Genomic DNA, 57,671 nt, shown 5'->3' on the forward strand with positions numbered 1-57,671 from the left:
AAGCGGCGCTGCGGGCGCTCGACGCCTTCGGCCGGTTGGTGATCATCGGGTTTGCCGCCGGCGATATCCCCGTGATTCCCGCCAATCAGGTGCTGTTGCGCAACCGGACGATCGTCGGGGTGGATTGGGGGGCGTGGGCCATGGCCAACCCGGCGGAGAACCTGGCGTTGGTGCACGACATCCTGTCCGACGCGGCAGCCGGACGGCTCCACCCGCAGGAACCCACCGAGTACCGGCTGGACCACGTCGGCGCGGTGCTCGGTGACCTGCTAAACCGCTCGCTGGCGGGCAAGGCGGTACTGGTGCCGTGAGCCCCCGCAGCGGTGGCGGCTTCGCCAGCGCGCTCCCCGGCCCCGAGCACCGGGCCAGCCCTCCCGGGCTCCCCGATTTCATCGCCGAGGTACGCGACGCGCTCGACGCCTCGGGGGTCCTCACCGATCCGGTCGACCGCGAGGCCTACGCCACACCGTGGCGGGGCACCCCCGGCCGCACCCCGGTGGTGGTCCGCCCTGCGACGACGGCGGCGGTGGCCGAGGTGGTCCGTTTGGCAAGCCGCCACCGGGTGCGGCTCATCCCCCAGGGGGCCAACTCCGGCCTGGTCGAGGCGTCGGTGCCCGACCGCTATGGGCACATGGTCGTGCTGTCGCTCGAACGCCTGCGCAGCCGGCTTGAGGTCGACGTCGATGACCGCACCGTGATCGCCGACGCCGGCGTGCGGCTGTCAACGTTGAACGAGGCGCTCGCACCACACGGGCTGTCTCTGCCGATCGACCTGGGCAGCGACCCGTCCCTCGGCGGCATGGTGTCGACCAACACCGGCGGGGCCCGGATGATCCACCACGGCGACCTGCGGCGTCACCTGCTGGGGCTCGAGGTCGTGTTGGCTGAGCCCCCGGGGGCAGTGCTCGACGACCTCGGCGCCCTGCGCAAGAACAACACCAGCCCAAAGGTGAGCGACTGGTTCATAGGAGCGGCGGGTCGGTTTGGCATCGTCACCGCCGTCGCCCTCGAAGTCGCCGCCATCGACCGGGATCGGGCCACCGCGTTTCTGGTTCCGGCCGACGACCGGGCGGCCGTGACGATCACCGCCGCCCTGGAACGGGCGTTGGGCCACCGGCTGCGCGCCGTCGAGGCCATGGACGCCCAGGCGCTCGGTCTGGCCGCCGGAGAGCCCGGCGTGCACAACCCGTTCGGCGAGGACGCCCCGCCTCCGCTCACGCTTCTGGTCGAGGCTGCCGAGACCGACCCGGCACCCGATCGTTCCGCGGAGGAGGCGCTGGTGCGAGCGCTCGCCGAGCTGCCCGGCTCGGTATTGCTCGACGCGCTGGTCGTGCCGCCCGGCGACGCGTGGGGCCTCCGGCATCGGGTCAGCGAAGCGCTGGCGCGGTCCGGCACTGTGATGGGGTTCGACCTGTCGGTTCGCCGCAGCCGCCTCCCCGAGCTTCGGGCAGCGCTGGACAACGACGTCCGCCCGTACCTGCCCGACGGCGCCAGCCTGGTTGAGTTTGGGCACTGGGGCGACGGAGGCCTCCACGCCAACCTGGTCGTTCCTCACGCCGCTACCGGCGGACGACCGCCCCACCCCGAGACCATCGCCGGCCTGCGGCGACGCATCTGGGCGGTGGTCGCCGGCCTCGGTGGATCGTGGGCCTCCGAACACGGCTGGGGACCGACCAACGACGATGCGCTTGCCGCCCACGGCGACCCGGTGCGGATCGATCTGCTCGACCGCATCGAGGCGATGCTCGATCCGCAGGACATCCTCGGCCGCCCCCGCCACCCCTGAGCCCGCACACCCCTGAGCCCGCACGCCCAGCACACCCAGCACACCCAGCACACCCAGCACACCCAGCACGCCCGAATGCGAACTCGGGAGCCCGGAACGCGCCCAGACGGTCGGTTCCACTCCCCGGTTCAGCAGAGAAACGGTTGCATCACCGAACTCGGGAGCCCGGAACGCGCCCAGACAGTCGGTTTCACTCCCCGGTTCGGTAAAGGGGTCGGTTCAGCAGGGCTCAGTTGTGCCTGCGGCTGCCACGGGCGACAGCGATCGCCCAGGCGATCAAGGGAAACTGCAGCGGCAAACGAGCCCAAGCCACGACTGGCGAGTCGAGGGGTGGCTCCAAGCCCGACATTCCCCCGTCCAGGGCAGACTGCACGTTTGCCGGGAACACGCCGATGAACGTGGCGGCGGCGAACCAACCACCGAACCGGCGGGTGCGGGGGTTGGCCACCAGCACTGCTGCGGCCAACTCAACGACGCCCGACACGTAAGTGGTCGTGCGGGCCGACCCCGGCATCCAATCGGGCACGATTGGATCGAAGAACTGCGGCCTGACGAAATGGGCTACCCCGGCGAAACCCAGCACCGCGGCCAGGCCAAGGGCCAGAGCACGACCTGCAAGCCCCTCGTTGGGTGCCGGCTGCTCCTCGGCCAGCGCCGCCGGGCCACTGTTGGCCGCCTGTGACGCACCGTTGATGCTGGGAACGGCAGAGCTCTCGGAGGCGATCCGGTCGGTGTCCATGTCAGCGACGTTATCGGCTGTTCACACCCGATCCTGTGGGCCTCACCCACTCGCCGTGCTCGAGCCACTCCTCCTCGAGCCGCCCGGTAACATCGGAGCGGTGCCCAAGCAATCCCCCGGCGACGATTCCACCCAGCCTGAGCACCGTGCCTCGGGTCTGCGCCGCCTGCGCAGTGATCCGGGATCCCGCAAAGACCGCCGGGGCGGCGGTTCCGCACTGAGCGCCAGCCGTCTGAAACGCCAAGTCGAACCGATTGCCAGCCTGGGTATCCGTCGCTGGCCGGCACAGAAGACCCGACCGATCCGCAACATCCTGATCCTGGTCACCCTCCTGGGACCGGTGTTAGGACTGGGCATAGCAGTGATCACCATCCCGGCCGGTCCCACCGATGAGGTACTCAGCGCGGGCGACGGCGGGGACGAAGATGCTCGGCCTGGGGCCAACGAAATCGGGGCACGGGTCACGCTTTTAAACCCCGACCTCAGCCGCGGTGAGGTGACCGCTCGGGTGGTGCTCGAGCCCGGCTCAGACCTCATCGTCGGCAGCGACCAAACCCTCACGCGCACGATCCGAGTGTTGTTCAACGACATCGCCGGTAGGACCCAGACCGTCTTCGAGACAGGGTCGACGATCGATCCGATCAGCGGCACGCTCCAGCTCAGCGGCAGTCGACTGACCCGGTATCCTGTCGACAGTTACAAAGCGCAACTGGTGCTGCTGGTGCAAAAGGAGGTCGACCCCGGCGAGGGTCAGGCGATCGAGGGCGATCGGGAGTTCGAACCCGTCCCCATCGTGGCAACGGTACGGTCCAGCCTCAGCGATCTTCGGGTCTCCAGCACCAGCCCCGGCGACGGGGGTGGGGACGTGCTGGCCGCCGACTTCGACCTGGAGCGGCCCCGAACGGTTGTGGCCTTCGCCATCGCGCTGATGGCGTTGGCGTGGCTGTTGGCGCTGGGCTGCGTCGCCCTGGCCTGGGGAGTACTCGTGCAGGCACGCGAAATCCCCTTCTGGTGCTGGGGCTTCTATGCCGGGGTCCTTTTTGCGTTGCCACAGTTGCGCAACGGGTTGCCCGGGTCGCCGCCGTTCGGCTCGCTCATCGACTGGTCGATCTACTACTGGGCACTGGGCATGGTTGCGGTCAGCCTGCTGGCGCTCATCCTCGCCGGCAACCTGGCGCTGCGTGCCGCTGTTTCGGACCCGCAACCGGACCACCCTGCGGACGCGGAAGGTGAGTCAGGCGACGACGCACCCACGCGCTGAGGGTGGCCCCTCGGCCGCCATCAGCGGATCTGTGATCGGCCGCATCACCCGGCCGGGCGTCTCACTTGCCGTCGGCCTGCATCTTCTTGATGGCGTCGCCGATCTTCTCCTGCGCCTGATCAACCTTGTCGGCGTGCTTGTTGCCAGTCTTGTCGTCGATGAAGTCGCCGGCCTTCTCGACGCCGTCAGCGATCTTGTCGCCGTGCTCGTCGACAACATCGTCCAGCTTCTTCTTCGCATCGTCGAGAAAGCTCATGGGTGGTTCTCCATCGGTTACTGCGGCCGCCAAGGGTGGCGGCCGCCCACCGAGCCTTGCCGTTGACCGCCGACCGCACAAGGCCAGCGGGTTCGGGAGGCACACACGATTCCGCACGTCGACCGCATCTGCTCCGAGCGGCGCGTGGCAACCTTGCGAACGAGACGTTGCAACCCCTGGAGCACCCACCATGTCCGATGCCACCTTCCAACTCGGTGCGTTTCTCGACGACGCCGGCGACCGAACCGACGAAGCGGTGGCCTACGAGGCCGACGACCTGACCACGCACGGGGTGATCGTTGGCATGACCGGCAGCGGCAAGACCGGGCTGGGCGTGGTGATGATGGAGGAGGCGCTGCGCCAGAACATCCCCACGTTGGTGATCGACCCCAAGGGGGACATGGGCAACCTGCTGTTGACGTTCCCCGACCTGTCTGCCGACGACTTTGCCCCCTGGGTGCCCCGCGACACCGACCCGGCGGAGACCGCCGAAACCTGGCGCAGCGGCCTGGAGGGCTGGGGGCTGGCGCCCAACCACATCGCCGAGCTGCGGGACGGCCACCGCTTCTGCGTGCTGACCCCCGGCTCGACCGCCGGGCTGCCGGTCAACCTGATCGGCAGCCTGGCACCACCCGTCGGCGCGGGCGCCGGCACTGACGGCGAGGCGGTCACCGACGAGATCGAGGCCTTGGTCTCGGGCATTCTGGGGCTGGTCGGCATCACGGCCGACCCGCTGGCCGACCGGGAACACATCCTGTTGGCCAACATCATCGCCACCGCGTGGGCCGCCGGCGAGACCCTCGACCTGGCGACGCTGCTGACCCGCATCCAGGACCCGCCGATGCGCAAGCTGGGGGTGATCGAGCTGGATCAGTTCTTCCCCAAGGCCGATCGCACCAAGCTGATGATGAAGCTGAACGGGCTCCTCGCCTCGCCCGGCTTTGCCCCCTGGACCCAGGGCGCCCCGCTCGACGTCGAGTCGCTGCTGTGGGACGAGAACGGTCGAGCCGCCTGCACCGTGCTCTACCTGGCGCATCTCTCGGAGAGCGAACGCCAGATGGTCGTCAGCCTGGTGCTCTCAAAAATGGTGACGTGGATGCGGGGCCAGTCCGGCTCGACCGATCTTCGGGCGCTCATCTACATGGACGAGGTGTACGGCTACGTGCCGCCGACTGCGCAGCCTCCTTCCAAAAAGCCGATCCTCACGTTGTTCAAGCAGGCGCGTGCGTTTGGCGTCGGCGTGGTGCTGTCCACCCAGAACCCGGTCGACCTCGACTACAAGGCCATCTCCAACGCCGGCACCTGGATGATCGGGCGCCTGCAGACCGAGCGGGACAAGGCTCGGTTGTTGGACGGCATGTCGTCCGCGGCCGGCGCCGTCGACCTGAAAGCGCTGTCGGAGACGATCTCCGGCCTGGGCAAGCGCCAGTTTCTCATGCAGCGCACCGGCGGATCGGCACCCCGCCGCTTCGGCGTCCGCTGGGCGATGAGCTACCTGGCCGGTCCGCTGTCCAAGGACCAGGTAGGGCGGTTGCCCGGCCAGGCCGAGGCTGCTGCTGCCCTTACCGCAAGCACCGGCGGCGCGGCCGCTGCCCCCTCGGCTGCAGCCCCAGGTCAGCCCGCAGCGCAGCCCGAACCAACGGCGCAGCCGGAGCCGGCAGCCCAGCCAGCACCTGTGGAACCGGGCGCGCAGCTCGAGCAGGCGGCACCCGCGACACAGGGCGTGCCAGCCGCGCCGCCAGCGCCCGCTGAGCCCGCCGAACAGGCCGAGCCCGTCGCTCAACCGGGGCCCCCGGCCGCACCCGCGCTTGAAGCGCTCGGCGACTTGGCCGACGACGAGACCCCCACCATGCCCCAGGTGGCCGACGGCATCCCGGTTCGCTTCGTCGACGCCGCCGCCCCGTGGGCCGCCGACCTGGGCGCCGTCGCCGGCGGGCAACGCTGGGAGCCGGCGGTCGTCGCACGGGTGGAGCTGCTCTACGACGAAGGTGAATTCCGAGCAGAAGAGACCTACGAAGCGGTCTTCTTTCCGCTGCCCGCCGAGCCCAGCGCCGACACGGTGAGGGCGGTGGACTACGACGATCGGGACCTGCTCGAGGCGGCACCCCATGCCGGTGGGTTCGCCCTGCCGACCGCCAAGACCGCCACCAAGACCTTCTTCACCAACCTCGAACGGTCCCTGAAGGACCGGCTGTATCGAGGACGCACCACCGAGTTGCTCACCAACCCCGAGCTGAAGCTGACCGGGCGGCCAGGCGAGAGCCGCGAGCAGTTCGAGGCCCGCGCCTCGGAGGCGGCAAGAGCGGCCGCCGACGCCGAGGCCGACAAGCTCCGGGTGCAGCTGACCAGCAAGGCCGATCGCATCCGCACGGCGATTGCCAAGGAACAGGAACGCCTGCAAACGGCCCAGACAACTGCGTCGACGTCGAGAACCGACGAGCTGATCTCGGGCGCCGGCTCGGTGTTCGGGGCCCTGATGGGCGGACGCCGATCATCACGTTCAATCGCCACCGCGGTCCGTTCGGTGTCCGCCAAGAGGGGACGCACCACGCGGGCTGCCGAGAAGGTGGAGCAGTACGGCGCCCGGATCGAGGACCACACCGAGGACCTCACCGAGCTGGAGGCCACGCTGGCGGACGCCATCGTGGAGCTGGACGAACGCTGGGCGCTGGTGGCGACGGCGACCCAGGTGGTGCCGGTGCCGTTGGAGAAGAACGACATCACGGTCAGCCAGGTGGCCTTGGCGTGGGTGCCGGTCACCCGCTGATCTCAAGGAGAGACGGCGTGGCCGCCGGTTACCGACGGGTAACTATCGAGTCCTAGATTGTCGTCATGCAGGATTACACACCTCCGCTCGATGACATCCGCTTCTTGCTCGACCGCGTGCTCGACCTACCCGCGCTGTTGGAAACCGAGAAGTTCTCCGAGCTGGACTCGGAAACCGTGCACGACGCCATCGAGGCGGCGGGCACGTTCATCGCCGAGGTGATCGCCCCTACCAACGCCATCGGCGACCAGGTGGGCACCCAGTTGCAGCCAGACGGCACGATGGTGACCCCGGAGGGATTCAAGGAGGCCTACGCCAAGCTGGTCGAGGCCGGGTGGGGCGCTCTCACCTTCGATCCCGCCTACGGCGGCGGCGGGTTTCCCGAGGCGGTCGGCATTGCGTTGCAAGAGTTCATGGTGAGCTCCAACATGGCGTTCTCGATGGCGCCGCTGTTGACCCAGGGCTCGATCCACGCCATCAACTCGGTTGCCGACGAGTACGTCACCGAGACGTACCTGGCCAAGCTGGTCTCCGGCGAGTGGACCGGCACGATGAACCTGTCCGAGCCCGAGGCCGGTTCGGACGTGGGGGCGCTGCGCACCAAGGCCGAACCCAACGGCGACGGCACCTGGTCGATCACCGGCAACAAGATCTACATCTCGTGGGGCGACCACGACATGGCCGACAACGTCGTCCACCTCGTGCTGGCCCGCACGCCCGACGCTCCTCCCGGGACCAAGGGCATCTCGTGCTTCATCGTCCCCAAGTTCATGGTGAACGACGACGGCACGCTGGGCGAGCCCAACGATCTCAAAGTGGTGTCGATCGAGCACAAGATGGGCATCAACGCCTCGCCGACGTGCACGATGAGCTTCGGCGACCAAGGCGGCGCAACCGGTTGGCTGCTCGGCAACGAGTTCGACGGCATGCGGGTGATGTTCGTCATGATGAACATGGCCCGCTTGTCGGTGGGCGTCCAGGGCCTCGGCCTGGCCGAGCGCACCCTTCAGGGGGCGCTGGCGCACGCCAACGAACGGGTGCAGGGCAAGGTTGTCGGCACCCCCAAAGAGGACCGCACCAGCCCGATCGTCGGCCACCCCGACGTCCGGCGCATGCTGCTCGACATGCGTTCGATCACCGAGGCGATGCGGGGCATCTGCCTGATGAATGCCGTCGCCATGGACGGGGCCAGCGCACTTTCCGATGAGGACGACCGCCAGAAGGCCGAGGACCTCAACGAACTACTTATCCCGATCACCAAGGCCTGGTGCACCGACATGGGTGTCGAGGTCACATCCCTCGCCGTGCAGGTGTTCGGCGGCATGGGCTTTGTCGAAGAGACGGGCGTCAGCCAGTTCTTCCGGGACGCCCGCATCGCCCCCATCTACGAGGGCACCAACGGCATCCAGGCAATGGACCTCGTCGGCCGCAAGCTGCCGATGCGCGCCGGCGGCGTGGTGACCGACACCATGGCCAACATTCGGACGACGATCGACGAGCTCAACGGCCAAGAGGAGCTGGCAGGCATCGCCAGCCGCCTCAGCGAGGCCACCGACGCTCTGGACGAGGCCACCCAGTGGATCTTCGCCAACTCCGGCGACATCCGCGACGTGCTCTCGGGCGCCACGCCGTACCTGCGCATGTGGGGCCTGGTCGTCGGCGGTTGGGTGTTGGGCAAGAGCGCCCTGGCGGCCACCGAGTGGGCCGCCGAAGGTGGCGACGAGGCGTTCTGCACCGAGAAGGTACGCACCGCCCGTTGGTTTGCCGACCAGCAACTGCCCGCCGTTGCGGGCCTGGTGCCCCGGGCCACCGCCGGCGCCGCACTGATGGACGAGGCCTCGCTCTAGGACGCCGGGTCGACTGGAGGCCCGCACCACAGCGCGGCCTCACGACAAACCGACCTCACCGAAAGCCCGGCGCCACCACGGTGCCGGGCTTTCCTTTGTTCACCTGGCAGACGTGGCCAAACGGTTCACCAGGTGAGGCACGGGCGAAGATCTACGCCTGGGTGCGAGCACCCTCGAGTACATCCCAATAGGTGGGGAACGTCTTGGCCACGCAGCCGGGATCGGCGATCGCCACGCCGTCGGCCACCAGGCCCAGCAGACCGAAGGCCATCGCCAGCCGGTGGTCTTCATAGGTGCTCACCACCCCCGATCGGACCTCACCGGGGTGCACGGTCAGCCCATCATCGTGTTCGACCGATGCGATGCCGAGGCGCTCCAGCTCGGTGATGACGGCACCGATGCGATCGGACTCCTTGCCCCGCACGAACCCGATGCCCCGAATGCGGGTGGGCGAGTCGGCGACGGCCGCCACCACCGCCAGCGTGGGGGCGGTGTCGGAGAAGTCGGCCAGGTCGACGTCGACGCCGCGCAGGTCGCGGCCGACCACCTCGGTCCAGTCGTCGCCCTGGCGCACGACGGCACCCATCTGCTCGAGCACGTCGAGGAACGCCATGTCGCCCTGAACGGCGGACCGGCCCAGGCCCTCGACCCGGATGCGACCCCGGGTCATCGCTGCCAGTGCAAAGAAGTAGCTGGCGGCCGACGCGTCGGGCTCGATGGCGTAGCGCTGGGCCGCGTAGATCCCGGGGGCGCATCCGAACCGGCGATAGCCGTCGCGCTCCACCGCCGCACCGAACCGCTCCATCACGTCGACGGTCATATCGATGTACGGGCGGCTCACCAGCTCGTCGGCCACCTCCAGTTGCAGCCCGTCGCCGAACAGCGGCGCGCACAGCAACAGCCCGCTGAGGAACTGGCTGGAGGTGGCGCCGCTCACCGTCACCGCACCGCCCCGCATGCCGCCGCCCGTCGAGGAGAGCGGCAAACGATCGTCGACAGCGGACAAGGTTGCCCCCAGCGACCGCATCGCCTCGAGCTGATCCGACATCGGGCGGGCCCGCAGCTGCTCATGACCGTCGAGCATTCCCCCGCCGGGCGCCAGCGCAATCAGCGGCGCCAGAAACCGCCCCGTGGTGCCGCTCTGACGGGCGTCGATGATTAAGGGCTCCGCCGGCAGGCGGCCGCCGATGCCGGTGATGCTGACGGTGTGGGCAGGCCGGTCCTCCTCGACCTGAGCACCCATGCCGGTGAGGGCGGCGAGCATCGCTTCGGTGTCGTCGGAGAACAGCACGCCGGTCAGCTCGGAGCGGCCCTCGGCCAGCCCGGCACACAGCAGGGCCCGGTTGGTCAGGCTTTTCGAGCCGGGCAGGACGACGGTGGCGTCGGGGGGCTCGGTCAGGCGGCGCAGGCGGAGGGGGTCGACGATCACTTCGCCACCCTACGAGGAGCGGAGTCGCCCGACGACCCGGCCGAATGACCGCGATTCCGGATAACCTTGAACCCTATGGCGCAAGAGCGAGTCGCTTTCCCGGTCCGCCACTTCACGGAGCCGTCGTTACCACACGTCTGCGCATGGACGGGCGAGCCGGCGACCGAATGGGAGGCCATCACCGTCAAAAACCGGATTGGCGCCCAGTGGTGGCTCCTACTCCTTGGGATCTTTCCATTGGTCATCGTCCGTGCGGTGACCGTCAAACAGGTGACCGGCTACCTTCCGGTAGCTACCGCTGTGCGCGCCGAACGCCAGGGCACGGCCCGACGTACCTGGGGGGTCGACGACGCCCCATCAATCTTCATCACCGGGTTTGCGTTGCTTCTCATCGTTTACAGCCTCATCGGAGGCAACGAGTCGATCTTTCTCGCCACCTTCATCGGGCTTCCTTTTCTACTCTTGGGGATAGTCGCGTTGATCGATCGACGGCGGCGGGCCCCGGTCGTCGGCCCGGGGTTCGTCACGCCCGAGATCGGGCTGGACCGTCATGGCGGGATAATTACCGTCCTTCGGGCCAGCCCACAGTTCGTCAGCGCCGCACGCGAACTCGCACGACCTCAGATCCAACCCGTACCCGATGCCTCGCCTGGCACGGTCCAAGCGACATCTCCGCCGAACGGTTTTGGCGGTGCAACACCGGCCGCTCATGCCCCTCCGTCTCAGGAGGCACCGGCAGGTACTGGCACTGCGCCGGGGACCCCATCCTGGCCGCTTCCCGCCGCTGAGCGGGCCACCGATGCCCCACAACCATGGTGGAGTTCCTAGCACGGGCTAGCGGCAGCGCTAGCGGGTCACCCTAGGCATGCAACAGCTCGTCGGGGAGGTCGGCGATCACGGCCGCCAGCTGGGCGAGCAGGCCTGCGTGCACGCTGCTGCGTCGCCAGAACATGGCGATCTGACGGTTGGGGGCCGGCGCCTCGAAGGGGACGGTCGACACGTGATCGGACTGGGTCACCGGCGGGCTCACCGACATCTTGGGCAACAGCGTGACGCCGACGCCGGCGGCGACCATCTGACGCAGCGTCTCCAGGCTGGTGGCCCGGAAGCCGTGCCGTTCGGCCGCCCCGGCCATCGAGCACACCTCCAGCGCCTGGTCGCGCAGGCAGTGCCCGTCGGTCAACAACAGCACGTCGGTGCCGGCCAGCACCTCGGGCGCTACCGAGGTGGCGTCGGCCAGCTCGTGGTCGGCGGGCACGGCGAGCACGAAGTCCTCGGTGAACAGCGGTTCCTGGTGCAGCTGAGGGGCGTCGATCGGCAGGGCCAGCAGCCCGGCGTCGAGGTGCCCACCGAGCAGCCCCTCGACAACCTGCTCGGTCTTCTCCTCCACCCACAACAGCTCGACCAGGGGGAAGCGCTCGTGAAGAGGGCCCACCACGTGGGGCAGGAGGTACGGCGCCAGCGTCGGGAACACGCCGATCTGCAGCGTCGCTGCGCCGGGCTCGGCGGCCGCCTTGGCCAGCGCCTCGATCTGGTCGACCTCGACCAGCACCCCGCGGGCATGGTGGAGGATCAACCGCCCGACCGCCGTGGGCATCACGTTGCGGGGGGCCCGCTCGAACAGCGCCACACCCAGCTCGTCCTCCAGCTTGCGCAGCTGCGAGGACAAGGTGGGCTGGCTGACGAAACAGGCTTCGGCGGCGCGACCGAAATGCCGGTGATCGTCCACCGCCACCGCGTAGCGCAGGTCCTGAAGGTTCACGTCACGACGCTACGCGATGGCCGCTCAGACGAGGGCCGGTTCCGGCTGGTTCGACCCGTCGGCTGGCGCCGCCGGCTCGGTTGCAGCACCTGATTCCTTGGCGGTCGGGGTGCGGATCAGGTGGTCGAAGGCCGAGAGGGCGGCGGTCGAGCCGGCACCGAGTGCGATCACGATCTGCTTGTACGGCACGGTGGTGCAGTCCCCGGCGGCGAACACGCCGGGGACCGAGGTGGCGTTGCGGTCGTCGATGACGACCTCCCCACGGTCCGACAACTCGACGGTGCCTTTCAGCCAACCGGTGTTGGGCACCAGGCCGATCTGGACAAACACCCCGTCGAGGTCGACGTTGTGCAACGTGGCGTCGGCCCGATGCTCATAGGTGAGTCCGGTCACCGACGTGTCATCGCCGAGTACCTCGGTGGTGCGGGCGCCGACGATCACGTCGACGTTGCCCAGCGACGCCAGCTTGGCCTGGAGCACCTCGTCGGCACGCAGCGCATCATCAAACTCGATCAGCGTCACGTGGGCCACGATGCCGGCCAGGTCGATCGCCGCCTCGACGCCGGAGTTACCGCCGCCGATCACCGCCACCCGCTTGCCCTTGAACAACGGACCGTCGCAGTGGGGGCAGAACCCGACGCCGCGGTTGCGGTACTCGTCCTCGCCGGGCACACCCATCGTGCGCCAGCTGGCACCGGTGGACAGCACCACCGTGCGGGCCTGCAGGGTGGCGCCGTTCTCCAGCTCGACCGTCGCCAGCCCACCGGGCACCTCGGCCGGGATGAGCTTGGCGGCCCGCTGGTTGTGCATCACATCGACGTCGTACTCGGCCACGTGGGCCTCGATCGCTGCGGCCAACTTGGGGCCCTCGGTGTAAGGGACCGAGATCAGGTTCTCGATGCTCATCGTGTCGAGCACCTGGCCGCCGAAGCGCTCGGAGACCACCCCGGTGGCGATCCCCTTGCGTGCGGCGTAGATCGCCGCCGACGCACCGGCTGGACCGCCGCCGACAACCAACACGTCCAGCGGGTCGAGCGCATCGATACGCGCAGCCTCCCGCTCACCGACGCCGGTGTCGAGGCGAGGGAGGATCTCCTCGATCGTCATGCGCCCCTGGCCAAACGGCTCGCCGTTCAGCAGCACGGTGGGGACGGCGAGCACGTCGTTGGCCTCGACCTCGGCGGGGAACAGGGCGCCGTCGACGGCCACATGACTGATGCTGGAATTGAGCACCGCCATGGCGTTGAGTGCCTGGACGACGTCGGGGCAGTTCTGGCACGACAGTGACATGTAGGTGACGAAGTGAAACTCGCCCTCGAGGTTCTCGATCGCCTCGGCCGCGTCATCGGACACCGCAGGCGGGTGTCCGCCGACCTGAAGCAGGGCAAGCACCAGCGATGTGAACTCGTGGCCCATCGGGATGCCGGCGAACCCGACCGACACGTCGGTGCCGACCCGGTCGATCGTGAACGAGGGACGTCGACCGCCTGTGGCGTCGCTGCCTCCGGCTGTGTCGTCGCTGCCTTCGGCAGAGGCGGAGCGATCACCGACGTCGACAGGATTACGAACCGCTGAAACGTTGTCCGAGAGGGCGGCGATCTCGGTGAGCAACTCCCACAGCTCGGTCGACTTGGGGCCGTCGTCGAGAGCGGCGACCAGCTCGATCGGGCGGGTCACCTTGGTCAGGTGTCCTCTGAGTTGTTCGGTCAGGTTGGAATCGAGCATGTCGAGGCTCCTCGGCGGGTTACGGGTTCGTACGGGTGGCCGCCGGGGTTGGCGGGGTAGACGAGACGGCGAAGCGACCGAGGTCGCTCCGCCGCCTCTCCATGGGGGGTGGGGGATTACATGTGGGCGGCGAGCCGCCCGGGTGGAAGGCAGGTCAGATCTTGCCGACCAGGTCCAATGAGGGGGCCAAGGTCTCTTCGCCCTCTTCCCACTTGGCGGGGCAGACTTCGCCCGGGTTCTTACGCACGTAGATGGCGGCGCGCACCTTGCGCACCAACTCGGCGGCGTTGCGGCCAACGCCCTCGGCGGTGACCTCCATCACCTGGATGACGCCGTCGGGATCGAGCACGAACGTGCCGCGGTTGGCCAGGCCCTCGTCCTCGCGCAGGATGTCGAAGTTGCGCGAGACGGTTCCGGTCGGGTCGCCGATCATGGCGTACTGGATCTTGCCGATCGTCTCGGAGGATCCGTGCCAGGCCTTGTGCGTGAAGTGGGTGTCGGTGGACACCGAGTACACCTCGACGCCCAACTCACGGAGCTCGTCGTAGTGGTCGGCCAGGTCACCCAGCTCGGTCGGGCAGACGAAGGTGAAGTCGGCCGGGTAGAAGAACACGATCGACCAGGCGCCGAGCAGGTCCTCGTCGGTCACGTCGACGAACTCGCCGTTCTTGAAGGCGGTAGCGGTGAACGGCTGCAGCTTGGTGTTGATGAGTGACATGAGACTGGGGGTCCTTTCGGTGGGAGGGGCTCAATGACTTCGAACGCCCTCGTGACTTCAAGAGATACTCTACCTATTGATACCTCCATTTCGATAGTCATACTCGATCGTTTGTGCCCATCGCACCGATAGGTGTCGCCTATCGGAAGGTGCCGAGCTGTCACGCGTTCAGCGCACCGCAGGCGACAGTGCGGCAAACTGCACGGGCTGGCGCCGGGGGGCGGTGGCGAAGAGGGGGGACACCATGTACGACCTGTTGATCACCGGGGGCACGCTCGTCGACGGCACCGGGGCGCCGCCCCGGCGCGCCGACGTGGCGGTGAACGACGGCCGCATCGTGGCGGTCAGCGAGACGCTCGACGGCGAAGCAGCCGAGACGATCGACGCCACCGGACGCCTGGTCACGCCCGGCTTTGTCGACATCCACACCCATTACGACGGTCAAGCCACCTGGGACTCCCAGCTGGAGCCGTCCGCCTCTCACGGCGTCACGACGGTGGTCACCGGCAACTGCGGGGTGGGCTTCGCCCCGGTGCGTCCCGGCAAGGAGGAGTGGCTGATCCAGCTGATGGAGGGGGTCGAGGACATCCCCGGCGCCGCGCTGGCCGAAGGCATCACCTGGGGTTGGGAACGCTTCACCGAGTTCCTCGACGTGCTCGACACCCGGAGCTGGGCGATGGACGTGGGCACCCAGATCCCCCACGGAGCTGTTCGCGGCTACGTCATGGGTGACGCCGGCGCCCGCAACGAGCCGGCCTCGGCCGAGGACTCTGCGGAGATGGCCGCACATGTGCGGGAAGCGATCGAGGCCGGGGCCCTGGGCTTCTCCACCTCGCGCACGTTGGCGCACCTGGCCAAGGACGGCGAGCCGGTGCCGGGCACCTTCGCCGAGCGGGAGGAACTCTTTGCCCTCGGGCGGGCGATCAAGGCCGGCGGCGGCGGGGTCTTCGAGGTTGCCCAAGGCGGCCTCACCATGCTCGACCGGGGCACCACCACCGACGAGATGGGCTGGATGGCCGACCTGGCCGAGGAAACCGGCCAGCCGTTGGCGTTCATGGTGTTGCAGACCGACACCGACCCCAACCTGTGGCAGGACGTGTTCGAGCGCTTCGACAAGCTGCTGGAGCGGGGCATCCCGATGCGCGCCCAGGTGGCAGCGCGCCCCTTCGGCATGCTCGTCGGGCTGCAGACCAACCATCCGTTCGCCAAGCGCCCCACCTACGACGCCCTCGCCGGTCTGCCGCTGCCCGAGCGGATCGAGCAGCTCGCCAAGCCAGCGGTGCGCGACGCCATCCTCGCCGAGGCCGACGGCCCGCTCAACCCCGACAATCCGTTCGACGGCATCGGCCCGTTTCTGGCGATGATGACCGACAAGATGTTTCCGTTGGGCACCCCACCCAACTACGAACCGCTCGCCGAAGCCTCCCTCGGAGCGATGGCCACCGCCGCCGGGACCGACGCACTGGCCGCCACCTACGAGGCGATGCTGGCCGACGACGGCAAGGCGATGTTCATGTTGCCGCTGTTCAACTACGCCAACGGCAACCACGACGCCATCCGGGAAATGCTGCTGCATCCCGGCTCGGTGTCGTCGCTGGGCGACGCCGGGGCGCACTGCGGCATGATCTGCGACGCGTCGATCCCCACGTACCTGCTCACCCACTGGGCCCGCGACCGCAGCCGGGGCGCCGGCATCGACCTGGCCCAGGCGGTGCACCTGCAGACCCAGCGCACCGCCGAGCTGTACGGGCTGGGCGACCGGGGCGTCGTCGAGGCGGGCAAGAAGGCCGACCTCAACGTGATCGACTTCGAGACCCTGGCCCTCGCCCAGCCCGAGCTGATCCACGACCTGCCCGCCGGCGGCCGCCGCCTGGTGCAGTACGCCTCGGGCTACGACGCCACCGTCGTGTCCGGCGTGGTCACCCGCCGCCACGACGTCGACACCGGAGCGCGCCCCGGCCGGCTGCTCCGCGGTCGTCGCTGAGCAGCATCGACGGCAACCGCTCGTCGCTCCGTCCCAGAGCCGGATGATCTCGGACCTTTGGGATGATTGGAGGTCACCTGTTGACCCGTAATCATCCCAAAGGTTGGAGACTCCCCTTTTCGAGGGCGGACTCGGGTGGACTCTGAGCCACCTGTTGACACAAAGTCCACCCAAGATTGCGCCGTGACCACCCAACGGTCAACAAGCGAGCGGGTAGGCATGTGGTCGGAGGGCCGACGGGTGTCCCGGAGGTCCCCGAACTGTGCCCACCCCGTGTGTGGCACGCTGCCCTACGATCTGCTTGGTGAACGCCAGGCGGGGCATGCATCAACGTCTGCTCCGTCCGGCACCGCTCCTGGCCCTCGTGGCCGCCTTGCCTGCATTGGTTGCAGGCGCCCGAGCCGCCATCCAGCGCTGGCACCCCACCCTCGACAACGGCATCTATTCCGCCCGCGCCTGGGATGTAGGCACGTCCAACAACCCGATGCTCGCCACCTGGTCGTCGCGCTCAACCGCCACCGGGATCATCATGAACCACCCCGGCCCGATGCCGTTTCAGCTGCTGGCGCCGTTCCGCCGCCTGTTGGGCCCGGTCGGGGTACGGGTGGGGTCCGCGATGATCAACGCCGGTGCCGCCGGGTCGGCCATCTGGATGGCCTGGCGGATCGGACGGCGCCGCGGTGTCGCCGTCTTCGGCCTCGGGGTGCTGGCGCTGACCGCCTCGATGGGCAGCGAGGTGCTGTCCGACCCATGGACCCACAACCTGCCGCTGCTGGCCTTTTTCGCCGCAGCGGTCGGCTTGTGGGCATCCATGGCGGGCGACCGGTGGGGGCCGACGATGACCGTGTTCTGGGCCAGCCTGTGCGCACAGACCAGCCTGGCCTACGTCGTCTTGTCGGCGGCCCTGGTCGGCACCTCGCTGCTGGCCGGCATCGGCTGGTGGTGGGCCGATCGCCGAAGGGAACGAGCGGAGCGACGCCCGCCGACGGGCTCGAAGCCGGCGGATGACGAAAGGGGCACCGATCACGAAAGGGACGCCACCCACACCGTCGAACCAGCCTCGGTCGGCGCCACGACAGAGCAGCACAAGGGCACCGGTCACGACGAGGTCCACGCCGCCGACGCCGGTCCGGTCCCGGCCGCCGTCACAGCCGGATCTACCAACACCGGGAGGCGCCTACCGACGCTGCTGGTTGCGGTCGGAGTGTTGGTGGCTCTGTGGACGCTGCCGGCATGGGAGCAGTTCGTCGCCCCGGACGGAGCGCCCGGCAACGTGACGGCCATGGCCGAGAACGCCGACCGACTCGGCGGCGGACGTGGCATCGGCTTTGCGGTTCAGACCTTCGCCGACACCGTGCTGATCCCACCGGCCTGGGCCTTCCCCGACCCAGCGACGTGGGAGAACAGCACCGGTGCCCGCTGGGACGTGGGCCCCTCGGTCGCCGTGTTCGGCGCTTACCTCGCCGTCCTCGCGGGTGCGGCGTGGTGGGCCCGTCGGCGTCGGTCGGTGCCGCTGATGGCGGTTGCGGGTGCCGCCGGCGTCGTGACGCTGGCATCGCTGGCCACGCTGGCCAACATCTCCGAGACGACGTTTGCGACCGCCGCTTACCTGCGCTGGCTGTTCCCGGTTGGGGCGTTCATAGCATCGGGGTTGGCCTTGGTCGCGCTCGACGCCGTGCTGACGGCCGTGCCGGGCACCGAACGACTTCCGGCCCTCGCCCGATCCGGTGCCGGAGCTGCGGCGGCCCTCGCCATCGTCGTCGGCCTCACCGTCTACTCGGTGGACGCCCACGGGCTGGAGAGCGGTAGCCCGTCGTGGGCCAACGGGCCGGCGTCCGAGCTGCACTCGGCGCTAGCCGATGCCCCCCGGAAGCTGGCCGAACGCGGGCCGGTGCTCACCATCGAGACCCCGTACCTCACGTCGCTCACCCTTTTTCCCGCCGTCATCGATGAGCTGCTCGCCGCCGGTGCCGACCTCCGCTTCGAGCCCGATACCCCGCTGCTGGCACAGTTCGGCGTCGGTCGCACGGCCACCGGCGACGAACAATGGGAACTGTCGACCCGCAGCGGCGTCGCTGCCAACACCGCCGCCGGCGAGCCCGGGATCGAGGTGCTTGCGAGGTTCGGGACCGCTGACCCGTCCGAGTTCGGCGACTTGGGTCAGCGCGCCGAAAACTTGGCTGCCCGCATCGATGCCACCACGCTGATCGCCGCTCCGGGGTTGGCCCGCACCGACACCGGGCTGTACTTCGACCAGGCGGCGGTCGGTCGTACCCTCGACGACCCGATCGTCTCCCTCTACGACGGGACCCTGATCGCGCTCACTCGCCGCAACGTCGTGGAAGTGCCCGACGATCTGCTGGCCGAGATCGAAGCCTTCGCCTCCGACCTGGAGCGTCGCGACCATGCGTTTGCCGTCGTCGTGCAACCGGCCGGCTACGACCCGCCAGTCCGCCAGGGACCAGTGATCGCATTGCCGGGCGGCGGCAACGATCCCGATCGGTGGACGCCGAACTAGCACCGGTCACCCGGTGGTGCTTGGCTTTCGCCCCGACCGGTGGCGCGTCCCGCCGGGGCCCCGCGGCGGCCTAGGTTTCCGCCATGCCCGGCGTTCGCTCTGCAACCCCCGACGACCTGCCGCGAGTCGGGGCCATCCTGGCCGCCGCGTTCGTCGACGACCCGGTGTGGAACTACATCACCTCGCCCCGGGCGGATTGGATCAGCCGAGCGGCAGCCTGGTTCGAGGCCGATGCCCGAGCTCAGATGCAGGGGCATGGCGAGGTGCTGGTCGACGAGGAAGTGCGCGGCGTCGCCATCTGGAGTCCGCCCGGACGTTGGAAACCCACGATGAAGGAAGCGGCGGCCGTCGCGTTGCCATCCGTCCGGCTGTTCCGTTCGCGACTTCCGGCGGCGATCCGCCTGCTCTCTCAAATTGAGCGTGCCCACCCCTCCGAGCCGCCACATTGGTTTCTCGCCTTGCTCGGCACCGATCCGGCGCATCAGGGCAGTGGGGTCGGTGGAGCCTTGATACAAGCGGTCACCAGCCGCTGCGATGAGCAGAGCATGGGTGCCTACGTCGAATCGTCCAAGGAAGAGAACGTGGCGTTCTATTCGCGGCACGGCTTCGAGCTGATCGAGACGCTCGCGTACCGCAACGCCCCGCCGTCCTGGCTGATGTGGCGCGATCCCCGTCTCAGCGGTTGACTCCACCGTCGTCCGCCACCTCGGTGACCACGATCGAGGAGCGTTCCAGCGTGAGGTGCACCGGGCAACGGTCGGCGATGCGCACCAGACCGGCCCGCTGATCGTCGGTGATGTCGCCATCGATATGGAGTACCCGGGTCCACTCATCGATCTTCGGGGTTGCTCCGGTCGCCGCGGCTTCGCAGTCCTCGCAGTGTGTCGTGGCGTGACGCACTGCGACCTCGACCCGTTCCAGCGGGATGCCCTTGTGTTCGGCGTACATCCGCATTGTCATCGACGTGCATCCGCCGAGCGCCGCTGCCAGTAGGTCGTACGGGTTGGGCCCGGCGTTGTAGCCCCCGACCGAGATCGGCTCGTCCATCAGGAAGCGATGGGCACCGGCCACCACCTGGTTGAGAAACTTGCCCTCTCCCATCTCTGACACCACGACCCCCTCACCGTCCGCCGGCTTCGTCTCGGGGGCATCGTCCAGGTAGCGCTCCACCCAGGCCCGGATCATTGACGCGGCAAAGTCGGAGTCGCGCCGTTTGCTCAGCAGGTGATCCGCCCCGTCGAGAGCGATGAAGCTTTTCGGGTGACGGGCCGCCTGGTAGATCTCGGCGGCGTTCCCCACGCCGACGACGTTGTCGACGGGCGAGTGCATCACCAGCAGCGCCGCACCCAGGTCGGCCAAGCACTCATCGATGGTGCGATGGCGCAGGTCCTCCAACAGTTGGGCCTTGACCCGAAACGGCCGACCGCCGATATCGATCGTCGCCTCGCCATCGGTCTCGAGCCGTGCCCGGTCCTCGCCGAGCAACGCCTCCACGTGGCTCGGCTCGGACGGCGCACCGATCGTGACGACCGCCTTCACCGAGTCGAGCTCCGGTGCGGCGGCCAACACGGCCGCCCCACCCAACGAATGCCCGATCAACAGGCCCGGTGCCTGGAAGTGGTCGCTCAAGTACGAAGATGCTGCGATCAGGTCGGCGACGTTGGTGGAGAAGTTGGTATCGGCAAAGTCGCCCTCGGACGCGCCCAGCCCGGTGAAGTCGAACCGCATCACCGCAATGCCGGCCTCGGCGAGGGCCACCGAGATCCGGGAGGCGGCGGCGACGTCGGACGAGCATGTGAAGCAGTGGGCAAACAGCGCTGCGCCCCGGATCGGCCCAGCGGGCAACTCGACCCTGCCAGCCAGCTGGTCGCCACCAGCACCGGTGAAGCGGACGCGTTCTCGGCGAGATGCCATCTGGGTCTCCTGGGGGTGATCGGTCGGTTGGGGCGCTCCCGCACCCTTCCACACCGGTGCTGGTGCGGTCGCCAGCACCACCCGAACTCCAGGCCCGCGCCTCGCTGACAGCCCACGTAGCATCGCCGTCACGACGGGGAGCACCAACCCGGGGGTGCTGGTCCCAGCGAGTGAACTATCAAACTGGACGTTACCGGAGCGGGAGGGCCCTTGAGCGACATGACGGACGACGATCGGCGCGAACTGGTTGAACGGTTCTGGGACGCACTGAACCAGCGGGACTTCGCCGCTGTCGGCGCCATGATGAGCGAGCGGGGCCACTACGTCGATGTGCCCGTCATCGGCGTCGAGCCTGGCGCCCACGGTCCGGCCCAGACCGAGGCACGGCTGCGTCTGGGTCTGGAGCTGCTCAGCGACTACCGGCTCCACCCCGGCACCATCGTCGTCACCGGCGACATGGTGATCACCGAGCACCTGGAGGAGTGGTGGTGGCGCGGCGGCGAGCACGCAGAGGTGCGGTTCTGCTCGGTGATGGAGGTGCGAGACGGCAAAGTGGACCGCTGGTGGGACTACGTCGACCTCAACTCCATCTTCAGCGTCGCCCCCCAATGGTGGACCGACCACATCGCAGCCGGATACCAGGGCGCGTAGCGGCCGATTTCCAGGTTGCACGACCCCGAATATCGCCCTGCTTCGACGGCTGACCATCCGTAGGCTCGCCAAATGCCGACGAACGCGTTCGACCAACCGATCGGTCCGTCCTTAGGCGACTGGCGGCCACCACCGTTCCCTGCCCCAATTGATCTGGCCGGCCGCACCGTGCGCCTGGAGCCGCTCGACCCTTCGGTACATGCGCCCCCGTTGTTCGACGCCTTCATCGACGCACCCGACTCGCTCTGGACCTACCTGCAGTACGGGCCTTTCGCCGACGTCGAGGAATTGCGGGCAGCGCTTTGCACTTTGTGCGACTCCCCAGAGCAGCTGCCGTTCGCCGCCGTGGTCGACGGCCGACCAGTCGGGTACTTGGCCTACCTCCGTATCGTCGCCGTCCACGGAGTGATCGAGATCGGCTCGGTCGCCTTCGCCCCTGAGTTGCAGCGCACGACCGCCGCCTCCGAGGCGGTGTCGCTGCTGATCGCCCACGCCTTCGACCTTGGCTACCGGCGGGTCGAGTGGAAGTGCGATGACCTCAACGCCCGCTCCCGGGCGGCGGCGGAGCGGTTCGGGTTCCGTTACGAGGGCACGTTTCGCAAAGCGGTCGTCTACAAGGGCCGCAGTCGCGACACCGCCTGGTTGGCGATCACCGATGATGAATGGCCGGCGGTCGCCGCCGCCCATCGCTCCTGGCTGGCGCCGGAGAACTTCGACACAGCCGGGCGTCAGCGCACCCGACTCACAGCTCCGACAAAGCACTGATTGTCCATCCCGCTACGGTGGCCGGATGGATAAACCCGTTGTAGCCGTACCCGCTGGCGACAAACCCGCCGAATTGCAGATCTTCGACGACCAGGTGGGCGACGGCCCCGAGGCCACCGCCGGGTCGCGCGTGTCGGTGCATTACGTCGGCGTCGCCTGGTCGACCGGCGAGCAGTTCGACGCCTCGTGGGATCGCGGCGCACCCCTGGACTTCGGCCTCGGCGCCGGCCAGGTGATCGAAGGATGGGACACCGGTGTGCAGGGCATGAAGGTGGGCGGCCGTCGCACGCTGATCATCCCGCCGCATCAGGCTTACGGCAGCCGCGGCGCCCCCGGGGCGATCGCCCCCAACGAGACCCTCATCTTTACCGTCGACCTGATGGACGTTCGCTAGACGACCGCAGGGTCAGCCCTGATCGAGCACCCAACGGGCCGCACCGCCGCTGGCCTGCTGAGCCTCATCGGACTCGAGCTGCTCCAGAATCTCGCTGGCCAACTCCTTGCCCAGCTCAACCCCCCACTGGTCGAAGCTGTTGATGCCCCAGATCACGCCTTGGGTGAAGACGCTGTGCTCGTACATGGCGATCAGCTGCCCGAGGACGGCCGGGGTGAGCTCGGGCGCCAGGATGGTCGTGCTCGGCCGGTTGCCGGGGAAGGTGCGGTGCGCCACCTGATCGGCGGGAACCCCGGCCGCCTCAGCCTCCTCCGCGGTGCGTCCCTCGGCCAATGCCCGCCCTTGAGCCAGCACATTGGCCAGCAGCTTGCGCTGGTGATCCCCCTCGTCGTCGACCGACTCGCTGAACGCGATCAGGTCGACCGGGACGATCGAAGTGCCCTGATGGAGTAGTTGGTAGAACGCGTGCTGGCCGTTGGTGCCAGGCTGGCCCCAGACGACCGATCCTGTGCGCAGTGTGGCCGGGCTGCCGTCGAGGCGCACCCGCTTACCGTTTGACTCCATGTCCAGTTGTTGCAGATAGGCGGGGAACCGAGCCAGGTCGGCGGCGTAGGGCAGCACAGCATGGGTCGGGAAGCCGTACAGGTCCCGGTAGAGCACCCGGAGGAGCCCGACGAGCACGGGTGCGTTGTCGCGCAGCGGGGCGGTGCGGAAGTGCTCGTCCATCGTGTGGGCCCCATCGAGGAGCGCTCGAAAGTCGTCCTCGCCGACCGCGAGCATCAGGCTGAGCCCCACCGCCGACCACACCGAATAGCGGCCGCCGACCCAGTCCCAGATACGGAACATGTTGTCGAGGTCGATGCCGAACTCGACCACCGCCTCAGCGTTGGTCGACACGGCGACGAAGTGCTTGGCCACCCAGGCCTCGTCATCGCCGTCATCGTCGGCGTCGGCGTCGGCGTCGTCGTCATCGTCGTCATCGTCTTCGGCGTCGTCGGCATCGGCATCGGCATCGGCATCGGCATCGACATCGTCCGCATCGTCCGCATCGTCCGCATCGTCCGCATCGTCCGCATCGTCGGTCAGCTTGGAGGCGAGCTCTGCAGCAAAACCATGTTCCTGAGTGGGTGCCGGCTCGCCATCGCTCTCTTCGATGGTCCCCGCAGCGTCTGCGTCGCCCGTGGCAGCAGCGTCGGTGGGGCCTGCAAGCCCAGCGCGGATCCACTCCTTCAGCGTCTGCGCGTTCGTGAGGGTCTCGTCGGTCGTGAACGTCTTCGACACGACGACGACCAAGGTGGTCGCCGGGTCGACGCCATCGGTGGCCGCGGCGATCCCGGCCGGGTCGACGTTGGACACGAACCGGCACTCGATGCCGTCCTGGCGGTAGCTGCGCAAGGCCCGATAGGCCATTTCGGGGCCCAGATCGGAGCCGCCGATGCCCACGTTGATGACCGTGCGGATTGGCTCGCCGGTGGCCCCCACCCACTCGCCCGAGTGCACACGGTCGGTCAGCTCGGCCATCGCCTCGAGCACCTCATGCACCTCGGGAACCACGTCGGTTCCATCGATCTCGAAGGACGCATCGTCCGGGGCGCGGAGAGCGACGTGGCCGACCGCTCGGTCCTCGGTGCTGTTGATGTGCTCGCCGGCAAACATGGCGTCGCGCCGTTCACTCAGCCCCGCCCGCTCGGCGACGACCACCAGGGCGTCCAACAGTTCGGGCGTGGCCCGGTGCCGGGTGAAGTCCAGGTACAGGTCGCCGACTTCGAGGGTCATCGCAGTTCGGCGCCCGGACTCGGCCAGCAGGTCGCGCAGGTGGCGACCCCGAACTGTCTCGAAGACGTCGACGAGCGAGTTCCACTCCCGGGTGGTGGCGACGTCGATGGGCTGGTCAGGCTCGTTGAGATCGTCCCAGGCGAAGTAGTCGTCGGAGTCTCGGGAGCCGAAGAAGTCGCGTGGTGTCACCCCAACCAAGCTAGTGGTGAGCCCGATGCATTCCGTCGACCCTGGCCGGGCCAAGCGCCCGCCGGCCGCCGGCGCTCAGCCCGCCCAGCCCTTGACCTTCTCGATCAACTCCAACGGATTCTCGCCCACCGGGTGGACCTGCAAGCGGGTGACGCCGGCGGCCCTGTAGGCCTCGATGCGCTCGCGCACGTAGCCCTCGTCGCCCACCATCGAGGTGGCGTCGAGGAACTCCTGAGGCACCGCCGCCATCGCCTCCTCCTTCTTGCCGGCCAGGTACAGATCCTGAATCTGCTCTGCGGCCTCCTCGTAGCCGTACTTGCAAAAGATGTTGTTGTAGAAGTTCTTGCCCTTGGCGCCCATGCCGCCGACGTACAGCGCCGTCATAAAGCGGGCGCCGTTGCGGATCTCGGCCGCCTCCGCCTCGCCGCAGATCGACACGGTGCCGCCGGCGACCACCTCGAGCGGGGGCAGCGACGGGTCGCGTTTGGCGGCGCCCGCTGCGAGCGAGTCGCCCCACACCGAGTCGGCCTTCTCCGGGTGGAAGAACACCGGGAGCCACCCCTCGGCGATCTCGGCGGTCACCTCGACGTTCTTGGGCCCCAACGAAGCGATGTACACGGGGATGTTGGCCCGCTTGGGGTGGTTGATCAGCTTCAGCGGTTTGCCCAGCCCGGTGCCCTCGCCCTCGGGCAGGGGCAGGTGATAGCTGGGGCCGTCGTGGGTGACCACCTCTCGACGCCACACCTTGCGGCAGATCTCGATCAGCTCACGCTGGCGCCCGATCGGCTTGTCGTAGGGCACGCCGTGCCAGCCCTCGATCACCTGGGGCCCGGACGCGCCGATGCCCAAAATGAAGCGGCCCTCCGACACCGCATCCAGCCCGGCGGCCGTCATGGCGGTCAGCGTCGGGGTACGGCTGTAGATGGGCAGGATCGCCGAGCCCAACTCCATCGTCTCGGTCTTGGCCGCCAGATATCCCAGGATGGACACGGCGTCGAAGCTGTACAGCTCGGCCACCCATCCCACGTCGATACCGGCCCGTTCCAGGTCGGCGGCCTCGGCCGCCGTGTCGCGTGGGTCGCCGGAGTAGTTGAGGGCCATCGCAAGCTTCATCGACACATCCTGTCAGCCCGTCCACCAACCCGGGCCTATCGTCAGGGCGATGGAAGCATCAACCATTCACCAGACCATCGACCGCTGGCATGCCTACCTGCAGGGCGACGAGCCGGACGGGCTCGAGTCGCTGCTGGCCGACGACGTCGTGTTCTACTCGCCGATCATCTATACGCCTCAGGCGGGCAAGGCGGTGACCGCCCTGTACTTGGAAGCGGCCAAGCAGACGTTGCCAGGATCGAAGCCGACCGGTGACGGCTCGGGCGGCACCGAGACGGCCTTCCGGTACGTCAAGCAGGTGCTCGACGGTGACACCGCCGTACTGGAGTTTGAGACGTCGCTCGAAGGCACCTACGTCAACGGCGTCGACATCATCCGCATCGACGACGACGGACGGATCGTGGAGTTTCGGGTGATGCTGCGCCCCCTTAAGGCCATCAACCTGGTGCATCGCCTGATGGGCGAGGCGCTGGAGGCGCTGACTCGCTGAGTAATCGGCGAGCGTGTTCCGCAGCGCGAGCGTTACGCCAGCACTTCAGCCTCCATCACCGCCTGGGCACCCTGGTCGCGGGAGTCCCAGCGGGCCACGAAGGCGAACGTGTCACCCCGCACGATGCTGTGGCGCCATTCGATCGGGTGTTGCCGGTCGGGGCCGTAGGTGACCCGCTCGATGGCAAACACCGGCTGTTTCGCCCCGATGCCCAGCAGGCTGCGCTGCTCCGCGGTGGGCAGTTCGGGGTGGATGCGCTCCCAGCCCGAACACGGCTGAACACCGGTGCGCTCGGCCAACTCGCCATACAGGGCGGTGCGACTGAAATCGCAGTCGAGGATGGGGCGGGCAAGCGACGCGGGCAGCCATGAGCGGTCGAGCGCCAGCGCGCGACCGTCGGCCTGCCGCAATCGCTCGAGGTACACCAGCGCCTCGTCTTCGTCGAGGCCCAGCACGCCGGCCGCCTCGGCATTGGTGCGCTCATCGAGTGCCCGAACGACGCTGTGCTGTTCGTAGCCCTGGGCCTCGATCGATCGGTACAGGGAGTACAGGGTGCCCAGCGGTTGTTCGATGCCTGGGGAGGTCACGCGGGTTCCCCGACCCCGTTCCCGAACGACCAGGCCTGCATCGGCCAACCGCCGCACCGCCTCCCGTGCGGTGTGGCGGCTGACGCCGTAGGCCTCCATCAGCTCACCGTCGCCGGGGAAGTGCTCGGCAAAGTCGCCGGCGTCCAACCGACGCCGAAGGTCGTCCGAGACCTGGCACCACAGGGGCAGCGGACTGGATCGATCGACCGGGTTCACCATAGGTACGAACATACGGATCACCGACCACATCGCCCAAGTTGTCCGCCGGTCTCGTCACTTCGGCAGGTGAGCCAAACCGGGCGATCCCGGAGTTGCCGCGGGGTTGTCAAGCGACGTCTGCCACCTCACACTGACAGGGCAAGTCGCCGACGCGGCTCAGCACGGCTTGGGAATAGACGTACGGTCGGACGGTTGGTGCTAATGTACGGACATTCGTTAAACCGACTCGCCTGAGCGGTACCACCATCGAGGAGACACCGATGTTGTTCACCCAGTACTACCTGGACTGCCTGTCCCACGCGAGCTACATGGTCGCTGATACGGACGCAGGGGTGGCCGCCGTGGTCGACCCCCGACGCGACATTGAGGAATACCTGGCCGACGCCAAAGAGGCCGGAGTCGAGATCAAATACGTCATCGAAACCCACGTCCACGCCGACTTCCTCTCCGGCCACCTCGAGATGGCGGCCGCGACCGGCGCCGAGATCATCTACGGCGAAGCAGCCGACACCGAGTTCGCCATCCGCAAGGTGACCGACGGCGAGCGGATTTCGTTGGGCGAGGTCACGCTGGAGTTTCGAGCGACCCCTGGCCACACCCCCGAGTCAATCTCGGTGGTCGTCTACGAACATCCCGATGACGAGACGCCCTACGGCGTGCTGACGGGCGACACGCTGTTCATCGGTGATGTCGGGCGTCCCGACCTGCTGAGTTCGATCGGCGTGACCGCCGAGGAGTTGGGCGGGCAGCTCTACGACTCGCTGCGCAACAAGATCATGCCGTTGCCCGACGAGACCCGGGTGTTCCCGGCACACGGCGCCGGTTCGGCCTGCGGTAAAAACCTGTCCACCGAGACCAGCTCCACCCTGGGCGAACAGCGCCAAAGCAACTACGCCCTCGCACCGATGAGCAAGGAACGTTTCGTCGAGTTGGTGACCGAGGGACAGCCAGCGGCGCCCAAGTACTTCTTCTTCGACGCAGTAGCCAACCGTTCCGACCGCGAGCTGCTCGACACCGATCCGCCCGCACAGCTCAACCTGGAGCAGGTGCTCGAAGCTCAGCGCAATGGGGCGGCCGTCCTCGACGTACGTGACGCCCTCGACTTCGCCCAGGGGCACCTGGCCGGATCGCTCAACGTGGGCCTCGAAGGCCGTTATGCCGAGTTTGCCGGCATCGCCGTGCCCCACGATGCCGACATCGTCTTGATCACCGACCCGGGCCAAGGCGCCGAAGCGCAGCTGCGCCTGGGACGCATCGGCTTCGACAACGTCATCGGCGTTCTCGAAGGCCCCGAGGCTGCGTTCGTCACCCAACCTGAAGTCACCGCGCGGTGCTCCCGCCTGACCGCAGCAGCGTTCGACGAGGCACGCATTGCCAGCGACGACGTGCAGGTCATCGATGTGCGCAACCCGGGCGAAATCGCCCTCGGCTCCATCCCCGGGGCGCTCGAGATCCCCCTGGCCCAGATGCAGGACCGTCTCGACGAGATCGACCTCGACCGCCCGATCGTCGTGCACTGTGCCGGCGGCTACCGCTCCTCGCTGGGCGCCAGCTGGCTGCGCTCACAGGGCGCAACCGACGTCTCCGACCTGCTCGGCGGCTACGACGCCTGGGTTGCGCTGCACGCCCCGGCCTAACCCCGAGCGGCCCCATCGCCGCTCCTCCCCAACTCTCCCCGAACAAAGGAACCTCCTATGCCCTCCCCTACCCTCACGACCACCCCGACTGCCGCCGAGTTCACCGGCGATCGGCTCGATTGCGCAACCATGGCCGGATGGCTCGAGCGTGGCGACGACGTGAGGCTGCTCGACGTCCGTAGCCCGGCCGAGTTCGAGACCGCCCACATCCCCGGCAGCTACAACGTGCCGCTCAACATGTTGGGCGAGCACGCCGACGAAATCCGCGCCCACCTCGACGTGCCGGTGGTGATCATCTGCCGGTCGGGCGGCCGGGCAGCCCAGGCCAACCGCACGCTCGCCGGTTCCGGGATGTCCAACACCCACATCCTTGAAGGGGGGCTGATGGGGTGGGATGACGGCAGCCGCCCGCTCACGCGCGGCGAGGCTCGCTGGGACATCGAACGTCAGGTTCGCATGGTCGCCGGATCGATGATTGCCGGCAGCGTGCTGGCCAGCGTCAAGTTCCCCAAGGCGCGGTTTCTCGCCGGAGCAGTCGGCGGCGGGCTCGCGTTCGCAGCGGCATCCAACACCTGCATGATGGGCAACCTCCTCGGGCGCCTGCCGTACAACCAGAGCAACTCGTGCGACATCGACAAGATGGTCGACGAGCTCACCGGGCGGGCCTGAGCCGATGCGCGGCCTGCTCGCCAGTCCCCTCGGTCTGTTGATCGGGCTCAGCTTGGGTGCCCTCGGAGGGGGCGGTTCGATCCTGGCCGTCCCCGCGCTGGTGTACGGGGCAGGCGAGACCGCCCAGGTCGCCACCAGCACCAGCCTGCTCGTCGTCGGCGCCGCGTCGTTCATGGGCGTCGGGTCGCACTGGCGGGCCGGCCGGGTGAAGTGGGGCCATGGGCTGTTGTTCGGCATCACCGGCCTGGGCGGCAGCTACATCGGTACCGCCGCCAACCAGGCGGTCGACCCCGATGTGCTGTTGCTGGCCTTCAGCGGCGTGATGGTGGCGGCGGCTGTCGCGATGTGGCGCCGCAACAAGAGCGTCTCCCCTGCGGCGGCCGACCCGGCCGTAGAGACCCCCGAGGTTGTCGCGGCCCCGGCGGGTTCCAGTACGTCAGAGGCTTCCACACGTTCGCCGGCGGCCCCGGCCCGTGAGGCTGGGGCGGCTTCGACGACCACCGACCGTGCCGGGCGGACGGCCGGCCCTCCCTCCGCCAAGGCCGACGATCCCGAGAGCCTCAGCTGGGCGGCCCTGCCCAAGGTGCTGCTCGCCGGCACCGTCGTCGGCCTGATGACCGGCTTCTTCGGAGTGGGCGGCGGCTTCGTCATCGTCCCCGCCCTGGTGCTCACCATGGGGTTCTCGATGCCCGACGCAGTGGGTACCTCGCTGGTGGTGATCGCCATCAACTCGGCGATGGCGCTCGGCCTGCGCGCCGGGTCACTCGACATCCACTGGGGCGACGCGCTGCCGTTTCTGGTGCTGGCCATCATCGGCACCGTGCTGGGCAAGCGCATCGCCGACCGGGTACCCGCAGCCAAGCTGACCACCGGCTTCGTGGTGTTACTGATCGCCCTCGCCGCCTACACGGCGGTCAGCTCGATCTCACAGCTCCTGTAGCCACACCGAGATTTGTCAGGTGGCGTCGTTCGCCATCTTCTGCTGAGCGTCGGCGAGGGTTTGGGGCACCGGGCCCGCCACACCGAGCAGGCCGAGCCGGTCAGCGGCCGCCACCGCCTCGGCGCGCGACACGACACCCAGCTTCCGGTAGATCGCCGCCACATGGGACTTCACGGTGTTACGGCTGACAAACACGCGCTCGGCGATGTCTCCGAGAGACAGGTGGGTCGGCAGGTACGCCAACACGCGCAACTCGGCTGTGGAGATCGATATTGGATCACGCTGAGAGCCGTCCGCGCCGCCAAGCACCGATTTCAACGAGTCCAGTTTGGTGTTGAGGTGCGAACACGTTGGGTCGAGGCGTCGAGCGAGCACCGCCTCATGTGTCAACGAACGGGCAGCGTTCCGGTCGCCGAGGACCAGCGCCGCCTGCGCCAACGCGAGGTACCCCCGGAACGCCGAACGAGGGGACAGGTCCCCCAACTGGGCCATCAGCCGACGAGAGCGCAGTGCCACCTCACGCGACTCGTCGGCACGGCCCTCGCGGGCGGTCATCAACGCCTCGGCTGCATAGGCATGAACGACCCACGACACGCCCTCGAGGTTGTGATCCGTGCAGAGCCGCATCGCTCGGCGGGCATGACGGCGCGCCTGATAGAAGTCCTCATCATCCGCTTCGATTAACGCGAGGACCCCAAGAAAACCGGCTTCAAAGGAGGGCGAGTGAGCCACTTCGCCAACCCCTGCGTACACCAGATCCCGGGCTTTGGCGTTCTCCCCATCGAGCGATGCGACCGTGCCGGCCAGACACGTTGCGAACCCCCACCACGGGTTGGTCCGGGGGCCTCCGCCGTCGCGGATGATCGCCGTGTCCCGCAGCACGCCGGCGGTGCCCTCGGCGGCGACGATCGAACGGACCGCCGCGATCGCCACGTCCAGCGACGGACTGCCGTCGGCCAGCGGCCCCTCGTGCACCAACCCTTCGGCGGCCTTGATCGAACTGGCGATCACCGTCGGATCGGCGGTGCCGGCGCCGTACCACGCCCGAGCGATGGCCAACGACGGGTTCCGCTCGGCCAGGTCCGGACCGACCAGCTCGATCCATTGGCCGAGGAGGCCGACCCGACCGTCGTTGATCAGCTTGAGCGAGTGGCCGAGAATGAGTTCTGCCGCCCGGTCCGTGTCGCCCGCAGCGACGGCCTGGCGAATGGCACCATCGATGTCGCCGTGGGCCTCGAGCGCCCTGCTCGCTCGCGACCGCAGCGTCCGGGCTTCAACTGGACGCTCGGAGTCGAGACGGGCCTGCAATGCGTCACCGACCAGATGGTGAAATCGAAACCACTCATGACGGTCGTCGAGCGCGACGAGGAAGAGGTTTCCCGACCGGTCGATCCCGGCGAGCAGGTCGGCCGCCGAGGAGTGGCCGAGCACCTCGTCGAGCAGCGGTCCGTTCATCCTTTCCAGAACGGATGAACGCAACAGAAAATCGACCGTGTCCTCGTCGGCGCCTCCCAGGACCTCGTCCATGAGATAGCTGGCGATCGAGCGGCCGGTGTCGGCCACGCCGGAGGCGGTCCGGACGCGTCCGGTCTCTCGAAGTGCGAGCATCGACAGGCCAAGCCCCGCTGGCCATCCCTCGGTACGGTCGATGAGATCGTCGGTCTCGGACTCGCTCAAGCGAAGCCCGGCCACCGAGATCACCTTGCGCGCCTCGTCAGCATCCATCGTAAGGTCCTCCGCGTCGATCTCGGCGAGCCCACCCTCGAGGCGTCGTCGGGCCAGCTGCAGTTGCGGGGGCTGCCGGGAGATGAGCACCAACTGGGATCCCACTGGGAGGTATCGCAGGAGTTCCTGGATCACCTCAAGCGCACCATCGGACGTTGCCAGGTGTGCGTCATCGAGCACGATCGCCATCGGCGACCGTGCGGCCACGGCCCGGCCGAGCGTCGGGAGCAGCGCCGTGTCCAACGGACGCCCCGGCCCCACCAGAACCCGCACCACCTCGGGGTCCAGCGGCGAGCAGGTGTGGATCGCTGCGGCGATGTGTCGGAGGAGGTACACCGGGTCGTCGTCGGCGGGACCGAGTTGCGCCCAGGCGAACGGCCGTTGATCGGCCTCCGCCCACAGCTTCACAGCAATGGTCTTGCCGTATCCCGCGGGCGCCACAACGACGACCAGAGGCGACTCGATCGCCCTCGCCAGTCGGTCGGTCAGCAATGGCCGCTGCACGACACCGGACCGCAGGGGCGGTCGTCCAACGCTCGACGGTTCGACGCCCAACTCGGTCAGAACCGTGGTGAGATTGGCCTCACTCCTCGGCGCGTGTTCCACGAGTTCACACTAGCGACGGTGCTCTTGGGCACCCCGGTTCTCGACACCGACACGAGCGCGCCCTACACGCCCCATGGAAGGTTGCGAGACCTTGCCGCAACAGCTCTTTGAGATCTCGTCCATGCGCGTTGAACGCCAGATCGTTCGGCGGGCAGATCACCGATCGGGTGCTGGCTACCAGGCCAACTACCGGGTTTCGGTGTTCTGATCGTTTCTCCTGGGTACACCGCTTTCAGATCAATGCCCAGTTGCTCTGAATTCCAAGGAGAACGACATCGTGATCGTCCACACCATTGAAACGCCATCGCTCGGCGACCGCAGCTATCTGGTGCACGACGGCGAGGTGGCGCTCGTGATCGACCCCCAACGGGATCTTGACCGTGTGTTGTCGGCCGCCGAGGAGGCGGGGGTCACCATCTCCCACATCGCCGAGACGCACCTTCACAACGATTACGTCTCCGGTGGGCTCGCCCTCTCCCGGCGCACCGGCGCCACCTACCTGCACGCTGCAGCGGAGGAATTGCCCTTCGATCATCGGGGCGTGGGCGACGACGACACCATCGAGGTCGGCACCCTCACCGTGAGGGTCCTGGCGACGCCGGGCCACACCCAGCACCACCTCAGCTACCACGTGACCGAGAGCGGAGACGAGGCCGGGCCCGGGGCGCTGTTCACGGGAGGATCGCTGTTGTACGGCTCGGTGGGCCGAACCGACCTGGTCGCAGCCGACCTGACCGACACGCTGACCCGCCAGCAGTACCGGTCGGTTCGGGGGATGATCGATTCGCTTCCGGGTGGCACCCACTTCTACCCCACCCACGGCTTCGGCAGTTTCTGCTCATCCTCCGAGGGCGGCGACGACTCCGACGGCACCCTGACCGGCGAGCGGTCGGTCAACCTGGCGCTGACGATCGAGGACGAGGACGACTTCGTCGAACGACTGATGAGTGGTCTGTCGGACCATCCCGCCTACTACGCCCAGATGGGGCCGATGAACCGTGCGGGCGGTATCCCGGTCGACCTCTCCCCGGCCGCGCCGGTCGACCCCACCGAGCTGTCCCGGCGGATCCACCGGGGCGAGTGGGTGGTCGACCTGCGGAATCGTCGCGCCTACGCCACCGACCACGTTGTCGGCACCATCGGGATCGAGTTGGACGATCCCTTCGCCACCTACCTGGGCTGGCTGATCCCATGGGGAACGGCACTCACGCTGGTGGCCGACACCATCGAGGATCTGGCGGAGGCCCAGCGTCAGCTGGTTCGCATCGGCATTGACCGCCCCGCCGGCGGCGCCGCTGGCGGTCCGAAGGTCTGGGGCGAGGGTCACGAGCACTCGTCCTATCCGGCGATCACCTTCGATCACGTTGTCAAGCATCGGAGTGAGCACGGCGGGGTGGTGCTGGACGTGCGCCGGGACGACGAATGGGCCGACGGCCACCTGGCCGGCGCGACCCACGTCGCCATCCATCAGTTGCTCGACCACCTCGACGAAGTGCCCGACGAGCACCTGTTCGTCCATTGCGCCACAGGCTTTCGAGCGTCGATCGCCGCCAGCCTGCTCGCCCGGGCCGGCAAGGACGTCACGCTGATCGACGACGACTACGACCGGGTTGCCGAGCTGGGTTTGCCCACCGAGCGATCGGGGTCAGCGTGGCCAGGTCAGGATGGTTCGAGGTAGCGAGCCACGGCGGTGATGTAGGCGGGAAACCCATCTCCGACTGTGCGAACCGCTTCAGCGATCAGGTCCATCCGCAGATCGACGTAGTGATGCACCAACACACTTCTGAGCCCTGCGGCCGGTGCCAGCGTGACGGCGAGCGCGGGGTCGAGCACACCAGCTTCGACGAGGTCATGAAACGAGGCACGGCCGGTCTCGGGAGAGCGCCCCAGGGTTGTGGCAACGAGGTGAGCATTAATGTCGAAGGCCAGGTCCACAATCACCTGGAGCAGCCGCTCGACCGCTGCTCGGGTGACCGGGTCGCCGTCCAACCGGTCGGCGTCCACCCCTCGAAATCCGTCAAGGGTCTCCAGCGCGTCCCGCATCATCCGGAGCCGGCGGATAACCACATCCGGGCTGGGTTCCGCCGGTGTCATCTCGTCAGCAACCTGCGGTCGAGTTCGCGGAACTTCGCGGTGTCCCATAAATGGCCGATGGCGGTGATCTGCGCTTCGGCGAACGCCCCCGAGACACGCTCGTACAGTGGGATTCCGCCCATCGCCTCGGCATCGAGCACCGGATGTTCCCCCGTAACGACGGCGACGTCGATGTTGTCGTAACCGGTGGCGTAGAGTGAATGACACGCGTGTGGTTTGGGCACCGGCTGCGCTCGTCTGCGGGCCATCGCTCCGGACAAGCCGATCCACACTCCGGGCTCGGGGCCTCGGCTTCGCTGTCACACCTGATCCGTAGGGTCGATCCACATGAAGTTCATCCACACCAGCGACTGGCATCTCGGGCGACGCCTTGGGGAACACGCGCTGATCGACGACCAGCGGGTGTTCTGCGAGTGGCTGGTCGACCTGGCAGTCGCCGAGGGTGCGGAGCTGGTCGTCATCGCTGGCGATGTGTACGACCGCGACGTTCCCCCGACCGAAGCGGTGGCGCTGTTCCGCTCGACGGTCAAGCGGCTGGTGTCGTCCGGCATCAAGGTGGCCGCCATCGCTGGCAACCACGATTCGGCCGAGCGCTTGTCGGCCTACGACGGCCTCACCGAACGCTCGGGCGTGCTGGTGCGGGGTGGCTTCGCCAGCGCCGGCCAACTGCACCGCTGGGAGTTCTCCGATGGGCCCCTCGCCGTCGCAGCGGTGGGCTTCCTCTCCCCCGCCGCCTTGCCGGCCGACCGGTCCGACGAGGTGGAGGCCGCGCACCTCGAAGCCGGCCGTCACGGTCCATGGCGCACGCACGACCGCGTCCTCGCCCACCACCTCGACCTGGCCCGGACGGCGGCCGAGGGGGCACCTCGTTCCCTGGTGATCTCCCATGCCTTCGTGTCGGGCGGGCTCGCAGGTGGGTCCGAGCGCCAATTGGCCGTCGGCGACGCCGGCCAGGTGGCGGCCCGGCGCTTCGACGGCTTCTCCTACGGTGCGCTCGGCCACCTCCACGTCAGTCAAAAGGTGGATGGACGCGACCAACTGCGGTACAGCGGCAGCCCGCTGGCGTACTCGTTCTCCACGGACGACCGCACGAAAAAGGAAGTGCTGGTCGTCGACATGGACCGCAGCGGCGCCGTCAGCATCGAGGCGATCCCGGTGGAGGCCGGGCGGCCGGTCATCCTTCGCCGGGGGCGCTTGGACGACCTCGTAGCCAAAGCGCCGGAGTTGGACGAGCGCTCTGCGTACGTGCGGGTTGAGTTGACCGACCCCGTGCTTCCAGCTGATGCCCGACGGATCTTGGGCGGACACTTTCCCCACCTGGTCGAGATCGGGCACCTTCCCGACCGCACGGGCAGGGCCCCGTCGCAGGCCACCAGCTCCGAGGTGCGAGCCCTCGACCCGATCGAGGCAGCCAGATCGTTCTGGGACGAGCTCAGCACCGAGCCGCTCACCTCATCCGACGAACAGTTGCTGGGCGAGGTTTTGGCCGAGGCGTTCTCCGCCGACGTTGATGACGCATCGCCCGGCGATCACGCCGCTGGCGTCCCAACAACCCCGTCGATGGCTGGGACTGGGGCTCAGCCATGAAGCCCAACCAACTCGTCATCGAGGCGTTCGGTCCCTACGCCACTCGGGCTGAGGTCGACTTCGATGCGCTGGCCGACACCCGGCTGTTCGTCGTGTCCGGTCCGACCGGCGCCGGCAAGACGTCCATCTTCGACGCGATGTGTTGGGCGCTGTACGGCGAGTTGCCCGGCAACCGGCTGCGGGAGGGCAAGGTCCGTTCCGACGCCGCCGACCCTGGACACCTCACCTCGGTATCGCTCACCTTCACGGTCGACGACACCGCCTATCGGGTGGTGCGTCAGCCAGAGCAGGATCGTCCAAAGCTGCGGGGCACCGGCAGCACCACCGAGAAGCAGTCGGTCGAGTTGCACCGGCGGTCGGCCGGCGCCTGGGAGCCGATGGCGCACCGCTGGGCCGAGACCAACCGCATCTGCGCCGACCTGGTCGGCCTGACCCCCGCCCAGTTTCAACAGGTGGTGCTGTTGCCACAGGGCCGCTTCCAGGAGGTGCTGCACGCCACGTCGGACGAACGAACCAAGCTGCTGCGCACGCTCTTCGACACCGCAGGCTTCGAGCGAGCCCAAGAGCTGCTGGACCGACGAGCCAAAACCGCCGAGACGCGACGCAACTCGATGATCGCCGAGGTGTCCCGCTCGGAAGACACCGCCGACGCCGAGCTGGATGCGTTGCAGGCACTCGTCGAGGCGCAAGGTATCGAGCTGCCGCCGTTGACGAGGTCCTCCCCGACGGAGGCCACGTTCACATCGATGGTCGAGGCGGCCGAGCAGCCGGAGCCAGTTGCCGGCCAGACCACCGAACCGGATGCCGGACGCAAACGAACGCGGCGAGGAGCCGCCGGGCCCGGCCAGCTCAGCCTGGTTCCCGACGACGGTTTCGGCGGCACTGCGGCCGAGGACAGCGACGAGACCGAGGGCGAGGTTTCCTCCGCTCTCGACGCGGCGACGACCGGCGACCCAACAGGCGGGCCGACTTCGTCCGCTCCTCAGCCCACGGCCAACGCGGGGGTGCCGACGACGTTCTCGCTCGGCGACCGGGCAGAGCGGCTGGAACTCCATGGAGTGGCGCTGCTCGACCGGCGCCGCGACGAGCACCGGGCGGCACGCAATGACGCCGAAAGAGCGCTCAACGCAGCACATCAGCTCGCCGAGCGTCAGGCCGGCTTCCGCACCGAGCGTGCGCAGCTCGAGAGGCGGATCGAGCGACTCGACGGGATGGAGGCGAACAGGTTGCAGCTCGATGCGGCGCTGCGCGCCGCCGGGGTCGCCGACGCCCACCAGGTCGCTCAACGAGCTTCGCTCCAGTTGGCCGATGCACAGACATCCGCCGAGACCGCCCTGCGGCAGACGGCCTCTGAGCTCACCGAACTGATCGAGCTCTGGCCGAACGAGTGCGGAGCGCCGCCCGCCGCCTCGGTGCTGGCCGAGGCTTCCGCAGGGTCGGCGACCGCCCTACCCGGCTGGCTCATCGATGCGGGCCACCTCGACCTGACCCGTGTCCCCACATCCGATCGGGCTCGGCTCGCCGATGGGCTCGAAGCCCTGGCCCAACTCGCCGACCGGGGCGCCGGCGAGCTCCGGGGTCGCGCCGGCGAGATCGCCAAGGCCCGTGAGTTGGCCCGGCAGGCCTCGGCCCGCCAAGACCAGGCCGACGCTGCGGCGAAGCAGGTGTCGCACCTGAGCGCGAAGCTGGACGAGCTGGCGATCCAACAGCGCTCGCTGGACGCCGAGCGCCAAGAACTCGCTGCGCTGGCCGGCGGCGCAGACCGGGCCCAGGCTGCGCTGACCCACGCGACCGGGCTGCGCGACGCTCGGATTGCCCTCGACGGCGAGCGTCTCGCCTTGGCCGACATCGACGTTGAGCTCGCTGCCGTGGCACAGCAGACGCAGGCGCTCACGGTCGAAGCCGACCGTCTCACCGCCCAGCGGGATGCCGCCCGTCAGGTAGCCGCATGCGTCGCAGATCATCGCGGCGAGGCCGAACGAGCTGCGACGGCACTTCGGCTGGCGAAGCGCCGAGACCAGACCCGTTCCGAGCTGGCCGACGCCGCCTCTGCGGTGCAGCGTCATGCCGCCGTCTACTCCGACCTCATGGCCGCCTTCACCGCCGATGCGGCGCCTCGTTTGGCGGCCGCGCTCATCGATGGCGACGACTGCCCGGTCTGTGGCTCGGCAGAACACCCGCACCTCGCGACTGCGCCGGCCGGGGCGAAGCCCGTCTCCACCGCCGACCTCGAACGCGCCCACGCAGCCAACATGGCCGCTATCAGCAAGCATTCGGCGCTCCAGGACCGGCTCGACGAGTGTGTCGCCGAGTTGGGCGACGACGCCGCCGAATCGATCGCCGGGCTCACAGAACGTCACCGTGCGGCCCACAACCTGGTCGATCGGGCCGTCGCTGCTGCCGTGGCCGTGACCGACATCGAGCATCGGTTGACCGAGTTGGCGCAGCAGCGCCAGGGCCTGGAGCAGCGCGACCGAACGGCTCACGGCCAACAAGCCGCCGGGAGCGAGCGACTCGCCGCCCTTCTCGAGCAGCTGGGCGACTCGGCGGATGAGGCCGCCGCCGACCTGGAGACACGAGTTGCGACCGCAGCGGACGACAACCGGCGCTGTCTCGCCGCCGTCGAGGCCGTCGTCGAATTGGACCAGCATCGGACAGAGCTGGCCCTCCAGATCGAGAACCTCACACCTCAGCGCTCGAAGGCCGCCGAACAACAGCACGCCGCAGCTGCCCAGGCCGACCAGCTTCAGGTGCAGGCGACCGCTCAGCTGTCGTCGCCGGATGCCATCTGGCCCCATGCGCAGTTGGCGCAACGCTGCGAAACGCTGGCAACGGTTGGGCGACGGGCCGCATCCTCGCTCGGTCGTCTCGACGCTGCGGCCCACACCGACCTCGAGTCCCAGGCTGCCCTTCGGTCCTCGTTGACCCGCCAGGGTTTCAACGACATCGACGATGTCACGGCCGCAGCACTCGAGGAATCCGAGCGACGCAGGTTGGAAGCCTCGATCAACCGTTGGGACGGCGAGGGTTTCGCCCTCACCCAACGGTTGGTCGCCATTGTCGAGGGCGGGCTCAGCCTGATTGCCCCCGACCTCGACGGGCTGGCCACCCAGCTGGCTGACACCACCGACGCTGCCGACCGACTGATCGAGCACGCCTCCACTGCACGCAATCACCTCGGTCGTGCACGCCGGGCCATCGCCGAGCTGGATGGCCGGGGTGATGAGCGGGCCGCTGCGCAGGCCGACTACGAGGCCACCGACCGCCTGGCGCGCATGTGCCGAGGCCACAATGCACAGCGGGTCACGCTGGAGGCGTGGGTCCTGGCCCACCACCTGCGCGAGGTGGTCACCTCGGCCAACCGCCGCCTGGGGGCGATGAGCCGTGGTCGTTTCCAGATTCACGTCGACGACGAGGCGGCAGACCAACGGTCCAAGCACGGACTCGACCTGTCGATCGCCGACGCCGAGACAGGCACCCGCCGGCCGGTGCGCACCCTGTCGGGCGGCCAGACCTTCCAGGCATCGCTCGCCCTGGCCCTAGGCCTGGCCGACACGATCGCCACCCAGCGGGTTGGCCGCGACATCGGTGCCACCTTCATCGACGAAGGCTTTGGTGGCCTCGACGCCGACAGCTTGGACACCGCAATCGAGGTGTTGAACCACCTCGGTTCCGAGGGTCAGATGATCGGCGTGATCACCCACGTCGAAGAGCTGAAGGCGGTGCTGCCGGTGGCGATCGAGGTCACGCCCATGGGCGGCGGTCGCAGCGAGCTGACCCAGCTGATCGGCAACCCGCCGGCAGGGGCATCATCGGCTGCGGGGTCGTCGGCCGAGGTGGCGTGAGATGGTGGGGAGCGTGGGCCAGCCAGCCTTGATCGTCGGAGAGTCGCTTCGTGACCTCATCGATCCGTTGGCCGACCGGCTCAGCCAGCCGCTCGACGATCCGCTGGCCGCCGAGGTGGTGGCGGTGGCCAACCTCGGCGTGCGGCAGTGGACCACCCGGCAGCTCTCCCGGCGGTTGGGTGCGAGCCACGGCGGGGCGGTCGAGGCTGACGGCATCGTGGCCAACATCGAGTTTCCGTTTCCGGACGGCCTGCTCACCCGCCTGCTCGGCGCGCCCGACAGCGACCCGTGGGCCCTCTCCAACCTGGTGTGGGTGGTGCTCGATGAGCTCCAGCGGGGTGCCGGCGACGCCGCCTTGGGTCCGGCGGGACGGGTGGCGGCCGGCACCAAGCGCGCCGGCCAGGTACCCCAGCCATCGAACGGCACCTGGTACGGCCGTGCCCGACACCTGGCCGACCTGTTCGATAGGTACTCCCGCCATCGCCCCGAACTCGTCCGTCAGTGGGCAGCGGGCAACGATGTCGATGGCAGGGGGCACCCGATGACGCGGAGCCCCCGCTCGGGCGCCTCTCCCCTGTGGCAGTGCGAGCTGTGGCGCCGGGTTCGGGCCCGCATTGACGAGCCGAGCCCGGCCGAGCGGCTGGCCGAACAGCTCGATGGCATCGACGACAATCTCGCCCGCATCAAGTTGCCACCGCGCCTGACCCTCTTCGGCCTGTCGGCGCTTCCGCCGGTGTGGTTCTCGCTGCTGCCCGCACTGGGCGAACACTGCGATGTGGCGGTGCTGTGGCTCACGCCCTCCCTGCCCCAGTGGCGCGCCATGCACGAGCGGGGCGCCGCGAAACAACTTGGGCCTTGGCTACCCGAGCGGCCACGTGCCCGAACGAGCGACGGCGGCAACCCGCTGCTCACCAGGTGGTCGCGACCGGCACAGGAAGCGGCGCTGCTCTGGGGAGCCGGCCACGCCAGCGCTGCGACCGCCGCAGTAAAGGACGAGCACCCATCGGTTGGTGAGACGAACGTGCTCGGCCAACTTCAACAGGCCATCCGCTCCAACCGTCCCGTCGCAGAGTTGACCGACACGCTCCCTCCATCGGGCGGGACCGATCGCAGCCTGGTCGTCCACCGGGCCCACGGCTCCACTCGGCAGGTGGAGATTTTGCGAAGCGCCGTCGCCCACGCGTTGATGGAGGATCCGACGCTCACGCTCGGCGATGTTCTGGTGCTGTGTCCGGACGTGGACGCCTACGGTCCGCTCGTCGCCTCCGCATTCGCTCCCGGTCCATCCGATCCGACGGTGGCGTCCCACAGCTGGGCGGAGGAGGCAGCCGGCCCCGGCGGCGACGGCCTCGCACCGTTTCCGGTGTGGTCGGCGGTTCGCTCACCCGGCACCGATCATCCGATCGCCCAGGCGTTTCTCTCAATCCTCGGGTTGGTCGATGGTCGGGCCACCGTCGGCGAAGTGCTCGACTTTTTGGCGCTGCCCCCGGTTGCCGCCCGTTTTGGCCTGAGCGACGACGACGTCGACCAGCTCGGCGACTGGGCCAGACGCGCCGGCATCCGTTGGGGGCTCGACGGCGAGCATCGGCGCGCTCACGGGTTGCCCGCCTCCTTCACCGCAACCACCTGGGCGGACGGCGTCGAACGGGTCCTGCTCGGCGTCACCACTGCCTCACGCACCTTGGTTCCCGGCCTGGGCAACGTCGTTCCGGTCGACATCGAGGGCAGCGACGTCCGGCTGATCGTCCGCCTGGCTGCGGCCGTCGGCCAGCTGCGGCAGTGCATCGACGAGGTTCGGGCGCTGGACGTCGGCCCGCCGGTGGGCTCCACCGAACGGCCCGGCACGCCGCTGCTCTCCCTCTCCACCTGGATCGGTTGGGTCCTCGAATCGCTCGAGGCGCTCACCGATCAGCAGTCCGACAACGATTGGCAGCGGCGTCACCTCTTCGATGTTCTGAGCGACCTGCAACCGGAGACAAGCCCGCTTATCCACGGAACGGCGCCCGATCCGCTGCTCAGCGTCGGGGAGTTTCGGGCTGCCGCCACCGAGAGCCTCTCGGCCGTGCGCCGCCGGGGCGGCCCGGCCGAGGGAGCGGTCACGCTGGGACCGATGCAGGCGCTGCGGTCGGTACCGGCCAGGGTCATCTGTCTGCTCGGCATCGATGCCGACATCCTCGGCAGTGGCACCGCCGATGCCGACGACCTGCTCGCCGCCTCACCGGCGCTCGGCGACCGGGACCCGCGAGCCGATGGTCGCCAGCTGCTGCTCGAGGAGGTGCTGGCCGCCGGCGACCGGCTGATCATCACCACCACGGGACGCGACCCGGCCACCAACGCCGAGGTTCCGTTGCCGGTGGTGCTCTCCGAGCTGCTGGAGGAGTTGAAGCCGGCCGAGTCCGGCGATGACAGCCTCCCCGGGGGCGACGCGCTCGTCACCCACCCCCGTCATGACTTCGATTCGGTCAACTTTCAACCGGGCGCGCTGGCCGCCGACGGTCCCTGGAGTTTCAGCCCGATCGGCCTGGCCGAGGCCAGGTCGCGCAGCGGCACCGACGGGGAGCGCAGGTCGGTGCCATTTCTCGACGGGTCACTACCGGCGCCCACGGGCGACGATCACGATGGCGGCATCATCGAGCTCGCCGACCTCCACCGCTTCCTCGATGGCCCCCCGGCGGCGTTCCTGGCTCAACGCCTGGGCGTGGGCCTGCCCAGGCAGGAGGAACTCGGCGACGAACTCCACCCGGTCGAGGTGGACCCCCTGCACAAGTATCAGCTCCACACCGAACTGCTCGAGGCCACGTGGAGCGTCGGCGACCTCGACGTTGCGCACGCCCAATGGGCGTCGGTCGCCCGCGCCTCGGGCGAGCTGCCGCCGGGTGAGCTGGGCGAGTCGGCCGTGGCCGACGTCTTCACCTTCACCAAGGTCATCCTCGAGGAGTGCGAACGGGTCGGGGTGACCCGCCCCGGCACCGCATCGATCCCGATCGAGCTGGAGCTGTCCGGGGGGCGATCGCTACGAGGCGTGGTCACCGAGGTGGACCCAACCCGGCCCGGACCGGTCAGGATCGGGGCCCGACGACTGAAGCCGAAGCACGAGCTGGGGCTGTGGCTCGACATTTTGGTACTGGCGGCGCAGGACCCGTCGGTGGCCTGGCAGGGCATCGCCATAGGCCGGGCGAACGACCGCACCCAGAAGGGTGTCAAGATCCCAGCGGCGGCCACCCTGCAGCCGACGATCGTCGGCGACGATGCCGCGCAGCGATCGGCCGTCGCCGGTGCGGCCCTCGGCACCCTCGTCGACCTGTACCTCCGCAACCTGTCGGAGCCCCTCCCGCTGTGGCCCGAGACCGCAGCCAAGCTGTGCGGCCGCAAGAAGCTGCCCACCGGCAACTGGGACTTCACCCTTCCCGGCGGCGCCCGAATCGGCGACGGGTACGAGGCCGCCACGCGCGAGATATGGGGCGATCTGTCCGAACACGACTACGAATCGCTACCCGCACGAAGCGACGATCCGGGCAACCCGGCCGAGCCGAGCCGAGCCAGGCGCCTGGCGCACGTGATCTGGTCGGCATTCGACGCATCGGTCTCCGGATCGCTCAACTCCCAGACCCCTCAGGCGGCAGCGTGAGCGACCGGCTGTTTACACCGGAATCGCTCCCGGCAGCGGGCGTCGGGGTGTTCTCACTCGACGAAGCGCTGCCGCGCTCCAGCACCCTGATCGAGGCCTCGGCAGGTACCGGCAAGACCTTCACGCTCACCCACCTTGCCGCCAACTTCATCGAGCGCGACGCGCTGCCCATCAGCCAGTTGTTGTTGGTGACCTACACCAGGGCGGCGGCGGGCGAGCTTCGAGACCGGCTGCGGCGGGTGCTCCGCCAACGGGCGGCCACAACCACCGACACCGATGCCAGCACCCGGCTGCGAATCGCCGCCGAGGAGTTCGACACCGCCACGATCACCACCATCCACGGGTTCTGCCAGCAGGTGCTGACCACGCTCGGGGTGAACGTGCCACTCGACCCGGCGCTGAAGCTGCTCGCCGACGAGGAAACACTCATCACCCAGATCGCCGCCGACCTGCTGGCCGGCCAGGCACTCGCCAAGAGCACCGCCGAAGGGACGCTCCCCAAGCTCGCAAAGCTCACCGAGGCGATTCGGATGGGCTCGACCCACCCGGGCATCGTGGTCGCCGGCCACCCCGATGAGCCCGACCACAACCGTCTGGCTCAGCTGACCACCGACGGGCTCGACGAGCTCGACCGCCGCCTGGCCGCACGCTCGCTGATGACCTACCAGCAGCTGCTCAACCGGGTTGCCGCAGCGGTGAACGGCCCGAAGAACTCGGGCGTCGTCGACATCCTCAGACGTCGCTTCCGGGTCGCCCTGATCGACGAGTTTCAGGACACCGACCCCGTTCAGTGGGAGGTGTTTCGCCTGCTGTTCGCCGGCGGCGACCGAGCCGACAGCCCAACGCTGGTGCTGGTCGGCGACCCGAAACAGGCCATCTACTCGTTCCGCGGCGCCGACATCTCCACCTACCTCGACGCCAAACAGGTGGTCGAGCGCCAGCGCCGACTGGACCGCAACTGGCGCAGCACCCCTCAGCTGATCGCAGCGCTCAACTCGCTGTTCGCCGGCAGCCGCTTCGGGTCGTCACCCGATGGCGCCCACACGATCGGCTACGACCCCGTCATCGCTGCCCGCACCAGCGACGGAGCGAGCGACGCCCACCCGGCTCTGACGTTCCGCTCCTTCGACATGCCCGCCTATCAAGAGGTTCACCCACCGGAGTACCAAAAGAACGGCAAGGCGATCCCGACACCCATCGGGCTCATCCGCCATCTCGTCGGGCTCGATCTCGTCGCCCAGGTTCGTTCCACGCTCGCCGCCGGCGTTCGCGCCGAGGAGATCACGGTGCTGGTGACCTCCAACAAGGACGCAGCGCGCATCCAACGCCTTCTGGCCGAGGCCGGACTGCCGGCGGTGCTCGGGCGGGCAGGCAGCGTGATGGACTCCCCCGCCGCCGACCAGATCCGTCGCCTCCTCTGGGCGATGGAGCGTCCAGCATCCTCAACCCGGGTAAGGGCGGCGGCGCTGGGCTGGTTCCATGGCCTGAGCGCTCGAGACGTCGACGCTCTGAAAGACGAGCAGCTGGCCCAACTTCAAATTGGGCTCCGGGACGACTCGTTGATCCTGCGCCGGCGAGGCGCGGCCGAACTCGCTCACCACCTGCGAACCCGCGTCTCCGGAGCGAACGCCTCCGCTGGGGGCGATCGTTCGGTCGCCTCGCACGGCGCCGGGTCCACCCTTGGCACTCGGCTGTTGGCGATGCCAGGGGGTGAGCGGCACCTCACCGACCTCAACCACCTGTGGGAGTTGCTCAGCGACCGCACCGGGGCACGGGGGACCTCGGCGTCCAGCGCCCTCGAGGCGCTCACGGCCTCTGCCGACCCCGAGGAGCAGGCGACCGAGGTGCTGCAACGGCGCACCGAGGCCGACGGCGGCGCCGTCATGGTGATGACCGTGCATGTCTCCAAGGGCCTCGAAAACCGGGTGGTGATGGTTCCCTACCTGTGGACCGCGCCCATGAACGTCACGGCCCCGGTCGTCACCCATGATCCGATCTCCGGCGAGGCGATGCTGCGGGTCGCCCTCGAGACGAAGGGTGAGGCCCGCGACGCTGCCAAGGCGGCGGTCGCCGAGGAGGGCGACCGGCTCGCCTACGTGGCGCTCACCCGGGCGAAGGAACAACTCATCGTTTGGGCCGCACCGGGGGCGCGGGAGTCACACAAGTCGCGTCTGATGTGCCGACTTGCTCAGTTGGCGGGGCTCGATGCGCTCACGACGATGTCCGACCTGCGCGATGCGGTCGGGCTGGTGCAGGCAAACGCTCCCGACGGCGCTGTTGCGCTGGAGACGTTCATCTCAGGGCCCTCGTCCAGCGACGCATCCTCGGCGACCAGTCCGGTGCCATTCGACGATCTGACGATCGACGTCTGGGGCCGCGACATGGGGCCCCCGTCGCGACGTTGGTCGTTCTCCGCGCTGACCGCCGACCACGACGGCTCAACCATTCGCACCGCCCAACGGCCCGAGGATGCGACCGGCCGGGGCGACACCGCCGCCGACGATGAGGGCGGCGAGCCACCCCTCGACGCCGACGCCGCCACAGCGGCGCTGCCGACCCCCGGGGCCGCAGCTGCCGATCTGCCGAGCGCGTCCCCCGACCCCTGGGTCGACCTTGGAGCCGGCACGGCCTTCGGCAGCCTGGTTCACGAGGTGCTGGAGGAGGCCGACCTGCAGGCGCCCGACCTTGAGGGTGAGCTCGCCCGGGTGATCGCCGCCGGATCGCCTCCGGACGAACTCGACCAACAGCGCCTCGCCGTTGCGGTCGCTGCGTCGACGCTCACGCCGATGGGTGGCTCGCTCGGCTCGCTCACCCTGGCGGGCCTGCCCCGGGCCGATCAGCTTCGGGAGCTCGACTTCGACCTGCCGCTCGAAGGCGCCTCCCGCCCGACCGGCGCCGACCTCACCCGGCTCGTCGATCACTGGCTGCCGCCCGACGACCCGTTGGCCGGGAGAACCTTTGCGCTGGGCACCGCAGCGACGCTGCCCCTGGCGGGCATGCTCACCGGCTCGATCGACCTGACAATCCGCGCCCGGGGGTCGGCGGGCGAACCGGATCGCTACGTCGTCGCCGACTACAAAACCAACCTGTTGGCGCCGTGGGGCGCCGTCGACCCGGAGGCCGCCCATCCCGACCGGCTCGTCGACGCCATGGTCGCCCACGACTACCCGCTCCAGGCGCTGCTCTACGAGGTGGCCCTGCACCGCTACCTGCGCTGGCGGCTGCCCGGCTACGACCCGGATGTGCACCTCGGCGGGGCGGCCTACCTGTTTCTTCGCGGCATGGCCGGCCCCGACACGGCGACCACCGCCGACGGGCGCACCTACGGCGTGTTCACCTGGCAGCCGCCGACCGGCCTGATCCTGGCGCTGTCCAACCTGCTGGCCGGAGCAACGCTTGAGGAGGTGACCCAATGAGGCCGACCGACACCCGGCCAGGCTCCTGGGTGACCCACCATGGTTCCCCGGTCGACGAGTACCTCGAGGCGGTCACCTCGGCGCTCGTTGAGTACGCCGCTGCCGGGGTCTTCGGCCTGGAGGAACACCAGGTGACGGCTGCGCTGTTGCGCATCGGCGGCGTTTCACTTGAAGATCCGACGGTTGGTGACCTGATCCTGGCCATCGCGCTTGCGGTGCGTTCGCCGAGCCGCGGTCACATCTGCGTCGACCTACGCACCGCCCCGGAGCGGCTGGTGGTCGACGGAGCGGACGGCGATGCACTGGACGCTTTGGCCTGGCCCGAGGACAACGGCTGGATCGAACTGGTCGCCGCGTCGCCGCTGGTCGAGCGCACCCCGCTTCCGGCCTGGGCCGACCTCGACGGAGAGCAGCGCCGGGTTCCCCCGCTGATCCTCGACGAGAGTCGTCTCTACCTGGAGCGCTACTGGCGATATGAGTCCCAGGTGATCGGCGCCGTCGACCAGCGAGCCACCGCCAACCACGCCGAGGGCGGCGGCGGGGTCACGCCGAGCGCAATCGATCCGGCCCTGCTCGACGACCTGCTGCCGCTCGACGCAGCCGGCGCGCCCAGCCGGCAACGGCTGGCGGTGACCGAGGCGCTGAGGCGACCGGCCTCCCTGATCGCCGGAGGCCCCGGGACCGGCAAGACCTACACGATCGCCCGCCTTCTGGCGCTGCTGGTCGCCGGAGCCGCGGACCGGGGAGCGGACGGCGGGCGACCGCCACAGATCGCCCTCGCCGCACCAACCGGCAAGGCCGCTGCCCGGATGACCGAAGCGCTCCGTCAGGCGGTCGACAACGCCGGCCTGGACGAGGCCGTGGCCGACCATCTCAACGACCTCACTGCTACGACCATCCACCGGTTGCTCGGATACGACTTCGACAACCCAACCCGGTTTCGCCACGACGCCGACCGGCCGCTGCCCCACGACGTGGTCGTGATCGACGAGTCGTCGATGGTGTCGCTGCCCCTCATGGCCAAGCTGCTCGACGCCCTGTCGCCCCGAACCCGCCTGGTGCTGGTCGGCGACCCCGATCAGCTCACCAGCGTGGAGGCCGGCACGGTGCTCGGCGACCTGACCCACCAGGCAAGCCCGCTGGCCGACGCCGTCGTGCGGCTCGACCGCAGCCATCGTTTCGGCGAACACTCCCCCATCGGCGAGTTGGCCGACGCGCTTCGGCGGGGCGACGCCGACGGCGTTCGCACCACGCTCGAGGCCCAGCACGGAGCCGTCACCTGGGTGCCGGTCACCGCCTCCGCGTGGGGCGATGTGCCCCCGGAGCTTGAGCGCCTGGCACTCGACGCGGCCGAGGGCGTCTACGACGCCGCTCTGGAGGGCGATGCCCAGGCCGCGGTCAACGCCCTCGGTGCCATCCGCCTGCTGTGCGCCCACCGTCGGGGCGGGTCGGGGGTGGAGGCCTGGAACGAGCGAATCGCCGAGCTGCTGGGCCAGACCCGCCCGGGATCGTTCGGGACGCGTGGATTTGCCGTCGGCACGCCCTGGCTGGTGACCGCCAACGACCAGGCCAACCGCCTGGCCAACGGCGATGCCGTGGTCATCATCGACTCCGATGGTCATCCCACCGGGGTTCTGGCAGGTCCCGAGCTGCGCACGGTGCCGCTGTCCCACCTCGACGCGGTCGAACCGTTTCACGCCATCACCATCCACAAGAGCCAGGGCTCGGAGTTCGATCACGCCGTCGTCATCCTGCCCCCTCCCGACTCGCCGATTCTCACCCGGGAACTGCTCTACACGGCTGTCACCCGGGCCAAGACAAGGCTGACCATCATCGGCGAGGCCGAGGCCATCGACCAGGCGGTGCGACGCAAGACCGACCGGGCATCGGGCCTGATCGAGCGCTGGGAAGCCGGCCAGGTACGCAGTTGACCGTGAGGCTACAATCTAGGTATGGATGTAGCTACACAACGGGTCGAGGTCGGCGTTCGAGACCTGAAGAACAACCTCAGCAGGCACTTGGCCAGCGTGAAGGAGGGTGCCGAGATCACGGTCACCGAGCATGGACGGCCCGTGGCACGTCTGATCTCTATCGACGCGTCAACCGACCGCTTGGCTCAGCTGATCGAGGCCGGTGTGGTCCGGCCTGCAAGGTCAAAGATCCGCAAGTTGCCGCAGCCCGTTCATGCCTCCGGGTCGGTCAGCGACCTGGTTGCTGAACAGCGGCGCTAAGCAGCTGAAGCGGGCAGCAATCATGACGACCTACGTTGACACCTCAATGCTCGTGAAGTTGATCGTCGCCGAAGCAGGCACCCACGCTGCCTACGCTGTTTGGGGGGACGCGCGGTCACTGGTGGCGGTCAGCCTGATCGAGGTCGAGGCCGCGGCGGCGCTTGCGGCGGCACACCGTCAAGGTCGACTGACGTTGGAGGCATTCCACGTGGCCGAGCATTCACTTGATGACTTGGTCGAGCAGCTCGACATCATCGAGGTCGACGTGGAGGTCATCGAGCGAGCCCGAAAGCTGGCACCCCACTACGCATTGCGGGGCTACGACGCCGTGCACTTGGCCGCCGCAACGTTGGTCGGCGCAGACGTGTTTACCAGCGCCGACTTCGCACTGTGCGAGGCGGCCCACCAAGAAGGGATGCTCGTCGCCAACCCCCTCGACCGGTGACGGCAGATGGGGTTGGCGACGAAGCGCCTCCGGCTTGCTAAAGCTCAGCCAGCTCGTCGAACACCTTCGAGTGATGGAGGTACGCAGCCTTGGCCTCATCGACGAAGGCCTGCTGCTCCTCGGCCGACCACTCCAACGCATCCAGGTTGTCCCGATATCGCTGCTTCCAAGCGCCCGGGCCGACGATCTCCGGGAAATCGAAGACCGACGCTCCCCCGTCCGGGGTGAGACCATAGATCTCTCGGATGCGCTTGCCGACGAAGAAACCGCCCGACAGGTCGCCCAGGTATCGGATGTAGTGATGGGCCAGCAACCGTGGCGCCGCGTAGTTCGGGTCGTTCGCCGCCGCCTCAATGTCGCCCAGGTACGTCCGGGTGGCGGGCAGGACGGTGGACGGTGCCTGCGCACCTGACGCGTCCAGCTCAAGTTCGAGCCAGTCCAAGTCGGTCTCGAGCGCCTGAAGACGCTCAAGCCCAGGGTCGTGGAACGTCCCCATCACGTCACCGTGGCGGTCATCGTTGACGATTCCTTCGAGCAGCTCGTAGACGGCCCGCAGCTGTTGGAGATAGCCGACGTAACCGGCGAGGGGCACGTCACCACCCATGAGCGCCACGATGAAGGCGGAGTTCTCCGCTTCGGTGTGCTCGGTGGCTGTAGCCTCCCGCACATGAGCGGAGAGGCTTTCGGGGATGGTTGCTGTTGATTCGGTCATGAGTTCCTCACTCGTCGTGACAGGATTCGGCCGGCGATTCCGGCCAGGATCAGAGCGGCTGCGGCGAGCACCAGCAACCGGGCTGAGGCGCCGGTCGACGCCAGCGTCGTCGGGCTGGAGCCGCCCGTCACCGCGCCGAGTTGCGTCGCGCCGGCCACCTTCGGGGCAACGGCGGTCGCAGCGTTTGGCGTGGCAACAGCCGCGGCGTTCGGCGTGACCGTCAGGGTGGTCACCGGCGTGCCGCCGGCACCCGCACCGGGGATGCTCGTCGTCGACACGGGCTGTTCCGACTCGGCCGGATCCTGCCCGGCCCAGCTGACCGGAACCCGGGCGTCGGCCGAACGGTCGGCGCTCGCCGTGTGGTCGGCCTTGGTGACGACCGCACAGCGAACCTCCAGGCAGTCGACGAACTCGTCGGCCGCAACCACGTTCAGGTCCACCTCAAAGGTTCCGTCGGCACCGAAGGGCTCGGCCAGATCGACGCCGTAGGCGGGCGGGTTGGAGGAGATCCATACCGAGCCGCCTCCGTCGGCGTCCGTCTCGGGGCCTCCGCCTCCCAGGCACGGCGCCGGGGTCACGCCGGGCCCGTTGTCGACGCACAACGCAACGTAGATGCCCAACTTGGGGTCGTAGCCGGAACCGGACACCTTCACCGTGTCACCATCGGGGTCCAGCCCGGTGGCCGGATCGACGGTGAGCGACTGGCCGGACGCACCCTTGGTGGTGCGGGGTTCACGCACGAGCGGCGCACTCGTCGCCGGAGGGTCCCCGGGCTTGGGGGCGGCGCTGGTGGGCGTCGTTGAGCTGCCGCCCGGCTTGGTGGTGGGTGCTGTCGTCGGGACCGGCTGCTCGGTCTCGGTTGGATCCTGCCCGGCCCAGCTGACCGGCACCCGAGCGTCGGCCGAGCGGTTGGCGCTCGCCGTGTGGTCGGCCTTGGTCACCACTGCGCAGCGAACCTCCAAGCAGTCGACGTAGTCGTCGGCCGCCGCCAACTCGAGATCAACCTCAAAGGTGCCGTTCGGTCCAAACGGCTCGGCAAGGCCAGCTGCGTACGAGGGAGGATTGGACGAGATCCACACCGATGAGGCTGCGTCAGGTCCACCGCCGCCGACGCACGGTTCCGGGGTGACGCCGGGACCGTTATCGACGCACAGCGCCACGTAGATGCCCACCTCGGCGTCATAGCCGGAGCCGGTGACCTTCGTCGTGTCGCCCTCGGGGTTGAGCCCGGTGGCGGGGTCGACGATGAGCGACTGACCGGATGCACCCGTGGCGCTGCGCGCTTCGCGCACCAGCGGGTCGATCGTGGTTGGCGGTGAGGTGCTCGGTGTCGTCGACGGCGCAGTGGTCGACGGCGGCCGGGTGGTCGAGGTCGGCCTGGTGGTCGAGGTCGGCCTGGTGGTCGAGGTCGTGGAGGCCGGAGTGGTGGTCGAAGTCGGGGCGGTCGTCGACGTAGTAGTCGTCGTCGCCCCGGGCTCGGAGAACGTGATTGGGGTGAACGTCTCCTGATCGGCATCGACCGCACCAGAACCCGCGTAGGTCACGATGCCGTACTCACCAACACTCCCCGAAACCGGAGCAACCTCAAGATCAACGGTGAACGACCCATCCGCAGCAATCGTCACGAAATCCGGACTGGTTCCAGCCGGATCCAAGATCGCCCGCTGAGCCGCCGGCAACGCCCATACCTGCTTGATCACCCGACGAGCCGAACCCGGCGCGCCAGCCGAGGGCGCCCACGGCTGATCGAACGTCCCAAACACCACATACACACCAGAGTTCTGCCCAGCCAACGGCGGACGCGTGCCCTGATGAGCAGCCGGATCAAACCCGGTACCCGTCACCGTCACCGTCTCACCCGTGTCGGCAACATCAGTCTTCGACACCGCCACCGACGCCGCAGCCGGCTCGGAGAACGTGATTGGGGTGAACGTCTCCTGATCGGCATCGACCGCACCAGAACCCGCGTAGGTCACGATGCCGTACTCACCAACACTCCCCGAAACCGGAGCAACCTCAAGATCAACGGTGAACGACCCATCCGCAGCAATCGTCACGAAATCCGGACTGGTTCCAGCCGGATCCAAGATCGCCCGCTGAGCCGCCGGCAACGCCCATACCTGCTTGATCACCCGACGAGCCGAACCCGGCGCGCCAGCCGAGGGCGCCCACGGCTGATCGAACGTCCCAAACACCACATACACACCAGAGTTCTGCCCAGCCAACGGCGGACGCGTGCCCTGATGAGCAGCCGGATCAAACCCGGTACCCGTCACCGTCACCGTCTCACCCGTGTCGGCAACATCAGTCTTCGACACCGCCACCGACGCCTGCGGTGCTGCGCCTGCGCTCGCCCCGGACATGCCCATCGCCACCAGGCCGAACAACAACGTCGCCACGGCGACGAGTCCAGCCAAAGCTGAGCCGAACGGGCGGCCTTGGCGTGGCGTCACCCGCCTCGGCGGTGATGCGGTTCTCAGTGTCATCTCGTTCTCTTTCCACATGTAAGAAACCGTCACGAGACGGCCGTCCGGACTTCGTAGTCGGCAACCCTAACAACGATAGTTAGGCTTGCTCAACTCCCGAGGAAAAATGGCACCGGCGTGCCGCTCACCGGGTGAGCACCGATGACGATGCGACAGCCGTAGGCGTCCTCTAGGCGCTCGGGGACGAGCACGTCGGCCACCGGTTCGGCCCCGGTGGTGGCGCCACCCGGGGCCAACAACACCACGCGATCGCTGTATTCGGCGGCGAGCGCCAGGTCGTGCAACACCGCCGCGACCGCTGCCCCGGCTCGGGCGCGGTCCCGAAGCCGGCGCATCAGCAGGTGCTGGTGGCGCAGGTCCAGCGACGCAGTCGGCTCGTCGGCGAGCACCACCGGCGATCCCTGAAGCATCATGCGGGCGAAGGCAACACGCGCCCGTTCACCCCCCGACAGCTCGGTCACCGGGCGCTCGGCCAGGCCATCCAGGTCTGCCGAGGTCAGCGCGTCCGCCAATTCGGTGTCGTCTCCTCGGCCGCCGACCGATGACGGCGCCGCCCAGCGCCCCATCTCGACCACCTCGGTCACTGTGAAGTCGAAGGGAAACCGGTGGTGTTGGGTCATCACCGCTCGACGCCGGGCCAGCTCCACCGGCGCAAGGCTCTGCGGGTCGCTCCCAAGCACCGACACGGTGCCGCTGTCGGCCGGCACGTCCCCCGCCAGCACGGACAGCGCAGTCGACTTGCCGACGCCGTTCGGCCCGATGATCGCCACCAACTCGCCGCCGTGAAGCTTGAGGTTGAAGTCGGTCAGCACCTGCCGACCGCCCCGGGCGAGGACAATACCGCTGGCCTCCAGCGCCACGGCACCCTGACCGAGGCGCACCGGGTCTGGCTCTCGTGCGGCGCTGCCGACCAGGCGTCGAACGTAGTTGGTCACGTCGCCTCCCCCAGCCGGGACTTGCGGATCTGACGAAAGAACACCGGTGCGCCCACCAGGGCGGTCAGCACGCCGAGCGGCAACTCGGCGGGAGCGACGATCGTGCGGGCGACGACATCGGCCAGCGCCACCAGCACCGCGCCGACGAGCGCCGAGCCGAGGATCAGCGCCCGATGCGACGGTCCGATCAGCATGCGGACCGCATGGGGGATGACCAGCCCGACAAAAAGGATTTGCCCGGCGACAGCGGTGGCCCCGGCGGCGGCGAGCGCAGCGGCGAACAGGCTGATGATGCGGATCCGTTCGACCGGAATGCCCAGGTGCTGGGCCTGCACCTCACCCAGCGACACCACATCGAGCGCCCGCCCGATACTCCAGGCAAGTGCGATGCCGCCGCCCCCCATGATCGTCACCAGCACGACGTCGGACCACGACGCCTGCGCCAGCGAACCGAGCGTCCAGAACACGATGCCCCGCAGTTGCGCGTCGCTGGCCAGGTAGGACAACAGCCCGATGATCGCCCCGGCGAACGCGTTGACGGCGATGCCGGTGAGCACCAGCGTGACGATGTCGGTCCGACCGGACCGGCGCGAGGACGTGTAGACCAGCGCGATCGCCGCCATCCCGCCGAACAGTGCCGCCGCCGACAGGCCAAACGTGCCGAGCACCGCTGCGCCCGAAACGATGTAGATCACAGCCCCGACGGCGCTGCCGGCGGTGACGCCGATGATGCCCGGCTCGGCGAGCGGGTTGGCGAAGCTGCCCTGCAGTACCGCTCCGGAGGCGGCCATCGACGCGCCGACCAGCATGCCGAGCACCACCCGCGGGAAGCGGATGTCGACGAGCACCGACCTGATGGTGGGGTCGAGGTCGGCACCGCCCCGGAGGGCGCCCCACACCTCGGCGATCGAGATGTTCATCGCGCCCGAGGTCGCCGACACCAGACCGACCGCGACGAGGGCCAGCACGCCGCCGACGAACAGGCTTCGCCGCCGCCTCGCCCGAACCTGCTGGGTGGTCTCGGTCACGAGCGGTCTGGCTGCCCAGACTCGGCGAACGCGGCCTTCAGGGACTCGACGACCTCGGGGGTGCGGACTCCGAAGCTGAACAACAGGCCATCCTCCATCGTGACGACGCGACCGCTCTGTCCAGCCGGCGTTTGGGCAACACCCGGGATCTGCATCAACCCGGCGACCCCGTCGACCGACTCCAGCCCCGTCGTCGTCACCAGGATGACGTCCGGTTGGGCCTTCACAAGCGCCTCGCTGGTGAGCGGGGTGAACGGATCGCTCAGCCCAATCTTTGCGCTGGCATCGGTGGCGCCGGATGCCTCGATCAGCGAGTCGACCCCGCTGCCCGGCCCGGCCATCAGGTACACGCCTGCGCTGCCCCGCACATAGAGAAACGCCACCAGCGGTGCTTCGGCCCCCGCCGGCGCCGCAGCCACCTCGTCGAGTTCCTCGTCGAGGGCGGCGGCCAACTCCTCGGCGGCCGGCGCCACCCCGGTCAGCTCGCCGACCGCTCGGATTCGGTCTCCAACCCCATCCACCGCGACCACCGGGTTCATCGTCACAACCGGCACGCCGGCCGCCTCGATGCTGGCCTTGGCCTCCGGGGGACCGATCAGCTCGCTGGCGATCACCAGGTCGGGCCGAACCGACAGCACCGATTCGGCCGAGATGTCGTGGGCCTTCGTCAGCAGCGGGATCTTCTCGGCCTCGGCGAACGTGGTTGAGATGTCGCGACCGACAAGCCGGTCACCCATCCCAAGCGCAAAGAGGATCTCGGTGACGCCGCCATCCAGGCTGACGATGCGGTCGAGGGAGTCCACCGTGACCGTTTCGCCGTTGTCGGACACGACCTGAAGCGGCAGCTCCGGCTCGATGGCTGCGGCCACGTCGTCGCCGAGTCCGGGCGTCGACTCCTTGTTTTGCCCGAGGGTCACGCCCCCGTCGCCGCACGCCGCCATCAAGAGGGCGGCACCCAGCACGATACCGACGAGCGTCGGCCTTCTCAGACCGGACCGGCTGGCTCGGCGGCTCATGGTGCCGACGCCCCGTCGGTGGGAGCGTTCATCCCCGGCCACCGCCCCGTCTTCGACCGGTAGATGCCGGCGCCAGCACCTCCGAGCAGCGCGACACCCCCGGCGGCGGCGAGTCCCCAACCCCAGCCGCCCGAACCCCCGTCATTGGATGACACGGTGATCTTCGGTTCCTCGGCGCGTTCGGGTGCCGTCGTTGTCGTCGGCTTCGCACTGGTCGTCGTCGCCTTCGGCTTGGTCGTAGTGGTGGTCGTCTTCGGAACCGTCGTCGTCGACTTCTTCTTGGGCTTTGCGGTCGTCGTCGCCTTGGGCCTGGTGGTCGCCGCCTTATCCTCAACCGCTGGCGCCGGGGTGACCGGAGCCTCAGCGATCGTCGCCTGCACCGGCTCCTCGACTGGAGGGGCCGGCACGACGGGGGCTTCGGTTGGCTGAGGGGCCTCAGCCGGAGCACCGGCGGCAAAAGTCACCGGGATATAGAGGTCCTGGGACCGGTCGGTCGAACGGGTGTGATCGTTGCGAGTGGCGATGGCGCACTGCACCTGCCGGCAATCCAGACCACCACCCAGCTCGGGCGACACGGTGAGCTGGGCGCTCAAGGACCCACCCTGGGCGTAGGGCACCGCAATGTTGGTGGCGTAGGAGGGAGGATTGGACGAAAACCAAGCCGACGCCCCCGAGCTGCCGGAGCGGTCCTCACCTCCGGCGCACGGCGATGGCACTGCACCGGCCGGCGGCACGAGACACAGGCCGACGTAGACGCCCTTGTCAACGTCGAACCCGACGCCGTTGACGGCGATTGACTGGCCCGGCTGGAGCTCGGCGGACTGAGACACCGTGACGGTCCGCACACCGTCGGACACCTGCGCGCCACCTTGGTAGCGAGCAAGCACGGCACCCGGAGGGTCGGCGACCGACGCACCGGCGCCGCCCACCCAGGCGAGCGTGATGGCGACGGCTGCCAGCAGCGAGGCCACGCCGGAGAGCCTGGCCCGAGCCGCCGGCACGGCGCTCCTCGGCCGATCGGGCGGGCCGGGTTGCGCAGTCTGGTTTACGTGTGCTGTCCGCATCAGCAAAACTCTATGTTAGGGCGCCCTATCTATCCAACCGCCTCTGACGAACCGGCGACCGCAGACCGGTAGGCAGTCCAGATCTCCGGACGAAGCCGTCCCCGGTCCGCGACGGTCAGCCCGGCGGCGATCGCCCAAGCACGGACCTCTGCGGTGGTTGGCTCCCGGACCGGAACCGGCCCGGCGCCTGTCAGCCCGTCGAGGCGCTGGGCGCCGGCCTCCTCGTTCAGACAATGGTTGAGGGCCGCACCAAAGAACCGGTACGTCCACTCCTGGGCGAGCTGCCGGGTTTCAGCAAACACGATCGGCACCGACGGATACCTCACCGCGGCTTCGGCCAGCTGCTCGGCGATGGCCGCCGGGCGAACCCTGGCCCGCTTGAACACCGACGAGTAGCGCTCGTCGACCACCAACGCTGCGTGGGGAGCATCGGCCAGCGCTGCGAGCAGCGTCCAGAGTTTGCCGCCGGTGATCGTCGACACGAGATCCTCCAGGCTCTTGCGTTCCACGACCGCAGCAGGCCGTCCGTCCACGCCGTCGACCGCATAGTCCCCGACTGGCAGTGCCCTTTTGGTGGTCGTGGCCTGCTGGGCCGAGAACTTCCACGCATACCGCTCGCGGGTGTCGACCACGATGTTGAGCCGGTGGCCCGAGGCTCGGGCGGAGGGGACAGTGACGTTGGGCCGCGCCTGCTTGCGAGTCCGAGCCGATTGCCAG

Annotated in this window: 44 protein-coding genes (2 of these 44 cut by a window edge); 24 read left to right on the forward strand and 20 right to left on the reverse strand. The window is 68.7% G+C overall.

The window, feature by feature from the left end; all coding sequences use genetic code 11:
• A protein-coding gene (locus tag PKD89_RS01775; protein ID WP_324332242.1) for an NADPH:quinone oxidoreductase family protein crosses the window boundary here: on the forward strand, positions 1-311 show its 3' portion. 688 nt of this gene lie to the left of the window's left edge; the window shows 311 of its 999 coding nt (coding positions 689-999); its start codon lies off the left edge, out of view; the stop codon is at positions 309-311.
• The gene (locus PKD89_RS01780) at positions 308-1,786 is read left to right on the forward strand and encodes an FAD-binding oxidoreductase (RefSeq protein ID WP_287378716.1); all 1,479 of its coding nucleotides are present in this window, start codon (positions 308-310) and stop codon (positions 1,784-1,786) included. Before PKD89_RS01775 ends, PKD89_RS01780 begins: the two co-directional genes overlap by 4 nt.
• 229 nt (positions 1,787-2,015) lie before the next feature.
• Here the strand turns inward: PKD89_RS01780 and PKD89_RS01785 are convergent, their stop codons facing one another.
• Positions 2,016-2,525, reverse strand: a complete 510-nt coding sequence (locus PKD89_RS01785) for a DoxX family protein (protein WP_289012365.1) — start codon at positions 2,523-2,525, stop codon at positions 2,016-2,018.
• Between the two features lie 100 nt (positions 2,526-2,625).
• On the opposite strand from PKD89_RS01785, the gene PKD89_RS01790 reads away from it, so the two are divergent.
• The gene (locus tag PKD89_RS01790) at positions 2,626-3,786 is read left to right on the forward strand and encodes a DUF4436 family protein (protein ID WP_287378720.1); all 1,161 of its coding nucleotides are present in this window, start codon (positions 2,626-2,628) and stop codon (positions 3,784-3,786) included.
• A gap of 61 nt (positions 3,787-3,847) precedes the next feature.
• Here PKD89_RS01790 and PKD89_RS01795 read toward each other — a convergent pair whose 3' ends face one another.
• Entirely contained in the window at positions 3,848-4,042 is a 195-nt protein-coding gene (locus tag PKD89_RS01795) for an antitoxin (protein ID WP_289012366.1), read from the reverse strand.
• Positions 4,043-4,232: 190 nt separating this feature from the next.
• On the opposite strand from PKD89_RS01795, the gene PKD89_RS01800 reads away from it, so the two are divergent.
• On the forward strand, positions 4,233-6,809 hold the full coding sequence (locus tag PKD89_RS01800; RefSeq protein WP_289012367.1) for an ATP-binding protein: 2,577 nt from the start codon (positions 4,233-4,235) through the stop codon (positions 6,807-6,809).
• A gap of 65 nt (positions 6,810-6,874) precedes the next feature.
• Entirely contained in the window at positions 6,875-8,656 is a 1,782-nt protein-coding gene (locus PKD89_RS01805) for an acyl-CoA dehydrogenase (protein WP_289012368.1), read from the forward strand.
• A 151-nt stretch (positions 8,657-8,807) separates the two neighbouring features.
• On the opposite strand, the gene aroA is transcribed toward PKD89_RS01805, so the two are convergent.
• On the reverse strand, positions 8,808-10,085 hold the full coding sequence (gene aroA / locus PKD89_RS01810; protein WP_289012369.1) for a 3-phosphoshikimate 1-carboxyvinyltransferase: 1,278 nt from the start codon (positions 10,083-10,085) through the stop codon (positions 8,808-8,810).
• A gap of 75 nt (positions 10,086-10,160) precedes the next feature.
• Between aroA and PKD89_RS01815 the strand changes: the two genes are divergently transcribed.
• Positions 10,161-10,913, forward strand: coding sequence for a hypothetical protein (locus PKD89_RS01815; RefSeq protein ID WP_289012370.1), 753 nt, complete (start codon positions 10,161-10,163; stop codon positions 10,911-10,913).
• A 31-nt stretch (positions 10,914-10,944) separates the two neighbouring features.
• On the opposite strand, the gene PKD89_RS01820 is transcribed toward PKD89_RS01815, so the two are convergent.
• The 3 genes from PKD89_RS01820 to ahpC form a co-directional block, all read right to left on the reverse strand.
• Positions 10,945-11,847: a LysR substrate-binding domain-containing protein gene (locus tag PKD89_RS01820; RefSeq protein WP_289012371.1), complete on the reverse strand. Its 903-nt coding sequence runs from the start codon at positions 11,845-11,847 to the stop codon at positions 10,945-10,947.
• A 24-nt stretch (positions 11,848-11,871) separates the two neighbouring features.
• Positions 11,872-13,572: an alkyl hydroperoxide reductase subunit F gene (gene ahpF / locus PKD89_RS01825; RefSeq protein ID WP_289012372.1), complete on the reverse strand. Its 1,701-nt coding sequence runs from the start codon at positions 13,570-13,572 to the stop codon at positions 11,872-11,874.
• A gap of 154 nt (positions 13,573-13,726) precedes the next feature.
• On the reverse strand, positions 13,727-14,290 hold the full coding sequence (gene ahpC, locus PKD89_RS01830; protein WP_287376103.1) for an alkyl hydroperoxide reductase subunit C: 564 nt from the start codon (positions 14,288-14,290) through the stop codon (positions 13,727-13,729).
• A gap of 244 nt (positions 14,291-14,534) precedes the next feature.
• On the opposite strand from ahpC, the gene PKD89_RS01835 reads away from it, so the two are divergent.
• From PKD89_RS01835 to PKD89_RS01845, 3 genes are all read left to right on the forward strand, one after another.
• Complete coding sequence (locus tag PKD89_RS01835; protein WP_287391202.1) at positions 14,535-16,274, forward strand: N-acyl-D-amino-acid deacylase family protein; 1,740 nt, start codon at positions 14,535-14,537, stop codon at positions 16,272-16,274.
• A gap of 304 nt (positions 16,275-16,578) precedes the next feature.
• A complete protein-coding gene (locus tag PKD89_RS01840; RefSeq protein ID WP_289012373.1) occupies positions 16,579-18,792 on the forward strand; it encodes a hypothetical protein in 2,214 nt (737 codons plus the stop codon).
• An 83-nt stretch (positions 18,793-18,875) separates the two neighbouring features.
• Positions 18,876-19,478: a GNAT family N-acetyltransferase gene (locus PKD89_RS01845; RefSeq protein WP_289012374.1), complete on the forward strand. Its 603-nt coding sequence runs from the start codon at positions 18,876-18,878 to the stop codon at positions 19,476-19,478.
• On the opposite strand, the gene PKD89_RS01850 is transcribed toward PKD89_RS01845, so the two are convergent.
• Positions 19,468-20,706, reverse strand: coding sequence for a bifunctional alpha/beta hydrolase/OsmC family protein (locus PKD89_RS01850; protein WP_287376093.1), 1,239 nt, complete (start codon positions 20,704-20,706; stop codon positions 19,468-19,470). The genes PKD89_RS01845 and PKD89_RS01850 overlap by 11 nt on opposite strands.
• Positions 20,707-20,925: 219 nt before the next feature.
• Between PKD89_RS01850 and PKD89_RS01855 the strand changes: the two genes are divergently transcribed.
• The 3 genes from PKD89_RS01855 to PKD89_RS01865 all read left to right on the forward strand — a co-directional run bounded on the left by PKD89_RS01855 (position 20,926) and on the right by PKD89_RS01865 (position 22,516).
• Entirely contained in the window at positions 20,926-21,357 is a 432-nt protein-coding gene (locus PKD89_RS01855) for a nuclear transport factor 2 family protein (protein WP_289012426.1), read from the forward strand.
• Between the two features lie 72 nt (positions 21,358-21,429).
• Complete coding sequence (locus tag PKD89_RS01860; protein ID WP_289012375.1) at positions 21,430-22,122, forward strand: GNAT family N-acetyltransferase; 693 nt, start codon at positions 21,430-21,432, stop codon at positions 22,120-22,122.
• Between the two features lie 25 nt (positions 22,123-22,147).
• Positions 22,148-22,516, forward strand: a complete 369-nt coding sequence (locus PKD89_RS01865; protein WP_287376088.1) for an FKBP-type peptidyl-prolyl cis-trans isomerase — start codon at positions 22,148-22,150, stop codon at positions 22,514-22,516.
• A 12-nt stretch (positions 22,517-22,528) separates the two neighbouring features.
• Here the strand turns inward: PKD89_RS01865 and PKD89_RS01870 are convergent, their stop codons facing one another.
• Together PKD89_RS01870 and PKD89_RS01875 are read right to left on the reverse strand one after the other, a co-directional pair.
• Positions 22,529-24,481: a glucose-6-phosphate isomerase gene (locus PKD89_RS01870; protein WP_289012376.1), complete on the reverse strand. Its 1,953-nt coding sequence runs from the start codon at positions 24,479-24,481 to the stop codon at positions 22,529-22,531.
• A 75-nt stretch (positions 24,482-24,556) separates the two neighbouring features.
• The gene (locus tag PKD89_RS01875; protein ID WP_289012377.1) at positions 24,557-25,594 is read right to left on the reverse strand and encodes an LLM class F420-dependent oxidoreductase; all 1,038 of its coding nucleotides are present in this window, start codon (positions 25,592-25,594) and stop codon (positions 24,557-24,559) included.
• A gap of 49 nt (positions 25,595-25,643) precedes the next feature.
• On the opposite strand from PKD89_RS01875, the gene PKD89_RS01880 reads away from it, so the two are divergent.
• Positions 25,644-26,084, forward strand: a complete 441-nt coding sequence (locus PKD89_RS01880) for a nuclear transport factor 2 family protein (RefSeq protein ID WP_287376076.1) — start codon at positions 25,644-25,646, stop codon at positions 26,082-26,084.
• Between the two features lie 32 nt (positions 26,085-26,116).
• Here the strand turns inward: PKD89_RS01880 and PKD89_RS01885 are convergent, their stop codons facing one another.
• Positions 26,117-26,902 (reverse strand): GntR family transcriptional regulator, encoded by a 786-nt coding sequence (locus PKD89_RS01885; RefSeq protein WP_287376073.1) that lies wholly within the window; start codon positions 26,900-26,902, stop codon positions 26,117-26,119.
• 248 nt (positions 26,903-27,150) lie between these two features.
• Here PKD89_RS01885 and PKD89_RS01890 point away from each other — a divergent pair, with 248 nt between their 5' ends.
• Genes PKD89_RS01890 through PKD89_RS01900 form a run of 3 tightly spaced genes read left to right on the forward strand, consistent with a single transcriptional unit; the run spans position 27,151 to position 30,136 of the window.
• On the forward strand, positions 27,151-28,527 hold the full coding sequence (locus PKD89_RS01890; RefSeq protein ID WP_289012378.1) for an MBL fold metallo-hydrolase: 1,377 nt from the start codon (positions 27,151-27,153) through the stop codon (positions 28,525-28,527).
• A 57-nt stretch (positions 28,528-28,584) separates the two neighbouring features.
• Complete coding sequence (locus tag PKD89_RS01895; protein ID WP_289012379.1) at positions 28,585-29,196, forward strand: rhodanese-like domain-containing protein; 612 nt, start codon at positions 28,585-28,587, stop codon at positions 29,194-29,196.
• A gap of 4 nt (positions 29,197-29,200) precedes the next feature.
• Entirely contained in the window at positions 29,201-30,136 is a 936-nt protein-coding gene (locus PKD89_RS01900) for a sulfite exporter TauE/SafE family protein (protein WP_289012380.1), read from the forward strand.
• A 15-nt stretch (positions 30,137-30,151) separates the two neighbouring features.
• On the opposite strand, the gene PKD89_RS01905 is transcribed toward PKD89_RS01900, so the two are convergent.
• Positions 30,152-32,365 carry a LuxR family transcriptional regulator gene (locus tag PKD89_RS01905; RefSeq protein WP_289012381.1) on the reverse strand — a complete coding sequence of 738 codons (2,214 nt, stop codon included), beginning with the start codon at positions 32,363-32,365 and terminating at the stop codon, positions 30,152-30,154.
• A 376-nt stretch (positions 32,366-32,741) separates the two neighbouring features.
• On the opposite strand from PKD89_RS01905, the gene PKD89_RS01910 reads away from it, so the two are divergent.
• Entirely contained in the window at positions 32,742-34,145 is a 1,404-nt protein-coding gene (locus PKD89_RS01910) for an MBL fold metallo-hydrolase (protein ID WP_349257310.1), read from the forward strand.
• Here PKD89_RS01910 and hepT read toward each other — a convergent pair.
• Both hepT and PKD89_RS01920 read right to left on the reverse strand, forming a co-directional pair.
• Positions 34,127-34,561 carry a type VII toxin-antitoxin system HepT family RNase toxin gene (gene hepT, locus PKD89_RS01915; protein ID WP_289012383.1) on the reverse strand — a complete coding sequence of 145 codons (435 nt, stop codon included), beginning with the start codon at positions 34,559-34,561 and terminating at the stop codon, positions 34,127-34,129. The two genes, PKD89_RS01910 and hepT, sit on opposite strands and share 19 nt — an antisense overlap.
• Positions 34,558-34,833 carry a hypothetical protein gene (locus PKD89_RS01920; protein WP_289012384.1) on the reverse strand — a complete coding sequence of 92 codons (276 nt, stop codon included), beginning with the start codon at positions 34,831-34,833 and terminating at the stop codon, positions 34,558-34,560. The genes hepT and PKD89_RS01920 overlap by 4 nt, the downstream gene beginning before the upstream one ends.
• A 55-nt stretch (positions 34,834-34,888) precedes the next feature.
• Here PKD89_RS01920 and PKD89_RS01925 point away from each other — a divergent pair, with 55 nt between their 5' ends.
• The 7 genes from PKD89_RS01925 to PKD89_RS01955 are packed head-to-tail and all read left to right on the forward strand — an operon-like array spanning position 34,889 to position 49,713.
• Positions 34,889-36,148: an exonuclease SbcCD subunit D gene (locus PKD89_RS01925; protein WP_289012385.1), complete on the forward strand. Its 1,260-nt coding sequence runs from the start codon at positions 34,889-34,891 to the stop codon at positions 36,146-36,148.
• Positions 36,145-39,993, forward strand: a complete 3,849-nt coding sequence (locus tag PKD89_RS01930) for an AAA family ATPase (protein ID WP_289012386.1) — start codon at positions 36,145-36,147, stop codon at positions 39,991-39,993. The genes PKD89_RS01925 and PKD89_RS01930 overlap by 4 nt, the downstream gene beginning before the upstream one ends.
• A 13-nt stretch (positions 39,994-40,006) precedes the next feature.
• Positions 40,007-43,621 (forward strand): exodeoxyribonuclease V subunit gamma, encoded by a 3,615-nt coding sequence (locus tag PKD89_RS01935; protein ID WP_324332243.1) that lies wholly within the window; start codon positions 40,007-40,009, stop codon positions 43,619-43,621.
• Positions 43,618-47,037, forward strand: coding sequence for a UvrD-helicase domain-containing protein (locus tag PKD89_RS01940; protein ID WP_289012388.1), 3,420 nt, complete (start codon positions 43,618-43,620; stop codon positions 47,035-47,037). Before PKD89_RS01935 ends, PKD89_RS01940 begins: the two co-directional genes overlap by 4 nt.
• Positions 47,034-48,968: an exodeoxyribonuclease V subunit alpha gene (recD, locus tag PKD89_RS01945; RefSeq protein ID WP_289012389.1), complete on the forward strand. Its 1,935-nt coding sequence runs from the start codon at positions 47,034-47,036 to the stop codon at positions 48,966-48,968. The genes PKD89_RS01940 and recD overlap by 4 nt, the downstream gene beginning before the upstream one ends.
• Before the next feature lie 21 nt (positions 48,969-48,989).
• Positions 48,990-49,268 (forward strand): type II toxin-antitoxin system Phd/YefM family antitoxin, encoded by a 279-nt coding sequence (locus PKD89_RS01950; protein WP_289012390.1) that lies wholly within the window; start codon positions 48,990-48,992, stop codon positions 49,266-49,268.
• Between the two features lie 22 nt (positions 49,269-49,290).
• Positions 49,291-49,713, forward strand: coding sequence for a type II toxin-antitoxin system VapC family toxin (locus PKD89_RS01955; RefSeq protein ID WP_287376035.1), 423 nt, complete (start codon positions 49,291-49,293; stop codon positions 49,711-49,713).
• A gap of 37 nt (positions 49,714-49,750) precedes the next feature.
• Here PKD89_RS01955 and PKD89_RS01960 read toward each other — a convergent pair whose 3' ends face one another.
• The 7 genes from PKD89_RS01960 to PKD89_RS01990 form a co-directional block, all read right to left on the reverse strand.
• Positions 49,751-50,425, reverse strand: coding sequence for a heme oxygenase (biliverdin-producing) (locus PKD89_RS01960; protein WP_289012391.1), 675 nt, complete (start codon positions 50,423-50,425; stop codon positions 49,751-49,753).
• On the reverse strand, positions 50,422-52,911 hold the full coding sequence (locus PKD89_RS01965; protein WP_289012392.1) for a hypothetical protein: 2,490 nt from the start codon (positions 52,909-52,911) through the stop codon (positions 50,422-50,424). The genes PKD89_RS01960 and PKD89_RS01965 overlap by 4 nt, the downstream gene beginning before the upstream one ends.
• Before the next feature lie 89 nt (positions 52,912-53,000).
• A complete protein-coding gene (locus PKD89_RS01970; protein ID WP_289012393.1) occupies positions 53,001-53,846 on the reverse strand; it encodes an ATP-binding cassette domain-containing protein in 846 nt (281 codons plus the stop codon).
• Positions 53,843-54,874, reverse strand: a complete 1,032-nt coding sequence (locus PKD89_RS01975) for a FecCD family ABC transporter permease (RefSeq protein WP_289012394.1) — start codon at positions 54,872-54,874, stop codon at positions 53,843-53,845. Before PKD89_RS01975 ends, PKD89_RS01970 begins: the two co-directional genes overlap by 4 nt.
• The gene (locus PKD89_RS01980) at positions 54,871-55,890 is read right to left on the reverse strand and encodes a heme/hemin ABC transporter substrate-binding protein (RefSeq protein ID WP_289012395.1); all 1,020 of its coding nucleotides are present in this window, start codon (positions 55,888-55,890) and stop codon (positions 54,871-54,873) included. The genes PKD89_RS01975 and PKD89_RS01980 overlap by 4 nt, the downstream gene beginning before the upstream one ends.
• Positions 55,887-56,861, reverse strand: coding sequence for a hypothetical protein (locus tag PKD89_RS01985; protein ID WP_289012396.1), 975 nt, complete (start codon positions 56,859-56,861; stop codon positions 55,887-55,889). The genes PKD89_RS01980 and PKD89_RS01985 overlap by 4 nt, the downstream gene beginning before the upstream one ends.
• A 122-nt stretch (positions 56,862-56,983) precedes the next feature.
• Positions 56,984-57,671, reverse strand: partial view of an ERCC4 domain-containing protein gene (locus PKD89_RS01990; protein ID WP_289012397.1) — the 3' portion only. It continues 299 nt past the right edge of the window; the window shows 688 of its 987 coding nt (coding positions 300-987); the start codon falls outside the window, past its right edge — the gene reads right to left on this strand; it ends in the stop codon at positions 56,984-56,986.

The organism is Candidatus Neomicrothrix sp., from assembly GCF_035329545.1.
Lineage (GTDB): Bacteria > Actinomycetota > Acidimicrobiia > Acidimicrobiales > Microtrichaceae > Microthrix > Microthrix subdominans.

Excerpts from the sequence above, each read along its gene's own strand:
- PKD89_RS01785 (WP_289012365.1), bottom strand. The coding sequence starts at position 2,525 with ATGGACACCGACCGGATCGCCTCCGAGAGCTCTGCCGTTCCCAGCATC.
- PKD89_RS01795 (WP_289012366.1), bottom strand. The coding sequence starts at position 4,042 with ATGAGCTTTCTCGACGATGCGAAGAAGAAGCTGGACGATGTTGTCGAC.
- PKD89_RS01800 (WP_289012367.1), top strand. The coding sequence starts at position 4,233 with ATGTCCGATGCCACCTTCCAACTCGGTGCGTTTCTCGACGACGCCGGC.
- PKD89_RS01805 (WP_289012368.1), top strand. The coding sequence starts at position 6,875 with ATGCAGGATTACACACCTCCGCTCGATGACATCCGCTTCTTGCTCGAC.
- PKD89_RS01815 (WP_289012370.1), top strand. The coding sequence starts at position 10,161 with ATGGCGCAAGAGCGAGTCGCTTTCCCGGTCCGCCACTTCACGGAGCCG.
- ahpF (WP_289012372.1), bottom strand. The coding sequence starts at position 13,572 with ATGCTCGATTCCAACCTGACCGAACAACTCAGAGGACACCTGACCAAG.
- ahpC (WP_287376103.1), bottom strand. The coding sequence starts at position 14,290 with ATGTCACTCATCAACACCAAGCTGCAGCCGTTCACCGCTACCGCCTTC.
- PKD89_RS01835 (WP_287391202.1), top strand. The coding sequence starts at position 14,535 with ATGTACGACCTGTTGATCACCGGGGGCACGCTCGTCGACGGCACCGGG.
- PKD89_RS01845 (WP_289012374.1), top strand. The coding sequence starts at position 18,876 with ATGCCCGGCGTTCGCTCTGCAACCCCCGACGACCTGCCGCGAGTCGGG.
- PKD89_RS01850 (WP_287376093.1), bottom strand. The coding sequence starts at position 20,706 with ATGGCATCTCGCCGAGAACGCGTCCGCTTCACCGGTGCTGGTGGCGAC.
- PKD89_RS01855 (WP_289012426.1), top strand. The coding sequence starts at position 20,926 with ATGACGGACGACGATCGGCGCGAACTGGTTGAACGGTTCTGGGACGCA.
- PKD89_RS01860 (WP_289012375.1), top strand. The coding sequence starts at position 21,430 with ATGCCGACGAACGCGTTCGACCAACCGATCGGTCCGTCCTTAGGCGAC.
- PKD89_RS01865 (WP_287376088.1), top strand. The coding sequence starts at position 22,148 with ATGGATAAACCCGTTGTAGCCGTACCCGCTGGCGACAAACCCGCCGAA.
- PKD89_RS01875 (WP_289012377.1), bottom strand. The coding sequence starts at position 25,594 with ATGAAGCTTGCGATGGCCCTCAACTACTCCGGCGACCCACGCGACACG.
- PKD89_RS01880 (WP_287376076.1), top strand. The coding sequence starts at position 25,644 with ATGGAAGCATCAACCATTCACCAGACCATCGACCGCTGGCATGCCTAC.
- PKD89_RS01885 (WP_287376073.1), bottom strand. The coding sequence starts at position 26,902 with ATGTTCGTACCTATGGTGAACCCGGTCGATCGATCCAGTCCGCTGCCC.
- PKD89_RS01890 (WP_289012378.1), top strand. The coding sequence starts at position 27,151 with ATGTTGTTCACCCAGTACTACCTGGACTGCCTGTCCCACGCGAGCTAC.
- PKD89_RS01895 (WP_289012379.1), top strand. The coding sequence starts at position 28,585 with ATGCCCTCCCCTACCCTCACGACCACCCCGACTGCCGCCGAGTTCACC.
- PKD89_RS01900 (WP_289012380.1), top strand. The coding sequence starts at position 29,201 with ATGCGCGGCCTGCTCGCCAGTCCCCTCGGTCTGTTGATCGGGCTCAGC.
- hepT (WP_289012383.1), bottom strand. The coding sequence starts at position 34,561 with ATGACACCGGCGGAACCCAGCCCGGATGTGGTTATCCGCCGGCTCCGG.
- PKD89_RS01925 (WP_289012385.1), top strand. The coding sequence starts at position 34,889 with ATGAAGTTCATCCACACCAGCGACTGGCATCTCGGGCGACGCCTTGGG.
- PKD89_RS01930 (WP_289012386.1), top strand. The coding sequence starts at position 36,145 with ATGAAGCCCAACCAACTCGTCATCGAGGCGTTCGGTCCCTACGCCACT.
- recD (WP_289012389.1), top strand. The coding sequence starts at position 47,034 with ATGAGGCCGACCGACACCCGGCCAGGCTCCTGGGTGACCCACCATGGT.
- PKD89_RS01950 (WP_289012390.1), top strand. The coding sequence starts at position 48,990 with ATGGATGTAGCTACACAACGGGTCGAGGTCGGCGTTCGAGACCTGAAG.
- PKD89_RS01955 (WP_287376035.1), top strand. The coding sequence starts at position 49,291 with ATGACGACCTACGTTGACACCTCAATGCTCGTGAAGTTGATCGTCGCC.
- PKD89_RS01960 (WP_289012391.1), bottom strand. The coding sequence starts at position 50,425 with ATGACCGAATCAACAGCAACCATCCCCGAAAGCCTCTCCGCTCATGTG.
- PKD89_RS01965 (WP_289012392.1), bottom strand. The coding sequence starts at position 52,911 with ATGACACTGAGAACCGCATCACCGCCGAGGCGGGTGACGCCACGCCAA.
- PKD89_RS01980 (WP_289012395.1), bottom strand. The coding sequence starts at position 55,890 with ATGAGCCGCCGAGCCAGCCGGTCCGGTCTGAGAAGGCCGACGCTCGTC.